We start from the raw sequence: 55,477 nt of genomic DNA, 5'->3' as shown, positions 1-55,477 counted from the left end.
CCGATTTCGGCACGCCGGCGATGAAGATGCCCATCTGGGCGATCGCCTTCTCCTGCTTCGGCACGACGCCGAAGTCGAGCTTGCCGGCGACCTTGGTCTGGGCGGGATCGTCGGCCTTCAATGCGTTGCCCGAGTACTGGATGATGGCGCCGGCATCGCCGCCGAGGATCGCCGCGCCCTCCTGATCGGAGTCGAACTCGACCACGCCGCTCGGCGCGTTCTGCTTCATCGTGCCGACGAAGAAATCGGCCGATGCCTTGCCCTCCGCCGAGTTGAAGATCGGGTTCCACTTGTCGTCGAAGAAGGAGCCGCCAAACGACAGGAAGATCGGATACCAGCTGGTGACGATCGGGTTGCCGGAGACGCCGCGGAAGACGACCGGGTACTTGATCTTTCCGGCCGCCACCCCTTCCTTGCCCTTGGCGATCACCTCGTCCCAGGTCTTCGGCGCGCCGCCGCTGAAGACGTCGTTGCGGTAGGTGAGCGTCTGCAGGTCGCCGACGAAAGGCACGCAGATCAGCGTCGGCTTGGCGCTTTCGAAGCCCTTGACGCGCGGCCCCTGCTGCGGCGGCCAGTAACCCATGTCGATCATCGAGCCGATCCAGTCCTTGTCGGAGCCGTCGATGCCGCCGGCGCCGAGATCCTCGAGCACATTGGCGGCGCCGAACTGCGGCACCCATGGATCGTCGAGCAGGTAGAGGTCATACTGGCCGGCGCCGGTCTGGGCGTCGGCGAACCACTTCTCCAGCGTCACGCCATATTCATCCTCGAGGAACTCGACGTCGAAGCCCTGTTCCTTCGCCAGCGGGATGATCTTCTGCTTGAACGGCGTCAGCCCGCCATCGGCGAAGGCGCCGATGATCACCTTCTTGCCGGCGGCCCTGGCGGGCATGGGCAGGCCGAGCGTGGTGAGGGCCGTGGTGGCCAAAGCCAGGCCGAGCCCGCCCTTGACGACGGAGCGGCGAGTAAGTCTGCTGGAATGCATCATTTCACTCTCCCATTGTTGTTGACCCTGTGGACGCTGGTAAGGCCTGCCGAATTGAAGAAAGAGGCGTTCGCCGGGTCGAAGGCGACGCCGATGCTTTCACCGACCGCGCCCCTGAAATCGCGGCCCGCCCGTACCGAGACGTTGCCGCGGTCGAGCCGCACATTGACCAGCGTCTCGTTGCCCATCGGCTCGACGACATAGATTTCGCCGGGCAGCGCGCCCGGTTCGTCTGGCTCGGCGACGCTGCAGTCCTCCGGTCTGAGCCCGATCTCGACGATCTCGGCAAGGCGGCACGCGGTAAGCCGCGTTCGCTCCAACGGCACGATCTTGGCACCGACCGTCACACCCTGCTCGCCTGGCGCTGCCGGCAGGATGTTCATCGGCGGATTGCCGACGAAAGTGGCGACGAAGCGGTTCGCCGGACGGTCGTAGATGTCGATGGGCGCCGCCATCTGCTGCAGCTCGCCGCCATGCATGACGGCGACCAGGTCGGCCATGGTCAAGGCCTCGACCTGGTCGTGGGTGACATAGATGGTGGTGGCGCTGAGGCGCTGGCAGAGCCGCTTGATCTCGCCGCGCATGGTGAGCCGCAGCCGCGCGTCGAGATTGGATAGCGGTTCGTCCATGAGGAAGGCCGCCGGATCGCGCACGATCGCGCGGGCCAGCGCCACGCGCTGGCGCTGGCCGCCGGAGAGCTGGCGTGGTCGGCGGTCGAGCAGATGGCCGATTTCGAGGATGGCGGCGACCTCGCCGATCTTGGCCTTGCGCCCGGCCTCCGGCGTGCCGCGGATCCACAGCGGATAGCCGATGTTTTCGGCGACCGTCATCTGCGGATAGAGCGCGTAGCTCTGGAAGACCATGGCGATGTCGCGGTCGCGCGGCTGGAGGCGAGTGACGTCGCGCTCGCCGATGAAGACCTTGCCGGCGGTCGGCATGTCCAATCCGGCCAGGATGCGCAGCGCCGTCGTCTTGCCGCAGCCCGACGGGCCGAGCAGCGCGAGGAACTTGTGGTCCGGCACGGCAAGGTCGAGCGATCGCAGCACGTTGAGCGCGCCGAAATTCTTGACCACGCTTCTGTACAGGACCGAACTCATCGCCTTCCCCGGCGCCTCATTCTGCCTTCACCCCTTGCGCTCGTCCACGCTGAAGCCTGCGCCTTGCGCCAGCGCCTTCAAATTGCGGTGGCCCATCGTGGCATAGGTCAGCGGATGCGCCTTGGCCGGGTCCTGCTCGGCCTCCACCACCAGCCAGCCGGCATAGCCCTCGTCGGCCAGGATCTTGAGCAGGCTCGGATAGTCGATCGCGCCGTCGCCGGGCACGGTGAAAATACCTTCCATCACCGCGCCCATGAAGCTCATATCGGCCGCGCGCGCCTTCCTTAAGATGGCCGGGCGCACATCCTTGCAATGGACATGGACCACCCGGCCGACATGCCGGCGCAGCAATTGTTCCGGGTCGCCGCCGGAGAAGGCGCAGTGGCCCGTGTCGTAGAGCAGCCCGACCGCCGCGCCGGTCACCTTCATCAGCATGTCGATCTCGGCATCGGTCTCGACGATCGTGCCCATGTGATGATGAAAGGCCATGCCGACGCCGAAGTCAGCAAAACGTTCGGCCAGCCGCGTGATCTTTTCGCCGTAGGGCTTCCACTCCTCGGCCGAAAGTTTTGGCCGCTGCGAGATCGGATCATGGATCGCGCCGTGGCGGCCACGCGAGGTGTCGGCATAGACGACATGTCTGGCGCCAAGCTCCCTGAGCAGCGTCAGATGCGGGCGGATCGCCTCGAACTCTTCCTCCACCTCCTTCTCGCAGATGCGGCCGTCATACCAGCCGGAGACCAGCGCCAGCCCGTAATGGTTGAGGATCGGCCCTAGCGTGCGGGCCTCGCGCGGGAACTTGCCGCCGAGCTCGGTGCCGGCATAGCCGGCTTCAGCGGTTTCGCTGAGGCACGTCTCGAGCGGCGTGTCGCCGCCCAATTCCGGCACGTCATCATTGGTCCAGGTGATCGGATTGATGCCAAGTCGAACCGTGCCCATTGCCCGCCTTCCACCCGCGGCCGCAAGGCTGCGGGGTGTTCCTGTCGGGAGGAAAATGGCTGCATCGGCAGGATGCGAAGCCCTGCCGTTTTCGTTTGGCCGGACGCCCTCCCAGTGCCCTGCCCAAACTTGCCTTGCGTCTTACCCCAACGTCACTGCGCCAAGTCTACGCCGCTCTGTCCCCATCGCGAGGGCCAGTTTTCCGGAAAATGAAGGAACCAGTTGTGCGCGCCGGCGGCTGTGGCAGGATGGAGAGGATGGCATGGAGTTCAGCAAAATGTCTAACGTCGGCGGGACAGCGCCCCCCTCTGCCCTGCCGGGCATCTCCCCCACGAGGGGGGAGATCGGATGGCGCGACGGCTTTCGCCTATCGCCAACGTCGAAAGGAGAAGCGAGGCGCCTGAACCGCCAATCTCCCCCCTTGTGGGGGAGATGTCCGGCAGGACAGAGGGGGGCGCGAAGGAACTCGACCTGGAAAGCTGGCGTACTCGGCACGCGATTGCCGTGGCACCCATAGCAGGAGATAGCCATGCGCCCCCACCCCAAACCCCAGGCCTTCCCGCTCGACATGCTGGCGGTGAATCGCGCCAGCTCCGAGCACCTCTCCCGCCAGCTCTATCACGGCCTCGTCGCCATCATCCGCAACCGGGCGCTGCCGCCGGGTTCGGAGCTGCCTTCGACGCGCGCTCTGGCCGCCGAGCTCGGCCTTGGCCGCAACACCATCGTCTCGGCTTACGACCAGCTCGTCACCGAAGGCTATCTTGCCAACCGCCAGGGCGCGCGGCCCGTCATCGTCGACCTGCCCGACGGCCCGCGCGAGTCACCGCGCGAGGAACCGCCCGTACCGCTGCGCGCGCCTTCGCGGCGAGGCGAGGAATTGCTCAGCCAGCCCTGCCACCACGGCAGGCCTGGGCATGTCGCCTTCCACCCCGGCATGCCGGATGCGTCGAGCTTTCCGTTCGGCGTCTGGGGCCGGCTGGTGGCGCGCCGCGCCAGCCATGGCGGCGAGACGCTGTTCGGCACCTATGACGTGACCGGCCATCCGGCGCTGAAGGAGGCGATCGCCGGCTATCTCTATTCCGCGCGCGGCGTGCGCTGCCGTCCCGAGCAGATCGTCGTCACCACCGGCGCGCAGGCCGCCTTCGACCTTCTCGCGCGCCTCTTGCTCGACCCCGGCGACACGGTGTGGATGGAGGAGCCCGGCTATTACGGCGCCAAGGCCGCCTTCACGGTGGCCGGCGCAAGAATCCTTCCCATCCCGGTCGACCAGGAGCGCGGCTGGCGCTTAGAGCATGATCCCGAAAGGTGGGAACCGGCTTTCGGACAAAGATCATGCTCCAATAAAAGGTCAGACTCGCCCGCCTTCTCGCCGCGCCTCATCTATGTGACGCCGGCCTGCCAGCATCCGCTCGGCATCACCATGCGCATGGAGGAGCGGCTGCGCCTGCTCGACATTGCCGAGACCGCGAATGCCTGGGTGATCGAGGACGATTTCGACGGCGAATACCGGTTTCAGGGCCGCCCCGTGCCGGCGATCCAGAGCATGGACCGCTCCGGCCGCGTCATCTATGTCGGCACCTTCGCCAAGCTCCTGTTCCCGGCGCTGCGCATCGGCTTCATGGTGCTGCCGGTCGAGCTCGCCGGGCGCATCGTCAACGCCATCTCCACCACCGGCCAGTTCGCCCCCCTGCTGCTGCAGGCCGCCTTGGCCGATTTCATCACCGAAGGCCATATGAGCCGGCATTTGAAACGCATGCGCCGCATCTACGCCCAGCGCCGCCAGCTTTTTCGCGACATCGTCACCGAGCGCCTGCGCGACGAGATCACACTGTCCCCCGCCGAAGCCGGCATCCAGGTGGTGGGCTACCTGAAGGAAGGCATCGACGACATCAAGGTCAGCCAGGCGGCGGCAAAAAGGGCGATCAACGTCTCGCCGCTGTCGAAATATTTTCAGAACACGACGCCGACCCAAGGGCTGGTGCTGGGCTACGCGGCGTGTGATGCCGCGCAGATGAGGGATGGGGTGGAGCGGCTTGCGGCGGCGATTAGGGAGGTGCTGTGAGGGGCCAAACAATCCTTGGATCATTTAAGTGCGTGCGAGTATTGGCAAATGGCCAATCCATTGTAGTACTCAGCGATCAAAAGTCCGACTATTTGATCTGCCTTTTGCCTCGTCCGGTCTTGGACTGAGTAGGAGCTTTGGCGAAGAGGTTTCGCTGTTGCAGAACTGGCTCGACTTTAGTCTGTTTAGGTTGTTCAGGCAAAGGATCCAATGCCTGCAGGGCTTCCATTAGCGCATGCCGCAGGCGTGGAACGTTAAAGGCCGAAGCTTTATCACGAACAACATCTGATCTTACGCTCGCAGCACCCCGGAATTTTGACGAAATAAGAGGAAGCAGCTCTATATCAACAACGGAGGACACCTTTGTCCGTAGTGAATCGGCGGATCGCGAGGCCCCCAACATGTCGTATTCCGTGAGCGAAATATCGCATGTGGGTGCGTCAAACAAACTGGTGCGCTCGAAAACCTCCCGGGCAACACGCCGACCAAGGCAGCGGCCGTTCACAAGCCCATCGAAACCAGGCCGCCAACATGAAAAAAGAGCAAACCACAACAACGAACCGGGAAGCGCGTCGCGAACGCCCTCCAAGACCCCCACATAGTCGAAAGAGCCGTTTGATAGTCGGGCGGTGAGAAAGCCGACCCAAGCTTCCGACAGTGCTTTGGGTAGGGAAGACCGTACCAAGGCTTGCGCAGTGCGATCCAGGAACGCAAGCTGTTCCTCTCGAGGGAACTCGAATTGCTTTTCTGTCGATTCGGCAAACGGAATAGCACGCTCAATTTGTTGCCATGCGAAAGACAGCTTCAACGGCCTTTCATATCTAGCGGTTTGTATTAAATCATCAATCGCCTCTGTCCACGTACCTGCATCGGTGCGTGTGACGTCCGAATCACCGATCAAACTAGAGGTAACCATCATCCAAAACATTGCTGAGGAATCAGCATCGAATCGCAAAGGCGTGTCCGCCGTCAAAAGACGTGCATGCGCCCAAGCCTCCGAAAGTTCCGGCAGATCCGCAGGATGGAGACCTGACGCTAAGGCTTTTAGGGCGGCATACGAAAATGTTGCCTGGCAAGCTTGGACAGAAACGTTCGCTATCGATCGAGGCGCCTGTGGCATTTGCACTACTGCTTCGGCCACAGCGATGCAGGCCATCGCAGTCAGCAAAGAGTGGGGTAGGACCGGCAAGCGGTTCTGGAGTAAATCGAACTTCAATAAGTCAGTAGTGGTCAATACTCGGAAAAAGGCAGTAAAGGGAGCGTAACTGGAGATATACGTGCTCGTCCACGCTAAGAAGTCTCGCAAGTCCTCTTCCGGCACCACGATTATCGGATATGGCAAGCTCAGCGGGCCGCGTGCGGTGTCTTCCCACAACAGACCAATCTTGCCTCTGGACACAACCGATCCGATCATGTCGGGCAGAGAGCGAGGCAGGTTTCCTAATTCCAGATCCTCGGCGATCCAATCGAGAAATGAGCGCCGATCAAGTACCGTAAGCGTCTGCATGTCTGGTCAACCGCTGAACAAGGATTTCAAATCAACAGAGGCAGGTGGAGGCGAAAGCGCAGCCTCTCCATTTTGTAAGGGGCCGATCAACGGTCCGCTACGATAAATTGTGAGACTTGTCTTCGCCCGCGTAACCCCTGTATAGGCTAAGCGAGCTCGACCCGTGCGAAAATTTCCAATCCCTTCCATGGCCAGAAGATGCAGCGCTCGGAATTCGAGCCCCTTAGCTCCGTGTATTGTGGCTACTAGGATTCTGCGCTCTGGGTCCAGAGCCGTATACCCATGATCAGATAGTTGAAGCTGAACCTCTGATTGAAGGTGCGTCGAGGACAGTATCTGCCAGACCTCTTTTACGTCTTGGACCAGCGGGCATAGCACTCCAAGAATCCCGGTCGGATACGCTCTGAGCTGTCCTTGCAAAGCGCTAACCGCCTTCGCGACCTGGTCAGCAAGAGGCTCCGGGCCCGAGAAAATAACTTGCGAAGGAGCATCCGGCTCCCGATATTGGGCGGTTGCCTCTAAGCCGTCTTTGGAGTCGACCAGATTGGTGATGCCATCTGCGACCCTGCATATCTTAATGCCGTTTCTGTAGTGATACGTTAAGTTCTTAAAGTTAGGGCAAATAACTTTCAAACGTTCGATGGCACCCTTGTGCCGATATATACGTTGTCGATTGTCGCCTGCTGCAAAAAGTCTATTTGAAAACCTCTCAACGATAGCAATCTCTTGGACCGAGTAATCTTGGCATTCATCGAGAAGGATAGCGTCCAAACGGTGATCGTCGACTTGATCATCGTCTAGCTCAGCCAGGCGAGTCAAAATTACTTCCTTCTGATCGTCATACTTGCCCTTAATCCTAAAGTCGACACCGCAGCTATCCAGTATGTCCGAAGCCCATCCCATAAAGGTGTCAATCTTATTCGGCGATATCTTCGTGGTGGCGCTTCCACTGGCCAAAAACTCGCGAAGTACACGGCCAACAGTAAGTAGTTGGAAGTTGTTTATCCCGTTGGCCTGCAGATATGAAGCTCGGAGCAGCAATAAATTAGTCTTTCCGCTGCCAGGAGGACCAAGAATCAAATGATTGCCGGTCAAAGGAAGAGCCACGACGTCACGCTGCTCGGCGTCAAGCTGCTCCGGTTTCGTCCACCAAGTTGCTTCCATCAGCGTCCCTCCGTCGCGCTGGATGCAGAACTTATGGACCTCTGCTGGGCACTATCTACGCTACCGAATACGTAGAGAGATACCGCTTCCTCGATTGCTTTCTGATCGACTGTCCCTGTGTACAATCTGTTGAGTTCGGGGGGATGCCACTCGGCCCCCTCCTTGCAGCTTGAAGACCCAGCATCCAGCGCGACAACGCGGCTCTTTTCATCTAGCACTTCGGTCAGGAAGCAGATCGAAAGCCCTTCCGGTAAACCTACCTCGGCAAGCGGCTCAAAATCTGTCCGTATCCCGCTTCGTGGGTCTGTTACGACATACACAATGCGTCGAGGCAATGGCGGGTCATCAAGGCCGATGCCGCGCAAAATGTCGCGGATGATCCCCCCGACGCTATGCAGTATCTGGCTTTCTCCGGACGATGTTGAGGCCTCATACTTTGTAGCTTCGGATTGGCGAACCCTGGCCGCGGCTGCTCGTTGACGAATTCGCTCTTGCAGTTCGAGAGCTCTGTCCTGTCTATCTGCCGGTTGCCTAAAGTTGTCCCAGCTCACCATTTGCAGGCGGGCCTTAGGGGACTTGACCAAGCAATTTTGCGCCAATGTAACGAGATAAGGAGGAGCTTCGGTTGAGAGAATTGCGGGCACCTCATTTTGAACTGCCTGGGCAAGCCTAGCAGGGACGCCAGTGTGGTTGCCGAAAAGCGGTCGCTTCATGATTAAATCGTGTATGACCGCTCCAATCTGATAGAAGGTCACTGCGCGCCAGCCATCAGGAGTGTCCTCTTCTTGGCGTAGCGCAAACTCGGGAGAGGCGTACTGGTTAGTCCCCACAAATAGAGGTGTCCCTCCGTTGTCGGTGAGACCTTTCTCGCCGACGGGTCTCAAAACGCCGAAGTCCAAGAGGACCAGACGGCTCATATTTTCCACGACTACGATATTCGCCGGCTTGATATCCCGATGTGCAAGCCCTCGGCTCTCCAGATACTCGGCAGCAGAAGCGAGCTGCGCAACAAGAGAGGGCATTGCGGCGGCCGATACGGCATTTAACGCTTTGGACAGGTTCGGCCCGTCCAACAATTCCATAACAAGGAAATGATTTTTGGTTTCCGGCTCAACGCCAGAGTCAATCATCTTTACGATGTTTGGATGATCGTGCCCAACGAGCCATTTCTCGCGCTCCATTCTCTCTAGCAGGGCAGCGCCACCAAACTTCGTTATAAGCTCTGTGTCGAATACCTTGACGGCTGCATAATCGGCACCCTTTTTTGCTCTGAAAACAGCGGCGGACTATCAATAAAATCCAATACCTGCCAACCAGCTACGCCACTTTTTTGAAGCGTAAGCAGCATCTGTTGTGCTTTTTCAGTGTCCATCCCACCCCTCCAGGCGGGCAAAGATACATAGACCGCGTTGGCTCAGCAAGTACTGGGCGGCATGTTATTTAAGCCGTGTGAACAAATGGGTTGAAGCTATAAATTCAGGAGGTCGGGGCGAGGTCTTGCAGACATTTCTATTACAAAATAGATGGCGCACCCGACAAGATTCGAACTTGTGACCTCTGCCTTCGGAGGGCAGCGCTCTATCCAGCTGAGCTACGGGTGCTTCCCGGAAAACCGGAAAACGAACCAGCCGGTGAGCCGGCCAGCCACGGCTTCTTAGCGGAAGCGGCGGCAGGCTTCAACGGCCAATTGGCGATTGTGCGGTCGGCCTGTGATGGCTGATTGTCTTATCGATAGAGCAATCGGAGATGGCGCTCCCCCTCTTCGTCTCGGCTTCGCCGAGCCACCATTCCGGGGCGAGCCGCCGGTCTCGCCCGTCCTGCGGACCCCCCCCCCACATTGTGGGGCGAGGAACCCAAACTCCTAGCTCCTCACCCCTCCGCCTCGACCTTCGCCGTCCTCCGCCGCACCCCTCGTGCCGCGCGCTTCTGCTTCTTCGCGGTCAGCTCGTGCATCGCGTCGAGCTGCATCTGCTGCATTTCGGCCAGGCGCTGCCATTGGCGCGAGATGAGGTAGTCGAGCTTTTCATGCAGGTGCCGCACTTCGAGCTCCGCCTTCAGGTTCACCCGGTAGTCGTTGAAGGAGCGCAGCCGGTCTTTGGCTTCCTGCCGCTTCTGGCTCATCATGATCACCGGCGCCTGGATGGCGGCGATGCAGGAGAGCATCAGGTTGAGCAGGATGAACGGGTAGGGGTCGAACGCCCCCACAGTGCCTTCGAACAAATTGATGCCGATCCAGATCAAAAGCACGGCCGCGAAGGAGATCAGGAACCACCAGCTGCCGCCGAACTCGGCCATGTTGTCGGAGACGCGGTCGGCGAAGGAGCGGTGCTCCTCGAACTCCTCTTCCGAGTTTTCCGAGATCGTGTCCTGCCTGGCGATCGATTCGACCACCTGGCGGTCGAGCTCGGAGAATTCGCCGTGCTCCTGCTGCAGCAATTCCTCCATGTAGCGCATGCGGTAGCGGGCGAGCTCGGCGCGGCTGACGCGGGCGCCGCGCGGCAGGTCGGGATGGTCGGCGCGGATGCGGTCGGCGAGGCTGGGCCTCAGATCATCGATGCGCACCAGGTCGCGCTTGCGGAATTTCCGGCCACTGATCGCCGACGGTTTCTTCTTCGGCTTGACCCTTGTCGTGCCGGGCACGTGCGGCTCGGAATCAGGCACCTCCGGCGCTTCGAGGATCTCGTCCGCCGCTTCATGCGCTTCCTCCGCCACGGTGGCCGCCTCGAAATATTCGCCGCCGCTTTCGTTTTCGTCGTCGGCTTTGTTCTGCGCCTTGGGATCGCCGGCCATGGTCAGTGCTCCTGTCTTTAGGCTTCCGATACGATACGCCAAGCCGGCGCGGCATATCCATGGTGCGTGTGAAGGGCGTGTGACCGAACAAGTTGTTGTGATGGAAGGGCGCCGTCGAGGCGCAAACCTCAGCGGAGAACGCAACCCCACGGGCTGGCGAGCAATGGCCAATCCCCGGAACCCGCGCCGCCCCTCATCCGCCCTTCGGGCACCTTCTCCCCGTATAGTGACGGGGAGAAGGAGGCTGCGCGACGCCTCGGCGACCTTCTTGCAACGCTGGTGATTGGCGAAACGGGCGATGACAGCGCCCCTCTCCCCGTCACTATACGGGGAGAGGATGCCGGCAGGCAGGTGAGGGGCGGCGCCGTCGCCGAAAGCCTTGATGCCCATCTGCTGGCGCCATGGTCGCCACCGGCTGGCCCCATCCTGGCCCTGTGGCAGGCCCGGTCGGCAAACTATATCCCAATCAGGCCTGATCTCAGGCTCCCGCCACCTGGGGCGCGCATCGCCCCGCATGAAGAGGGATCGCCACCATGTACAAGCACATCCTCATCGCCACCGACGGTTCGGAACTCGCCGGCAAGGGCGTCGCCCACGGCCTGGAACTGGCCAAGGGCCTCGGCGCCACCGTCACCTTCGTCACCGTCTCCGAGCCGTTCCCGACGCTTGCCTGGGGCGGCGCCATGGCCGGCTACGTCGCCGCCGAGGAGCTCACCAACTACGAGCAAAGCGCGCGCAAATACGCCCGCGAGGTGCTGGAGAAGTGCAAGGCCGAGGCGGATAAGCTCGGCGTCGGCGCGAAGACCCTGCATATCGAGAACAAGACGCCCGCCGAGGCGATCCTCGACACGGCCCGCGCGGAAGGCTGCGACCTCATCGTCATGGCCTCGCACGGACGCCGCGGCATCGGCCGGCTGGTGCTCGGCAGCCAGACCGCGGAAGTGGTGTCGCTGACGCAGATCCCGGTGCTGGTGGTTAGATAAGCAATATCGGCTGTGATCCTTCGCGCCCCCCTCTGTCCTGCCGGACATCTCCCCCACAAGGGGGGAGATCAGACGTCATTATGGCCTTCGCCAATCTCCGAGGTTGCAGGATAAGCGGAGCGCAGAAACAGCCAATCTCCCCCCTTGTGGGGGAGATGTCCGGCAGGACAGAGGGGGGGCGCTGTCCCGCCGACGTCTCAGACTTTCTCCGCTCTACTGCGCCGGCAGCAGCGGCGAAGTAGGCGACGCCAAATCGGCCGACGGCAGATCGGACGCCGGCAAACCCGGCAGCGACGAATCGGGCGCCGTCGTGCCGGGCGGCAGCAATCCGGGCGGCGGCGAGGCCGGCTGCTGGCCGGCATACATCAGCCTTGGCTGCGCGTCCGCCGTCATCGGCCCCAGGCTGCGCTGGATCAGCGCCTCGACATGGTCGTTGCGCTGGCGCGCGCTTTGGGCGCCCATCACCACCACGATCAGATGCCTGCCGTCGGCATTGTAGGAGGTGACGATGTTGTAGCCGGAGGCGCGGATGTAGCCGGTCTTGATGCCGTCGACGCCGCGCACCCGTCCCAGCATGTCGTTGTGGCCGCGCACCAGCCGGCCGCGGAACATAAAGTCGCTTTCGGAGAAATAGTGGAAATGCTGCGGGAAGCGGTGTTCGAGCGCCAGTCCCAGCACCGCCATGTCGCGCGCTGAAGTCACCTGGCCGCCGTCGGGCAGGCCGCAGGCGTTGCGGAAACTGGTGCTCACCATGCCGAGCTGGCGCGCCTTGGCGGTCATCATGGCGGCGAACTGGTCCTCTGAGCCGCCGCCCAGATATTCGCCGACCGCCACCGCCACGTCGTTGGCCGACTTCACCACCATGGCGCGGATGGCGGAATCGACGTCGATCGTCTCGCCGCGCCTGAAACGCAGTTTCGTCGGCGGCTGCGAGGCGGCGTGATCGGACACCGGAATCTGCGTCTGCTTGCTCACCCGGCCGCTCTGCATCGCCTCGAACAGCATGTAGAGCGTCATCATCTTGGTCAGCGACGCAGGATAGCGCTGCGCCGTCGAATTGACCTCGAACAGCGTCTTGCCCGTCGAGGCATCGACCACCATCGCCGCATATTTCTGCGGCGCGGCCGGCACGGCCAGCACGCTTTCCGGCGGCGCCACGGTGGTGCAGCCGACCAATACGAGCAGCGCCAAGGCGGCGGTCAATGTGTGGAGGAGCGAAAAGGGACGCTGATGGGACAAGATTGTTCTTAAGCTGTTGCTGAGATACGGGCGAAGCTAACGTAACCCATCCGCCGCGTCCAACTGGTTAACGGCGACAATAAGGCATTTGCCCAGGTTTTCGCGCCCGCTTTGCCATCCGCACCCCCTTGCCGCTATGATGTTTGCGGCTTGGAATCGGGGGGATCGGCATGTCGGAAATCGCCACGGGTTCGACCTCGCTGCTGCGGGCGTCGCTCAGCCGCACCGGCAAATGGGCGGGCAGCGTCGCCTTCCTCAGCGGCGCGGTGTCGGACGTGCTCAACCCGCTCGGGCCGTTTGCCGCCTATATCGCGCTCATCGCCGCCGTCGCCGCGGCGATCATCGCCGTCGCCATGGTGCTGCGCCTGGTGCTGGCCGCGAAAGCCATGCCGGCGCTGATCTTCGCCACAAGCGCGGCGGCGATCGCCGGCGGCGTCTACGGCGTCCAGCAGGAAACCAATTCGCAGAACGGCGTTATCGCTGCGCTGGTGCCGGCGGTGGCCGGGCTGCAGCAGTCTCTCGGCATCGTCTCCGAGAAGGTGGCGAAGATCGAAAAGACGGTCACCGAGACGCAGAAGACGGTCGAGGAAGTCAAGAAATCCACCGACACGGTGGCTGCGAAGACCGACCAGATCGTCTCCGCCCAGCAACAGCAGACGGCGCAGGGCGCCGAGACGCAGAAGACGGTCGAGGCGGTCAAGCAGACCACCGACACACTGGCCGCCGGCCAAAAACAGCAGCAGGCCCAGGCCGAAAAACTCCAGGCGACCACCGAGCAGATCGCCGCCTCGATCGACGCGATCGCCAAGGGCTTTGCCCAGCTTTCAGCCCAGGGCGGGGCGATCGCCGACCCCACGCGTCCCGACGAGTTCTATCACAACGCCCGCGTCTATGAGCTTGCCGGCGACATGCTCAACGCCCGCCGCGCCTATCTCGCCTTTGCCGGCTTCAATGTCGACGCCATCGACCCCTATACACGCTTTGCCACGCTGCTGAGGGTCCAGGACGGCAAGGCCGGCGCGCGCGAAGTGTTCGGCACGCTCGCCGACAAGGCCAAGGCGCCGGCGATCAAGCTCGTCCATCTGCTCCAGTTCGACGATGCCCAGCGGCTCGACAAGCTCAACGCCTTCATATCGGCCAATCCGGACTACGCGCCGGCTTACTTCCTCGAGGCGCAGGAATTTTCCGAGGACCGCCTCGGCAGCCAGACGCTGGCCGACAAGCGCAGCGAAGCCGAGGCGCTGACCAAGTTCGTTTCCTATGAGAAGGATGGCGGGCTGCTCAAATATTTCGTCGACCAGACGCAACTGGCCGACTGGCTGGACCGCAGCCGCAGCCGGCTGGCCGCGCTTGGCGATGTGCTCGACCCATCTCGCTTCGTGCCGACGCTGACGCCGACGCGCTCCAATGCCGGCTGGTCGATGACGATTTCGCTGCCCGAGCCGGCGACGGCGATTTCCTGGCGGCTCGGCGACAACGGTCCGTTCACCGATACCGGCATGCTCGCGACCAACGACCAGCGCACCGGCAAGCCGATGCCGAACCCGAGCTTCGAGCTGCCCGACAGCACCGCGGCCACCACCATCGCCATAAAGTATCTCGACATCCGGGGCCGCGAGACCGGCCCGTTCGACATAAGCTTCGACCCGGATTCAGCGCTGCGGCAGGGCGACAAGCAGACTCTCGACCAGTTCTGGACCTCTTGGATCGCCTTCGATGCCAGCGGCAATCACGGCCTGGTCTATTTCACCCAGATGCTGTCCTACCGCTGCGCCATCAAGGCGGTGCATTACAGCCTGAACGGCACCGCGCTCGACAAGGAGATCAAGATGCCGCCCTGCGACGCCAAGGACCCCTACGCCATCCCCGCCGACTACCAGCCCTATTTCACGGTTGCCGACGATGTGAAGTCGATGGCGGTGCAGGTGACTTACACCGACGGCACGAAGTCCCCGGTCAGGGAGTATAAGAGGCAATAGGGGCTCCCACCCTCCCCCTTGTGGGGAGGGTCGATCCGCTCAGCGGATCGGGGTGGGGGTCGAAAAAGATTCTTTTGGTTGGACCCCCACCCCGTCGAGCGATCTCCGCGTTGCTCCGACCGCTCGCCGACCCTCCCCACAAGGGGGAGGGTAGACGGTGATGCAAAATGCCCATCACCGCGCTTGCACCGAGAGCCCTGAGCAGGCTTTGCTGCCGCCTTGCAAAAGATTCGCGGGATTGAGCGATGAACACGGTCACGATCAACGCTAAAGGCATTTCCGTCTCGCTCGACCTCGCGGTCGGGCACATCGCCGCCATGGAGGTCGAGGCCGGCGGTCGCGTCCTGAAGCCGCTGCACCGCGCGCCCTGGGTCGGTTCGCCGCGCGAGACGCAGCCGGAAAACCTTCCCGAAGGCACCGTGCGCCTGTCCGGCGATTTCCTCTGCGCGCCTTTTTCCACCAGCGATGTCGAGGCCGCACCCCTGCACGGCTGGACGGCCAACAGCGAATGGGATGTCGTCGAAAACGGCGCGGTTCCCGGCGGCTGGCGCGCCGTCTTCCGGCTGCGCCGCAAGGTTATGGGCGCCGCCGTCGACAAGATCCTGACGCTGCGCGACAACCACCCCTTCCTCTACCAGGAGCATATCTTTTCCGGCGGCTCCGGCGCCATTTCCGTCGCCCATCATCCGATGACGGCGATGCAGGGCGGCGGCAGGCTCGCCTTCTCACCGAAGCGCCTGGCGGTCACGCCGGCCACCCCGCTGGAGCCCGATCCGGCGCGCGGCCGGTTTCGCCTCGCCTATCCCGCCCGCGCCACCGATCTGGCTCATTTCCCGATCGCTGCCGGCGGCACCGCCGATCTCACCGACTACCGCATGGAAGACCGCCGCGAGGATTTCATTACCCTGGTCGAGGCCGATCATGGCGGGCCGGGCTGGACGGCGCTCGCCCGTCGCGCCGAGCAGGATCTGGTGCTGGTGCTGAAGAACCCGGCCGAGCTGCCGGTCACGATGCTGTGGTTCAGCAATGGCGGGCGCGACTATGCGCCCTGGAGCGGCCGCCACATCGGCGTGCTCGGCATCGAGGACGGCCGCGCCGCGGTCGGCCACGCCGCCTCGCTCGGCGACAACTGGCTGAAGCACGAAGGCGTGGCGACGGCTTTCGCGCTGGCCGAGGGGCGCAGCGTCTCCTTCCGCCATGTCATCGGCGCGGTTCCGTTCGCCGATACCGAGGCGCCAAGCGGCATCGAAACCACGCGCGAGGGGATACGCATCCTTGCCTCCGGCGGCGCGGCGCTAGAGGTGCCGTTCGACGGCGAGTTCCTGCGCATCGGCCGTTCGGTTTCGGACTGAGAGGTAGGCCGGAGCGCCTGAGAGTTCGTCATTCCAGGGGCGGAGCAAGGAGCGAAGCGACGCGCGCAGACCCTGGAATCCATGCCGTGACATTCGCCGAAGAGCGCAACGGCGCAGAATTCTGAACCGCGGCAGCGCTCGGGCGTCACGGAATGGATCCTCGGGTCTGCGCGCGTCGCTGCGTCCTTGCTCCGCCCGTGGATGACGAAGGGATAGGCGTCTCGGCTAATCTCGAGGGCGGAAGACTGCCAAACAATCAGTCGAAACTTCGGCATCAAGGAACCACGTTTGAAATTTCCGCCGACAGCCGCCAAGATGGGACCGCAATCGCTAACGGAGAGGCGTTGATGTCCGACTTAGCCCATATCACCGCCGCCATCTTCAAGCGCGCCGGCAAGGCCAAGCGCTTCGTCGTCGCCATCGCCGGCCCGCCGGGAGCCGGCAAGTCGACCATATCGGGCAGGCTGCATGAGCTGCTGCCCGAGGGCTCAGCCGAAGTAGTGCCGATGGACGGCTTCCATTTTGACGACATCGTGCTCAATCGGCGGGGCCTGCGCGCGCGCAAGGGCGCGCCGGAAACCTTCGACTTCGCCGGCTTCGAGACGCTTCTGAAGCGCATCCGCTCGGGCGAGCCCGACATCGCCATTCCGGTCTTCGACCGCAGTATCGAACTGTCGCGCGCCGCGGCCGAGATCATTTCCGCCGACACCAAGTTCATCCTGGTCGAGGGCAACTATCTGCTGCTCGACGAGGAGCCGTGGTCGCGGCTGGCGCCTTTGTTCGATTTCACCATCTTCGTCGACGTGCCGCGCAACGAGCTCGAGCGCCGCCTGATGGAGCGCTGGCGCGGCCATGGCAAGTCCGACGAGGAAGCCCGCGCCTGGATCGCCTCCAACGACATGCCCAACATCGAGCGCGTGCTGGCGCGCCGCCGACAGGCAGACCTGGTGATTGGTTAACCAGCTCAATTTTCACTATTTTTTGACGGGAACCTTAAGAGTTTCACGCCGTTATGCCCTATCGCGAATTGTCCGGCGCAGAAGCAATTCCAGGAAAAGTGCGTGACGGTTTTCCGTCCGGAATTGCACAAGCAATTAACAGGGAACCGTCTGATGGCAACCAGAACCAGAAAACCCGCGCCCGCGAGAAGCAGGGCCAATCAATCCAGGACAACGCAATCGAAGGCCGGCGCCGCCGAGGCGATGGCCGAGCGCACCAGGGACGCCAAGCCGGCTTTCGGCAAGGCCGCGCCAAAGAAAGTCGTGCCCGGCGCTGCGCACAAGGCCGCCGCAAAGCCCGCGAAGCCGCATAAGTCGGCGGCGAAGTCGGGCCCGATCCGCACCGTCGCAAGCGTTGCAACCGGCGCGGTGGTCGCCACCGCCCGGCTTGCCGCGTCGGTGCTCGGCCGGGGCGGCGCTAAATCCAAGGCCAAATAGTGCGAACTAGCCCCTCGCCGGGATAGCGAGGCCTCGCTGCACGGCCGGCCGGGCGAGGCCACGCTCCAGCCATGCCGCCACGGTCGGGAAATCGTCGAAGCCGACGAGGTCGCGCGCCTCATAGAAGCCGATCAGGTTTCGCACCCAGCCGAGCGTCGCGACATCGGCGATGGTGAACTCATCATCCATGATCCATTGCCGGCCCTTGAGCCGCGTTTCCAAAACGCCGATCAGCCGCCGCGACTCGTCGCGATAGCGCTCCAGCGGCCGCTTGTCGGCGATCTCGCGCCCGGCGAATTTGTTGAAGAAGCCGACCTGGCCGAAGATCGGGCCGATCGCGGCCATCTGGAAGAACACCCATTGGATCGTCTCGTAGCGCCGGATCGGATCGGCCGGGATCAGCTTGCCGGTCTTGTCCGAGAGGTAGAGCAGGATGGCGCCGGACTCGAACAGCCCGATCGGCTTCCCGTCGGGCCCGTTCGGGTCGATGATCGCCGGTATCTTGCCGTTCGGGTTGAGCGACAGGAATTCCGGCGTCCAGCTCTCGTTCTTGCCGATGTCGACATAGTGCGGCTCGTAGGGCAGGCCGATCTCCTCCAGCGCGATCGAGATCTTCACCCCGTTGGGCGTCGTGGAGGAGTAGAGCTGCAGGAGGTCTGGTTTTTTGGCCGGCCAGCGCTTGGTGATCGGAAAGGCGGACAGGTCGGTCATCGGGAGGCTCCGGGTGCGGATTGGCGCCGGGCGGCGCTCGTGGCGGGTGGGCAAGAATTGGGATCCCGGCCCTTCGGGATCAATATGCCGGCAATAGGCCTTGCCGTGCACGGACAGTCAATCAAGGCAGTCCGCCGGGTCGCGGGCGCGTTCCGGCGGCTGGCCGGCGCCCCTGTCAGAACCGCCCGCATCAGATCGCCCCTATCAGATCGCCCCTATCAGATCGCCTTGAAAGCCAGCACCGCATTGGTGCCGCCGAAAGCGAAGCTGTTGCTCAGTGCCGCGCGCACCTTGCGCTCGCGCGCCGTGTTCGGCGTCACGTCGAGGTCGCATTCGGGATCGGGCTCGCGGAAATTGGCGGTCGGCGGGACGATGCCGTCGCGGATCGCCATGACGCAGGCGATCATCTCCAGCCCGCCCGATGCGCCGAGGCAATGCGCATGCATCGACTTGGTCGAGGAGACCGAGAGCGCACCCACATGCTCGCCGAAGACGCGCTTGATCGCCGCGGTCTCGATCTGGTCGTTGGCCTTGGTGCCGGTGCCATGCGCGTTGAGATAGTCGACATCCTCGGGATTGAGCCCGGCATCCACCAGGCAGAAGCGCATCGCCGCTTCCGGTCCCTCGACTGTCGGCGCGACGATGTCGGAGGCGTCGGCCGACAGGCCCGCGCCGGCGATCTCGGCCAGGATGGTGGCGCCGCGCGCCATGGCGTGGTCGTAGCTCTCCAGCACCGCCATGCCGGCGCCTTCGCCCAGCGACAGGCCCTGGCGGTCGGCCGAGAAGGGCCGGCAGGTGTCGGGCGAAAGCACCCGCAGCGCTTCCCAGCCCTTGAGCACGCCCCAGACCAGCGGCGCCTCGGTGCCGCCAGCGACCATGACGTCGGCGCGGCCGAGCCGGATCTGGTCGACGGCCGAGGCGATGGCATGATTGGCCGACGAGCAGGCCGAGGTGACGCCGAACACCGGCCCGCGCAGGCCGAGACTCATGCTGACCTGGCCGGCCGCCGCGCCCGGCATCACTTTCGGCACGGTGAAGATTGCGGCGCGGTTGCGCCCCTCGATCAGGATCGCGCGGTAATTTTCCTCGATAGTCTCGAACCCTGCGACGCCGACGCCGACGACGGCGCCCATCCGGTAGGTGTTGTCGGCATGGGCGGTGAGCCCGGACTGTTGCATCGCCTCCCGCGCCGCGATCACCGCCAGCAGGCTGAAGCGGTCCATCGACACCACTTGCTTGCGGTCGATGCCGTGATCGGGCAACGTTTTGATTTCGCTGCCGACCTTGACCTTCAGGTCATGCAGCGAAGGGTTGTCGATCGGGCCGATTGCCGAGCGGCCCTCGCGCATGGCGCTCCATATGGCCGGCACATCGTTGCCGAGCCCGCATATTCCACCAATGCCGGTGATGACGACGCGCTTGAGCATGCAATCAGGCTTTTTTCGCAATCAATTCGCGAACCGCCTCGACCATGTCGCCGACGTTCTTGAGGTTGCTCCAGGCGTCGACCGTGTTCATCTCGATCTCGATGCCGTATTTCTCCTCGAGATCGAAGATGATCTCGGTCAGCTCCAGCGAATGGATCCCCAGCGTGTTGAGATCGGTGCTGGCGGTGATCTCCTCGCCGCCCGGCTCGGCATGCGCCTTGATCTTTTCGATGATTTCAGTCGTCAGCTGGTCAGCCATTCGGTTCCTTCCCCTGTCGTTTTCCGACGCCAACTGATCAGCGCCCCTTAGTCCCTGGAGTCACTGACGTCGTCGCCCCTACCTCGCCAGGCATCGCGTGACCGCTCCAAGGTGGCTCCCTCTATAGAAACCGAAACGATGTCAAGCAACAAGCTATATATCGACAAAGCCGCCGGAGTGCTTAACGTTGGTGTCGTGGACATGATCGACGATACTCCGCTTGCCGCCCAACGTGTTGCCGGGCGAGGCAGGCTTTTCTGCGGCAAAAGCGGCGGCCGGACCCGCCTTCAACGTCTCTACCAGGACGGATCGGCCAAGATCCGCATGCCCGCAGTGCAAGGCGACCCGCTGGAGGCGGTGCTCATCAACACGGCCGGCGGATTGACCGGCGGCGACCGGCTTGGCTGGGAGATCGAGGTCGGCGAGGGTGCTTCGGCCTCCATCACCACCCAGGCCTGCGAGAAAATCTATCGCGCCGCCTCCGATCGCGCCGAGACGACCGTCAGCCTGGATGTCGGCGCCGGCGGCAGGATTGCCTGGCTGCCGCAGGAGACGATCGTCTTCGACCGGGCGGCCTTTGCGAGGAAGCTCGATGTGACGCTTGCGGGTAGCGCCGAGCTGCTGCTGTTGGAGGCGACGTTGTTCGGCCGACTGGCGATGGGCGAGCAGGCGGTTCTGGGCAATTTCCACGACCGCTGGCGGGTCCGCCAGGACGGCAGGCTGATCCATGCCGAGGATTTTCGCATCGGGCCGGATATCGCGGCCGGCCTTCAGCGCCGGGCGGTGGCAGGCGGTGCGCGCGCAATCGCAACGCTGCTTCTCGTGTCCCCGCGGGCGGAAGCCCTGCTCGAGCCGGCCCGCGCCATCATCGGCGACCCCATCATCAGTGGTGGGGGCGGCGCCAGTTTCTGGAGCGTCGGGCAATCTGGCAAGCTTCTTGCGAGGCTCGCCGCCGGCGACGGCTACCAGCTCCGCAAGCGGCTGGTTCCGCTCGTCGAACTGCTCAACGGACGGGCGGGCCTGCCCAAATTATGGTCACTCTGACCTCGAATGGTTGATCTTGAATACCGGGAAGACGCATGAATCTGACGCCGCGTGAAAAAGACAAGCTGCTGATCGCCATGGCGGCGATCGTGGCGCGCAAGCGGCTGGAGCGCGGCGTCAAGCTCAACCATCCGGAGGCGATCGCGCTGATCACCGACTTCGTCGTCGAGGGCGCCCGCGACGGCCGCTCGGTGGCCGAGCTGATGGAGGCTGGCGCGCATGTCGTCACCCGCGCCCAGGTCATGGACGGCATCGCCGAGATGATCCACGACGTCCAGGTCGAGGCGACGTTTCCCGACGGCACCAAGCTGGTGACCGTGCACGAGCCGATCAGGTGAGGGCCGATCAGGTGAGGCCCACAAGGCGAAGGGAGGACCGATGCTGGAGCTCAGGCCCAATTGCGAATGCTGCGACAGGGATCTGCCGCCCGAGGCGACGGATGCGCGGATATGCACCTTCGAATGCACTTTCTGCGCCAGTTGCGCGGAGGGCGTGCTTGCCGGCGTGTGCCCGAACTGCGGCGGCAATTTTGCGCCGCGACCGGTCCGGCCCGCGGCAATGCTGAGGAAATACCCGGCCTCGGCCAAGCGCGTGCTCAAGGCGGAAGGCTGCGGCCCCCGCAAGGTCGCCTGACCCGGTAATTTTCAGAAGGAAAGACGCGCCCATGATTTCCGCTTCGACGAAATGCACCACGCTCGCCGCGATCCTCTTCCTGGCAGCCGCCATGCCGGCCTACGCCCATATCGGCATCGGCACCACCTCTTCCTTCGCTGCCGGTTTCGCGCATCCGCTGTCCGGCCTCGACCATTTGGCGGTGATGATCGCCGTCGGCCTGTGGGCGGCGATGAAGGGCGGCCGGGCGGTGTGGGCATGGCCGCTCGCCTTTGTCGGCGTGATGCTGGTCGGCGGCGCGCTCGGCATGCTGCATGTGCCGGTGCCCTTCGTCGAGCCAGCCATCCTTGCCTCGGTCGTGGCGCTCGGCTTGCTGGTCGCGCTGGCGGTCGACCTGCCGGTCTCGGCGGGTGTGGCCATCATCGGCCTGTTCGCTTTGTTCCACGGCCACGCGCATGGCGCCGAAGTGCCGGAGAATGCCGGCGGCCTCGAATATGTGGCGGGTTTCGCTGTTGCGACGGCGCTCCTTCATGCCATCGGCATCGCCGCCGTGCTCGGCCTTGGCCTGCGTTTCCGTGGCCTGGCTCGTGCTGCCGGCGCCTCCTGCGCCGCGGTCGGCGTCGGCCTTGCCTTCGGCATGCTGTGAGGACGACGATGATCCCCGGCGAAGTCATCACCGCCAAAGGCGAGATCGAGCTGAACAAGGGCCTGCCGACGGTGACGCTCAAGGTCGCCAACAGCGGCGACAGGCCGATCCAGGTCGGCAGCCACTATCATTTCTTCGAGACCAACGATGGCCTGAAATTCGACCGCGAGCGCGCCCGCGGCATGCGGCTCGACATCGCCGCCGGCACGGCCATGCGCTTCGAGCCGGGCCAGGAACGCGACGTCACGCTGGTGCCGCTCGGCGGCAAGCGCGAGGTCCATGGATTCCAGCAGAAGGTGATGGGCAAGCTGTGAGGTCCGGCAAGCTGTGAGGTCTGGGGCGCTCAAATCACTTCGGCGGCTTGGCGGCGGCGTAGATGACGATCTTGCCCGGATTGTCGAACTCGACGGCAAGCACGTCCTCGGCGAGCACGCGTCGCGAATCGATGGCATTGAAGAGCAGCGCGTTGGCCTCGATCTCCTGGCGCAGTTCCGCGACATCGTCCTGATGCTGCTTCACCTTGTTCTCGATCGCAGGCGGCGGTCCGCCCTCGCTGCGCGCGGCATCGGTCAGAAAGACGATGTCGACGCTGTCGAGCTTGGTCGTCTTGCGCACCGTGCCGATGTTCTCGCGCGTGCGGTCTATCGCGGTGATGACCTTGCCCGCTTCCGTCTTCGACAGCGCTTCCTCCTGCCGGATGTCGGAATCGACGATCGCCACGCCCGGCTTGGTGCTGTCCAATGGCGGCTTGCCGTCCAGCGGCTGCGCCGGGAACGCCGGGGCGGCCGCGACCAGAAGCATGGCCGCGACAAGGGTTGGCAAATCTGTTCCGAGGCATGGGGCGCTCGCCATCGCTCGCTCCTGATTGAACTTGTGGCGGGGCGAAAAAGGCGAAACGAGTTTCGTCGGCGGGAGGTTCCCTCGGCAATGCTGCCGACGGGCCTGCAGCCGGCCCGCCAGCGTTTGTTGCGGGACCTTTCGAGGACCCTGCTTTCACGCGCTTCCGGATGGAATTGCGCCGGGTTAGCTGGCCTTCTTGGTGATCAGGGTCAGCGCGCCGTTGGGCTGCAGGCTGGCGGCAATCACCTGCGCCGAGGTTATGCCCTTGGCTTCGAGCGCGGACTTCACCTTGGGCGTCGCGTCGATCGATTTGCGCAATGTCTGCAGGCCGGCGTCGCCGCGCTGCGCCACGATCTGGTTGACCTGCGTCTGCGTGTCCTTCGGCAGTTCCGTGATGTCGACGATGCTGACGCTCTCGATCGTCGGCGGCTTGGGCGTCTGGCCTTGGGGCGCGGCGGGAGCAGGTGCGGCCGGCGCCGGGCTTGGCTGGGGCTGCTGCTGGGCGCTCGCAGCGCCCGCCATCATCAAGGTGGCGGTCACGGCGAAAAATATCGCTTTACGCATGGATATTCCTTCCATCGGTTTGGAAAACGGTGGTTTTGGGCTGACTCGGCCACCTCAACCGCCAAATGGGATCGGAAGGTGTCGCCGGGCGGGTCATTGCGTGACCATTGGATGGCGAGAATGTGCGCCCCACGCCCAATCCCCACTTTCGGCAACCTCACTTTCGGGAGCAATCGCTGATGGCCAGAATTACCCGTGCCGCCTATGCCCAGATGTATGGCCCGACGGTCGGCGACAAGGTGCGGCTGGCCGACACCGAGCTTTTCATCGAGGTCGAGAAGGATTTCACCGTCCATGGCGAGGAGGTGAAGTTCGGCGGCGGCAAGGTCATCCGCGACGGCATGGGCCAGAGCCAGGTCGCGCGGGCCGAGGGCGCCGTCGATACCGTCATCACCAACGCGCTGGTCGTCGATGCGCTGGCCGGCATCGTCAAGGCCGATATCGGCCTGAAGGACGGCCGCATCGCGGCCATCGGCAAGGCCGGCAACCCGGACACGCAAGGCGGCGTCACCATCATAATCGGCCCCGGCACCGAGATCATCGCCGGCGAGGGCAAGATCCTTACCGCCGGCGGCTTCGATGCGCATATCCACTTCATCTGCCCGCAGCAGATCGAGGAAGCGTTGATGAGCGGCATCACCACCATGCTCGGCGGTGGCACCGGTCCGGCGCATGGCACGCTGGCCACCACCTGCACGCCGGGCCCCTGGCACATGGCGCGCATGATCCAGTCCTTCGACGCCTTCCCGATGAATATCGGCCTGTCCGGCAAGGGCAATGCCTCGCGGCCGGCGGCGCTGGAGGAAATGGTGCTTGCGGGCGCCTGTTCGCTGAAGCTGCATGAGGACTGGGGCACGACGCCGGCCGCCATAGACTGCTGCCTGTCGGTCGCCGACGACTATGACGTGCAGGTGATGATCCACACCGACACGCTGAACGAATCCGGCTTCGTCGAGAACACCGTCGCGGCGATCAAGGGCCGCACCATCCATGCCTTCCACACCGAGGGCGCCGGCGGCGGCCATGCGCCCGACATCATCAAGGTCTGCGGCCTGCCCAACGTCATCCCGTCCTCGACCAACCCGACAAGGCCCTACACCGTCAACACGCTCGCCGAGCATCTCGATATGCTGATGGTCTGCCATCATCTGTCGCCGTCGATCCCGGAGGACATCGCCTTTGCCGAAAGCCGCATCCGCAAGGAGACGATCGCGGCCGAGGACATCCTCCACGACATCGGCGCCTTCTCGATCATCTCGTCCGACAGCCAGGCGATGGGCCGCGTCGGCGAGGTGGCGATCCGCTGCTGGCAGACCGCCGACAAGATGAAGCGCCAGCGCGGCGCGCTGCCGCAGGAGAGCGGCGACAACGACAACTTCCGCGTCCGCCGCTACATCGCGAAGTACACGATCAACCCGGCCATCGCGCACGGCCTGTCGAGGGAGATCGGCTCGGTGACGGCGGGAAAGCGCGCCGATCTCGTGCTGTGGAATCCGGCCTTCTTCGGCGTCAAGCCGGAGATGGTGCTGGTCGGCGGCTCGATCGCCGCCGCCCCAATGGGCGATCCCAACGCTTCGATCCCGACGCCGCAGCCGATGCACTTCCGGCCGATGTTCGGCGCCTACGGCAAGGCGCTGACCAACTCGTCGGTGACCTTCGTCTCGAAGGCCGCCTTCGATGCCGGCCTGCAGGACCGGTTGGGCGTCGACAAGGCGATGGTCGCGGTCGAGAACACGCGCGGCGGGATCGGCAAGCATTCGATGGTGCTCAACGACGCCACGCCGCATGTCGAGGTCGATCCGGAAACTTATGAGGTTCGCGCCGACGGCGAGTTGTTGACCTGCGAACCGGCGACGGTGCTGCCGATGGCGCAGCGGTATTTTCTATTCTAGGCTTGGTGCGCCACAAGGTTGGACGCACCATGAATGAACAGAAGAACTTGGCGTTGATTTTCAGGATGGGCGCGCTGCGGGAATATAATGGCGGCGTCGCCCCGGTCGTTATGCCGCTCGTTACATTGGAAGAGTACTTTGATGGGGCTGAAGGCGAGGCCGGATTGCTGTGCAACAGCTCGCAAGAGCCGGATAACGATGCGATTCTCGCGACATTCCAGTCGATACGAAAAAGACCCGAGGTTCACGACATTCGGATAGCTATCGTGCAGTGCGATGATGGAGAATGGCCGTTCTCGGACAAGGTTGTCATCACAACGCGCGCGAGCGAAGAAGACGTTATTGACTGGTTGCCGTCAGGATTCGAACCGGACGAAACCTGGGAGGCCGATGTGGATCACCTACCCACCGAGCAGATTGAAGTTCCAGCGGGCTACCGAAAGCTGTGGCTCTGGTATGACTGACCGCAACGATCGGGTCAGTTCATAGATGCCCACCGAAATCGCCTCTCCCCACGACATCTTTCCGCACATCCGCATCGTCATGGGCATGGTCATCGGCCTCGGCGTCACCAGATTGCTGTCCGGCGTCGCCCGCATCGTCCAGCATCCCGGCCAGTACAAGCTCTATCCCGTGCACCTCGCCTGGGTCGGCTCGGTGCTGTTGATGCTGGTGCATTTCTGGTGGTGGGAGTTCGGCCTCTACGCCATCCAGTCCTGGACCTTCGGAAAATACCTTTTCATCATCTTCTACGCCATCACGCTCTTCCTGCTCTGCGCGCTGCTGTTTCCGGATTCGATGCTCGATTACACCAGCTACGAGGACTATTTCTACTCGCGGCGCGCCTGGTTCTTCGGCCTGCTTGGCGCGACCTACCTGCTGGACGTCATCGACACTCTGCTCAAGGGCCCGGAGCATTTCGCCCGCTTCGGCAACGAATATCTCATCCGCACGCCGGTGTTCGTCGCGCTCTGCATCGCGGCAATATTGGTCCGCGACCGCCGCTTCCACATCGCCTTCGTCGCGGCCGCGCTGATCTATCAGATATCGTTCATCCTGCGGCTCTTCGACACCATCGTGTAACCGGCATTGGGTGGGCGGTCCGGATGGTCTAGGGTCGAGCAAAAAAGGCAGGTTCAACCATGTACAAGGCCGTCGGATCGCGAGGTTCCCGGGTCAGCCGCGTGCTCTGGATGCTCGAGGAGCTCGGGCAGCCCTACGAGTTCGTCGAGGTCAAGCTGCGCTCGCCGGAGGCCTACACGCTCAACCCTTCCGGCAAGGTGCCGATCCTGATCGACGGCGATCTGAAAATCACGGATTCGGCGGCGATCTGCGTCTACCTGGCGGACAAGCACGCCGATAAGGGCATGGGCGCCGATCCCGGCCTCGCCGGCCGCGCCGAGATGGATTCCTGGATGCATTTCGCCCAGAGCGAGCTGGAAGCGCCGCTGTGGAACAAGCTGCGCCACCGCTTCCTCTTACCCAAGGAGGTGCGGGTCGATGTCGGCCCGGCCGCCGCGCATGATTTCGCTTCGGAGGTGAAGGCGCTGGACCGACGGCTCGGCGACAAGCCGTTCGCGCTGGGCGAACGGTTCTCGGCCGTCGACGTGCTGCTCGGCGACATGGGCGGCTGGGCGCGCGCCGGCAGGTTTCCGATCGAGTCCGATCGGGTCAACGCTTACTTTGATCGAGTGCTTTCCCGTCCCGCCCGTGCGCGGGCGCAAGCTAATGGCGGAGCCATGAGATGAAGCTCAACATCAATACCGACTTCACCAAGTTTCCGCGCGCCGTCTCGGTGCTTCCTGCCGGCGAGGCATCGGCAGCCGCAGCCTACGACAAGGCAGTGCTGGCCCATGACGAACGGCATCTGCGCCGCCGTGCGATAGAGACGGCGGCAGGCGGCAGGGTGCTGGTCGACCTGCCCGAGCCGGTGGCGCTCGGCAATGGCGACCGGCTGGTGCTGGAAGATGGCCGGCAACTCGAGATCGTCGCCGCCCCGGAAGAGGTCTACGACATCCGCGCCCGCGACGCCGTGCATCTCGCCGAGCTTGCCTGGCACATCGGCAACCGCCATCTCGCGGCGGCGATCGAGGCGGACCGCATCCTGATCCTGCGCTACCATGTCATCAAGGCGATGCTGGAAGGGCTGGGCGCCACCGTGAGCGAGGTTTTGATGCCGTTCAACCCTGTGCGCGGCGCCTATTCTGGACATGGGCACGACCATGGCCATGATCACCATGGCCACGATCATCATGACCATGGCCACTCGCATGACCATCACCACCACGACGACCATCATCATCACCATGACTGACCAGCGGTCGCCCATAGCGCTGCTGCGGCTGATGGCCTGGCTGTCGCCGTCCTTTCCGGTCGGCGGTTTTTCCTACAGCCATGGCCTCGAACGCGCCGTGCATGACGGACTGATCGCCAATCGCCAGGATCTCGCCGACTGGCTGGAGACGCTGGTCGAGATGGGTTCCGGCTGGAACGATGCCGTGCTGTTCGCCGAAAGCTGGCGGCGCGCGCGTGACGGCGGCGATCTGATGGAAGTCGCCGCGCTCGCCGAGGCGCTTGCCAGCTCGCAGGAGCGGCACATGGAAACCATGCTGCAGGGCGCGGCCTTCCTCAAGGCGGCTTCCGCCTGGCCGTGTCCCGCGCTGGAGCGCTTGCCGGCCGAATGCGCCTACTGCGTTGCCGTCGGCGCCGTTGCCGGGAGCAACGGCATCGGCCTTGGCGATGCGCTGTCCGCCTTCCTGCAGGCCTTCTTCTCCAACCTCGTGCAGGCCGCGATCCGCCTCGGTATGGTAGGGCAGGTCGACGCAACGGCATTGTTAGCCGGCTTTGAGTCTTTGGCTCTTGCGACGGCCGACCGCGCCGCGAATTCTTCGCTCGACGATCTCGGCGGCGCAGCCTTGATGTCCGACATTATGGCGATGAAGCACGAAACCCAATATTCGCGTCTGTTCCGTTCATGATCATCCTTGCCTTCGTTCTCTCTTTCGTCCTGCTCCTCGTCACCACGCTGCACGTCTATTGGGGCATCGGCGGCATCTGGCCGGGCACGGATGCAAAATCCTGCGCTCACGCCGTCGTTGGTTTTCGCGGCGTCGACGAAATGCCCTCGCCGGTCGCGAGCTTTGCGGTCGGTGCGTGCCTGGCGCTCGCTACATTGTGGCCGCTGGCGCTCGAAGGCGTCTTCGCGGCGCCCTTTCCAAAGGAAGGGCTTGCCGCCACCGCATTGCTCATCGGCCTCGTCTTCCTTGGCCGCGGCATTGCCGGTTTCACACCCTGGTGGCGCCGGTTGACGCCGGAGCAGCCTTTCGCGCGGCTCGACCAGCGCTTCTATTCGCCGCTCTGCCTGGTGATCGGGCTGGGCTTCGCAATCCTTGCAATCTCGGAGTTCCCGACATGACTCAAGCCAACGGCCCTCTTCGCATCGGCATCGGCGGCCCTGTCGGCTCCGGCAAGACGACGCTGACCGAAAAGCTCTGCAAGGCGCTGCGCGACCACTTCTCGATCGCCGTCGTCACCAACGACATCTACACCAAGGAAGACGCCATGATGCTGGCGCGCCTGCAGGCGCTGCCGGAGGAGCGCATCGTCGGCGTCGAGACCGGCGGCTGCCCGCACACCGCCATCCGCGAGGACGCCTCGATCAACCTGCGGGCCATTGCCGAGCTGAACAGAAAGTTTCCCGACCTCGACATCGTCTTCATCGAATCCGGCGGCGACAATCTCGCGGCCACCTTCTCGCCGGACCTCGCCGATCTGACGCTCTACGTCATCTCGGTCTGCCAGGGCGAGGAGATCCCCAGGAAGGGCGGCCCGGCCATCACGCGTTCCGATTTCCTGATCATCAACAAGAGCGATCTGGCACCCTATGTGAACGTCAACCTCGACGTGATGGAAGCCGACGCCGCCCGCATGCGCGGCAAGCGGCCTTTCGGCTTTACCGACCTGTCGCGCAGCAAAGGCCTGCAGGAGGTGATCGACTTCATCGTCGAGCAGGGCGGGCTGCAGTCGGCGCAGCCTGCGGCCTGATCCACCGGCCGCCTGACCCACCAGTTTGCGGTTGCTGGCCGCCGCCATGCGCGGCATTCTTTGGAAAAACGGAGGATTGCCGATGAGTATCGCCCGCCTGCAGAAGGAAACGCTGACCAACCTTCCTTACTACGAGGAGCGCGTCGATCTCGCCGCCGCCTTCCGCTGGACGGCGCGGCTCAACATGCACGAGGCGGTGGCCAATCACTTCTCGCTGTCGGTCAACGAGGACGGCACGAGGTTCCTGATGAACCCGAACCAGGTGCATTTCTCGCGCATCAAGGCGAGCGACCTGCTCCTGATCAACGCCAACGATCCCGACACGCTATCAGGCCCCAACGCGCCGGACCCGACCGCCTGGGGCCTGCACGGCGCCATCCATCGCAACGTGCCGCACGCGCGCTGCGCCATGCATGTGCATTCGATCCACGCCACCGTGCTCGCTTCGCTGGCCGACTCGACGCTGCCGCCGATCGACCAGAACTCGGCCATGTTCTTCAACCGCCATGTCGTCGATGCGCATTATGGCGGGCTCGCCTTCGAGGAAGAGGGCGAGCGCTGCTCGCAGCTTCTGACCGATCCCAAGGTCAAGGTGATGGTCATGGGCAATCACGGCGTCATGGTCATCGGCGACACCGTCGCCGACGCCTTTAACCGCATGTTCTATTTCGAACGCGCCGCCGAGACCTATATCAAGGCGCTGTGGACCGGCCGACCGCTACGCACGCTCTCCGACGAGATCGCGGAAAAGACGGCGCGCGAGATGGACGACTATCCCGGCCAGGCCGAGCGCCATCTCGCCGAACTCAAGGCGATCCTCGACGAGGAAGAGCCGGCCTACCGGAGCTGAGACCTACAGTCCCAGCTTTTCCCGCAGCTCATCGGCGCTGCTGATGACGATCGCGCCGGGCGGCCCCTCCATCGGCGCCTCCGGCCAGAAGATTGTCTTCATGCCCGCAGCCAGCCCGGCCATGGCGCCGGTCACGCTGTCGTCGACCGCGACCGCATCGGCCGGATCGACGCCGGCGAGATAGGCGGCGCGCAGGAAGGGCTCCGCATGCGGCTTGCCTTGGCGCACGTCGTTGCGGCTCACCGTGTGCATGCCGGGATAGACGAGACCGACGGCGCTCAGATTGGCGTCGACGATCAGCCGGTCGGAATTGGACACCACGGCCTGCTCGACCCCCAGCGCCCGCAATTCGTTGAACACCTCGATCGCGCCGTGGCGCGGCCTCAGCGTCTCGGCCATCGGCAGGTAATGGTCGTATTTGCGCACGATCCAGTCGTCGAAGGGCAGCGCAAGGCCGAACTGGTCGCGCAGCATCTCGTAGACCGGCCATGCCGCGACGCCAAGCACCCGCTCATGCAGGTCGGTCGGCGGCGCGATGCCCACGCTGCGCAACGCGGCCACCAGCGCCGCCTCATGCAGCGGCTCGCTGTCGACCAGCGTTCCATCCATGTCCCAGAAAACCGCTTTCGGCGTCATGCAAGGCTCCTTTCGCCGATCCCATAATGCCTTTCCCCGCCGAGATAAACCGTCCCGCCGGCAAATGGTTGAAGCAAGGGCTGATTGGTCCATCCGTGACGGTTGATTCCCGCAAGCAATTGCCCTTTCAATTGACAATTGCGCACGGCCGCTTTCGCTGTAATCTAGAGCGCCCGCCAAAGCGCGGGCTGGGGAGGCAGGATGTGAACTCGCGACAGGAAACCGGCAGCACCAGGTTGGACGACGCCGCGCGCGCCGGCTGGCTCTACTATGTTGCCGGCAACACGCAGGACCAGATCGCCGCCAAGCTCGGCATTTCCAGGCAGACGGCGCAGCGGCTGGTGTCGCTGGCGATGTCGGAAGGCCTGATCAAGGTCCGCGTCGATCATCCGATCGCCAATTGCCTCGACCTTGCCGCGCGGCTGAAGTCGCGGTTCGCGCTCGACCTGGTCGAAGTTGTGCCGAGCGACCCGACCTCGTCCTCGACGACGATCGGCGTCGCCGAGGCGGCCGCGGCCGAGATCGAGCGGCGGCTGCGTTCGGCCGCGCCAATCGTCATGGCGATCGGCACCGGGCGCACGCTGAAGGCGGCGATCGAGCAGCTGCCGCCGATGGAGTGTCCGCAGCACAAGGTCGTATCCTTGACCGGCAACATTTCGCCCGACGGCTCGGCCGCCTTCTACAACGTCATCTTCACCATGGCCGACCGCGTCAAGGCGCGCTCCTTTCCGATGCCGCTGCCGGTCATCGCCTCCTCGCCGGAAGAGCGCGACATGCTGCTCAGCCAGCCGATGATCCAGCCGACGCTGGCGCTTGCCGCCGAGGCCGACGTCACCTTCGTCGGCATCGGCGATCTCGGCCCGAAGGCGCCGCTCTATGAGGACGGCTTCATTTCGGAAGTGGAGCTCAAGGCATTGCAGAAAGCCGGCGGCGTCGCCGAGATCGTCGGCTGGGTGTTCGACCGCGAGGGCCGCATGATCGAAGGCATCACCAACGACCGCGTGTCGTCCGCCGCCTTGCCGTCGCGCGAGAAATCGCTGGTCATTGCTTTGGCCATGGGCGAGCGCAAGCTGCCTGGGATCCTGGCCGCCGTGAACCGGCGGCTGGTCAATGGCCTGATCACCGATGAGCGGACGGCCGCGGCTCTTCTCGGCGGCGCATGACCCGGGCCGGCCCGCAAGGACCGCGCGCCGATAAAAAAGAGAGCCCGCTATTCGTAGCGTTCGCGCGGATCGTTGCCGTCGAGGAAACCCATGTCGCGCTGCAGATGCGGCGACAATTCCCGGATATCGACATAACCGCGCTTGCGGCTGGCGAACCATGAAAATTCACGCGCCAGCAGTGAAATCCAACTGCGTGCCGGGGTCGAAACGAATTTTTCCTGCATCGTGGTCATGATCGTCAGCCTTCGCCATGCTTGAACTGGATTGATCGTCGACCCCAAATATCGGGTTGGCGGCTTCGCGCTTCCAATTAAACCTCGATCATGACCCATAAGGAGGTTTTATGCCCGATCTGAGCTCCCCGCAGCTTGCGCCGCTGCCGCCGCTGCAGGCGATCCGGGTGTTCGAAGCCGTGGCCCGGCATCTCTCCTTCACCAGGGCAGCGCAGGAACTCGGCATGACCCAGGCCGCCGCGAGCTACCAGATCAAGCTGCTCGAGGAGCGCATCGGCGCGCCGCTGTTCCTGCGCCGTCCCAAGCAGATCGAGCTGACCGAGCCCGGCCGGCGCCTGGCGCCCGCAGTCAGCGAGGCCTTTGCCATCCTGGGGCAGGCCTACGCCGCCGCGCGTGGCGGCGCCGACGGCTTGCTGTGCGTAACCACCGTGCTGACCTTTGCCTCGAACTGGCTGGCGCAGCATCTGGGATCTTTCCAGCTTGCCCATCCCGCACTTGCCGTGCGGCTCGATACCTCGAGCCGACTGACCGATTTCGCGCGCGAGGATGTCGATCTCGCCATCCGCTCGGGCGGCGGCAAATGGCCGGGCCTGCAGGCGCACAAACTGCTCGACGCCGATTTCACGCCGATGCTGAGCCCAAAGCTTGCGGCGAGCATTGGCGGGGTCAAGCAGCCGGCGGATCTCTTGCGGCTGCCGATCCTCGATCCCGGCGATGTCTGGTGGACGCAATGGTTCGAGGCGGCCGCTGTCGCCAGGCATGACCTCGCCAGCCGGCCCGGCTCCAGCATGGGCGCGCAGGCCTACGAGGCGAATGCCGCGATGGCCGGCCACGGCGTGGCGATCCTGACCAGGGCGCTGTTCAAGGACGAGCTCGCCGATGGCCGCCTCATCCAGCCCTTCGACCTGGTCGGCGACGACGGCCATGCCTACTGGCTGGTCTATCCCACGGCCCGGCGCAACGTACCGAAGATCCGTGCCTTCCGCGACTGGATCCTCGCCGAGATCGCCTGCCAGTAGCCGGACACGGCAAACCAAACTCCAGGCCGGACTTCGCCGCGCCGCCCGACCGGTTGCGGCGTCGATTTGTGCTGCGCTGCAGCATCGATTCTGCTTGACATAATTCACACTTAGTGAGTAATTGCCCACAGCCAAGGCAAATGCTCATCTTGGTTTTAGGGAGGAATTGATGAAACTTCGCACGCTCACCCTGGGCTTGTTGTCGGCCAGCACGCTTGCGTTCGCCGCGCATGCCGAATCCATCACCATCGCCACCGTCAACAATGGCGACATGGTCCGCATGCAGAAGCTGACGGACGACTTCACCAAGGCTAACCCCGATATCCAGCTCAACTGGGTCACGCTTGAAGAGAACGTGCTGCGCGAGCGCGTCACCACCGACATCGCCACCAAGGGCGGCCAGTACGACGTCATGACCATCGGCACCTACGAGGTTCCGATCTGGGCCAAGCAGAGCTGGTTGCTGCCGCTCGACAAGCTCGGCGACGACTACGACGTCAAGGACATTATCCCGGCCATCGCCGGCGGCCTCTCGGTCGACGGCAAGCTCTATGCCGCGCCCTTCTACGGCGAAAGCTCCTTCGTCATGTACCGCAAGGACCTGATGGAGAAGGCCGGCCTCAAGATGCCCGACGCGCCGACCTGGGACTTCATCAAGCAGGCCGCCGACAAGATGACCGACCGCGCCAATGGCGTGAACGGCGTGTGCCTGCGCGGCAAGGCCGGCTGGGGCGAGAACATGGCCTTCCTCACCGCCATGTCTAACTCCTTCGGCGCCCGCTGGTTCGACGAGAACTGGAAGCCGCAGTTCGACCAGCCGGAATGGAAGAACACGTTGCAGTTCTATGTCGACCTGATGAAGGCCGACGGTCCCGAGGGCGCCTCGTCCAACGGCTTCAACGAGAACCTGGCGCTGTTCCAGCAGGGCAAGTGCGGCATGTGGATCGACGCCACGGTCGCGGCTTCCTTCGTCTCCGATCCGAAGGCCTCGCAGGTGGCCGACAAGGTCGGCTATGCGCTGGCGCCCGACAACGGCCTCGGCAAACGCGGCAACTGGCTGTGGGCATGGTCGCTCGCCGTCCCCGCCGGCACGAAGAAGGCGGACGCCGCCGAGAAGTTCGTGTCATGGGCAACCAGCAAGCACTATGCCGAGCTGGTCGCCTCGAAGGAGGGCTGGGCCAACGTTCCTCCGGGCACGCGCTCCTCACTCTACGCCAACCCGGAGTACCAGAAGGCGGCGCCCTTCGCGAAGATGACGCTGGACTCCATCAACGCCGCCGATCCGACGCATCCGACCGTCAAGCCGGTGCCCTATGTCGGCGTGCAGTTCGTAGCCATTCCTGAATTCCAGGGCCTCGGCACCACCGTCGGCCAGCTCTTCTCCGCCGCTCTTGCCGGGCAGTCGAGCGTCGACGACGCGCTGAAGCAGGCCCAGGACGCCGCCACCGCGGCGATGACCGAAGGCGGCTACATCAAGTAAGGCTCCTCCCGGTGCCGAACGCCGGTAGCGCATCATGACCGGCATTGGCCGCCCGAAACCCAGTTCGGGCGGCCACCTTCACAATCAGGAAAATTGTGGCACGACTCTAAGATCCGGCTGACATTTGGAGGGTGACCGTCATGGCTACTCAGCAAACCCGTTCGCTTGCCCGTTTCATGATGGCGCCCTCGGTGATCCTGCTGTTCATCTGGATGATCGTGCCGCTGGTCTTCACGATCTGGTTCTCGTTCCTCCAGTACAATCCGCTCAATCCGATCCGCGACGGGTTCGTCTGGTTCTCCAATTACAAGCTCTTCTACTCCAACCCGGCCTTCCTGCAGTCGATCCTCAACACGCTGACCATCGTCGTCAGCGTGCTGGTCATCACCGTGATCGGCGGCATCCTCCTGGCAATGCTGCTCGACCAGCCGATCTGGGGTCAGGGGTTCGTGCGCATCCTCGTGATCTCGCCGTTCTTCGTCATGCCGCCGGTGGCGGCGCTGGTCTGGAAGAACATGATCATGCACCCGCAATACGGCGTCTTCGCCGATATTGCCCGCTTCTTCGGCGCCAACCCCATCGACTGGTTCGGCCAGCACCCGCTGACGGCGGTCATCCTCATCGTCGCCTGGCAGTGGCTGCCCTTCGCCACGCTGATCCTGCTCACCTCGCTGCAATCGCTTGACGCCGAGCAGAAGGAGGCGGCCGAGATGGACGGCGCCGGCTTCATCAGCCGCTTCATCTACCTGACGCTGCCGCATATGTCGCGCGCCATCACCGTCGTCATCCTGATCCAGACGATCTTCCTGCTCTCGATCTATGCCGAGATCCTGGTCACCACCAATGGCGGCCCCGGCTACGCCTCCACCAACCTGCCCTTCCTCGTCTACCAGAAGGCGCTTTTGGAATTCAAAATCGGCCAGGCCTCCGCGGGTGGCGTCATCGCGGTCATTCTCGCCAACATCGTCGCCTTCTTCGTCATGCGCGCCGTCGGCAAGAACCTGGACAAGTAAGGGAGGATAGAATGGCACGCGCAGTCACCACCCAGCACAAGACGATCGCCACGGCCGCGGCCTGGATCGTCGCGCTTCTGATCTTCTTTCCGATCCTCTACACGATCATCACCTCCTTCAAGTCGGAGCAGGAGGCGATCCAGGGCTTCGCCCTGATCCCGTCCGGCACCACCGAAAGCTACGCGGAAGTCCAGGCGCAGAGCGGTTATTTCAAATTCTTCCTGAATTCGGTGATCCTGTCGGTGGGCTCGACCATCCTGGCTCTCGTCGTCGCGATACCGGCGGCATGGTCGATGGCCTTCTCGCCGACCAAGCGGACCAAGGACATCCTGATGTGGATGCTTTCCACCAAGATGATGCCGGCGGTCGCGGTGCTGTTCCCGATCTACCTGATCTTCCGCGACACCGGCCTGCTCGACAGCCGCATCGGCCTGACCGTGATGCTGATGCTGATCAACCTGCCGATCGTGATCTGGATGCTCTACACCTATTTCCGCGAGATCCCGGGCGAGATCCTCGAAGCGGCGCGCATGGACGGCGCCTCGCTGTGGAACGAGATCATCTATGTGCTGACGCCGATGGCGGTGCCGGGCATCGCCTCGACCATGCTCTTGAACATCATCCTGGCCTGGAACGAGGCGTTCTGGACGATTCGGCTGACCACCACCGATGCCGCGCCGCTTACCGCCTTCATCAGCTCTTTCTCCAGCCCGCAAGGCCTGTTCTGGGCCAAGCTTTCGGCGGCCTCGACGCTGGCGATCGCGCCGATCCTTATCATGGGCTGGTTCAGCCAGAAGCAGCTGGTGCGCGGCCTGACCTTTGGCGCCGTGAAGTAGCCGCGCGCGGCAGGCGGCGGACGACGAAATCCGGGAGGAAACCATGGGAAACATCACGCTCAAGAACGTCTCCAAATCCTTCGGGTCGACGACGATCATTCCGAACATCGACCTCAATATCGAGGACGGCGAGTTCGTCGTGTTCGTCGGCCCGTCGGGTTGCGGCAAGTCCACGCTGCTCAGGCTGATCGCCGGTCTGGAGGACACCAGCGGCGGCACCATCAGCATCGACGGCCGCGACGTCACCGGCGAGGCGCCGGCCAAGCGCAAGCTTGCCATGGTCTTCCAGTCCTACGCGCTCTACCCGCATATGACGGTCGCCAAGAACATCGCCTTCCCGCTGAAGATGGCGGGCGAGGACAAGGCGACCATCGACAAGAAGGTCAAGGACGCCGCGCGTGTCTTGAACCTCACCAACTATCTCGAGCGCCGACCCGGCCAGCTCTCTGGCGGTCAGCGCCAGCGTGTCGCCATCGGTCGCGCCATCGTGCGCCAGCCTTCGGCCTTCCTGTTCGACGAGCCGCTGTCGAACCTCGACGCAGCGCTGCGCGGCACCATGCGGCTGGAGATCAGCGAGCTGCACCATCAGCTGCAGACGACGATGATCTATGTCACCCACGACCAGGTCGAGGCCATGACCATGGCCGACAAGATCGTCGTGCTCAACGCCGGCAACATCGAGCAGGTCGGCTCGCCGATGGAGCTCTACCGCACGCCGAGGAACCTTTTCGTCGCCGGCTTCATCGGCTCGCCCAAGATGAACCTGATCGAGGGCGCGCCGGCGGACAAATATGGCGCCAAGACCATCGGCATCCGGCCCGAGCATATCAACATCTCGACCACGGCCGGCGACTGGAAGGCGACGGTCGGCGTTGCCGAGCATCTCGGCTCCGACACCTTCCTGCACGTCCAGACGGACGGCATCGGCACCATCAATGTGCGCGCCGACGGCGAGGTCGCCGTGAAGCATGGCGACACCGTCTATCTGACGCCCGACAGGTCCAAGCTCCATCGCTTCGGCGCCGATGGCAAGGCGCTGGCCCAGTGAGGACGGCAAAGTGAGGCTGAAGGGCAAATCGGCGCTGATCACCGGATCGGCGCGCGGCATCGGCAGGGCTTTCGCCGAGGCCTACGCGCGCGAAGGTGCGACCGTGGCGATTGCCGACATCAACCTGGAACTGGCGGAAACGACCGCGAAGGCGATCGGTCCGGCAGCCCATGCGGTCAAGCTCGACGTCACCGACCAGGCCTCGATCGACGCAGCGGTGAAGGCGGTCGAGGCCAGGAGTGGCGGCCTCGACATCCTGATCAACAACGCCGCGCTGTTCGATCTGGCGCCCATCGTCGAGATCAGCCGGGCAAGCTATGACAGGCTGTTCTCCGTCAATGTCGCCGGCACGCTGTTCATGCTGCAGGCGGCGGCCCGCTCGATGATCGCGCGTGGCAAGGGCGGCAGGATCATCAACATGGCGAGCCAGGCCGGGCGCCGCGGCGAGGCGCTGGTAGCGGTCTACTGCGCCACCAAGGCGGCGGTCATCTCGCTCACCCAGTCGGCCGGGCTGGACCTCATCAAGCACCGCATCAACGTCAACGCCATCGCGCCGGGCGTCGTCGACGGCGAGCATTGGGACCACGTCGATTCGCTGTTCGCCAAGTACGAGAACCGGCCGAAGGGCGAGAAGAAGAGGCTCGTCGGCGAAAGCGTGCCTTACGGCCGCATGGGCACGGCGGAGGATCTGACCGGCATGGCGGTTTTCCTCGCCAGCGACGAGGCCGAATACATTGTCGCCCAGACCTACAATGTCGACGGCGGCCAATGGATGAGTTGAGGGGGAAGGCGCGCCTCCCTTCCTCCAGGGAGGACGCGCTGAGGGGCAGGTGAGGGGCAGCAAGCCGGCAAACCGGATGCCGCCCCTCACCGCTCGCCCCAGGCGGGTGAATTGGCGTGGATCGTTGGGCTGCATATCGGCCAAAGGGTAAGCAAGATGACCGTGAAACTCTCTTCCTCGAACCTCGCAAAGCTTCCCTCGAAGGTTTCCGGTCCGAAATACGATCGCGCCGCGCTGAAGGCCGGGATCGTGCATTTCGGCGTCGGCAACTTCCACCGCTCGCACCAGGCCGTCTATCTCGACGACCTGTTCAATTCGGGACTGGGCCACGACTGGGCGCTGATCGGCGCCGGCGTGTTCGAGGGCGAAAAAGTCGGGCGCTCGAAGCTGGAGGAACAGGACTGGCTGACCACCGTGGTCGAGCAGGACCAGGGCCATATGAGCGCCCGCGTCACCGGCGCCATGATCGATTTCCTGACGCCCGGCGATGCGGCCGCGGTGATCGAGCAGCTCGCCGACCCGGCGATCAAGATCGTCTCGCTGACCATCACCGAAGGCGGCTATTTCATCGACCCGGCCTCGGGCAAGTTCAACCCGGCCCATCCGGATATCGTGGCCGATGCTCAGCCGGGCGCGGCGCCGAAGACCGTCTTCGGCATCATCCTTGCCGGGCTGGTGCGCCGGCGCGCTGACGGTATCGTGCCCTTCACCGTCATGTCCTGCGACAACATCCCTCACAACGGCCACGTCACCTCCGATGGCGTCATCGGCCTTGCCCGCCTCATCGACGAGGATCTGGCCGATTGGGTGAGGGACAAGGTCGCTTTTCCGAACGGCATGGTCGATCGCATCACGCCGGCCACCACCGACCGCGAGCGCGGCATCCTGGCGAGCGATTTCGGGCTCGAGGACAACTGGCCGGTCTTCTGCGAGCCGTTCAAGCAATGGGTTCTGGAGGACCATTTCACCGCCGGCCGGCCGCCGCTCGAAAAGGCCGGCGTGCAGTTCGTCAAGGATGTCTCGCCTTACGAGCTGATGAAGATCCGCATTCTCAACGGCGGCCACGCGACCATCGCCTATCCGGCCGGGCTGATGGACATCCATTTCGTCCATGAGGCGATGCAGGAGCCGCTGGTGCGCGGCTTCCTTGCCAAGCTGGAGCGCGACGAGATCATCCCGACGGTGCCGCCGGTGCCCGACACGGTGCTGGAGGACTATTACCAGCTCATCGAACGCCGCTTCTCCAATCCGAAGATCGGCGACACCATCCGCAGGCTCTGCCTCGACGGCTCCAACCGGCAGCCGAAATTCATCATCCCGACCATTGCCGACCGGCTGAAGGCGGGCAAAGACGTTGCGGGTCTGGCGCTGGAATCGGCGCTCTGGTGCCGCTACTGCTTCGGCACCACCGACAGCGGCGCCGTCATCGAGCCGAACGATCCGAGCTGGGACCGCACGCAGGCGACCGCCAGTGCCGCGAAGGATGCGCCCGGCGCCTGGCTTGCCATGGACGACATCTATGGCGATGTCGGCCGTTCGCCCGTCTTCGCGCAAGCCTTTGCCCATGCGCTCGACGTGCTCTGGGCCAACGGCGCGCGCGAAACCTTGACGCGCTATCTCGCCGGCAAGCTCTGAGCCTCCACGCGAAACCATGACGCCCGAACTGGTCATCTTCGACTGCGACGGCGTGCTGGTCGACAGCGAGGCGCTCTCGGTCTCGGCGCTGCTCGGCATGATTGAGCTCGCCGGCGGCACGGTCAGCGAGGATGCCGCCTACGAGCACTTCCTCGGCAAGAGCATGAAGAGCGTGCGCGAGATCCTCGGCCGCGAGTTCGGGCTGGAGATCAGCGACCGGCATCTGACCGCCATGCGCGTCGACCTGATGCGCAAGTTCCGCGAGGAATTGAAGCCGATCCCCGGCATCAGGGAGATCCTGCCAAGGCTTGGCCTGCCCTATTGCGTCGCCTCTTCCGGCACGCTGGAGCGCATCCGCTACGCCCTCGACGTCACCGGCCTGCTGGGCCTGCTGGAGCCGCATCTGTTCAGCGCCGCCATGGTCAAGCGCGGCAAGCCGGCGCCGGATCTCTTCCTCCACGCCGCCGCCATCATGCGCGCCAAACCGCGCAAATGCCTGGTCATCGAGGACAGTCCGGCCGGCATCGCAGCGGCGCGCGCCGCGGGCATGCGCGTCTTTGCCTTCACCGGCGGCTCGCACGCCGACAACCCCGCATTGAAGGCGCGGCTTGCGTCGACCGAACCGGACTTTATATTCGCTGACATGCTGCAATTGCCCGATCTGATTGCAGGCCTGGGAGCGAGAGTAAAAGCATCTTGACGACGAGTTTCGTTTGCGCGGTCGATGTCGGCACCGGGAGCGCTCGCGCGGGCATTCTCGACTCGCATGGCAATCTGCTCGGCCGCGCCGATCGGCCGATCGCCATGCACCAGCCCAGGCCCGATCACGCCGAGCACGATTCGGAAAATATCTGGTCGGCCGTCTGTGCTGCCGTGCGCGCCGCGCGCGAGAAGGCGAACGTCGCCGCCGCCGATATCGTCGGCATCTCCTTCGACGCCACCTGCTCGCTCGTGGTGCGAAACGGCCAGGGCGGCCAGCTCAGCGTCTCCGTCACCGGCGAGAGGCGCTGGGACACCATCGTCTGGCTCGATCACCGCGCCATCGCCGAGGCCGACGAATGCACCAGAAGCGGCCATGCCGTGCTCGATTACATCGGCGGCGTGATGTCGCCGGAAATGGAAACGCCGAAGCTGATGTGGCTGAAGCGCAACCTGCCCGGAACCTGGAACGAAGCCGGCTATCTGTTCGACCTTGCCGATTTCCTGACCTGGAAGGCGACCGGCTCGCTCGCCCGCTCGCAATGCACGCTGACGGCCAAATGGACCTATCTGGCGCATGAGGAGACCAGCTGGCGGCGCGATTTCTTCGAGCTCGTCGGCCTTGGCGATCTTTTCGAACACGGCAATCTTCCGGAAAAGGCGAGCCCGGTCGGCGCCGATATCGGCCCGCTGACGGCGCAAGCCGCCGCCGAGCTCGGCCTGACCGGAAATTGCCGGGTCGGCGCAGGCGTCATTGACGCCTATGCCGGCGCGCTCGGGGTGCTCGGCGGTTTTGCCGGCGACGAAAGCGATATCAGCCGCCATCTGGCGCTGATTGCCGGCACCTCGTCCTGCGTCATGGCGATGTCGCAGGATCCGCAGCCTTTCGCCGGCGTCTGGGGCCCTTATTTTGGCGCCGCTCTGCCGAGGCTATGGCTGTCCGAAGGCGGCCAGTCGGCCACCGGCGCGCTGCTCGACCACATCATCCGCTGGCATGGCGCCGGCGGCGAGCCGGATGCGGCCATGCATGCCAGGATCGCCAGGCGTGTCGCCGAGCTGCGCGCCGCGGAGGGCGATGCGCTGGCGGCGCGGCTGCATGTGCTGCCGGATTTCCATGGCAACCGCTCGCCGCTCGCCGACCCGCATGCGGTCGGCGTGGTCAGCGGGCTGACGCTCGATTCCTCCTTCGACAGCCTGTGCAAGCTCTACTGGCGCACCGCTGTCGGCATCGCGCTTGGCGTGCGCCACGTGCTGGAGGCGCTGAACGAGAACGGTTACCTGATCGACACCCTGCACGTCACCGGGGGCCACACCAAGAACCCGCTCTTGATGGAGCTCTATGCCGACGCCACCGGCTGCACCGTCATCGAGCCGCTGGCCGACGAGGCGGTGCTGCTCGGCACCGGCATGGTGGCGGCCACCGCCGCCGGGCTTTACCCGGATCTGAACGCGGCTTGCGTCGCCATGCAGCAGGGCGGCAGGACTCGCCCCTCGAACCCCGCCGCAGGCGCCCGCTTCGACCGCGACTACCGCATTTTCCTCGAGATGCACCGGCAGCGCCGGGCGCTGGATGCGATAGGGTAAATCAGACAGTGTCCGGCCCTCAGCGGTTCAGTCCTTTCACGAAAACGATGCACTGTTCTATCGCCGCCAACCTTCTACGTCTGAAATCCGAGATTCGCTCGATTGAGCAAGCGCTGCAGCAGATCGCTCGTCAGCGAATAGATCGATTGCTGCGGGTTCCGCTTTATCACCCCAATTGAGCGTAACTCGCGGATATCAATCGGCGGATCGATATACGCGACGAGCAAGTAATTGATCACCTTCACCGGGTCCTCTGGTGTGGCTTCCCAAGCGGCCAGCTCTTGTTCGCTGTAAACTGATCGACCGCCCGTTAGCTGCATCAGATCGCGTGTTGACTTAGCCGATTCTACGCTCTCCAGAACCCCGACGGCTGTCATGGCTTGGGATGGTGGTTCCTTTGACGCACTTTTATAGAAAAATAGTACCGACCCGGCCTCACCGAGGTTTGAGGGGGCGCGGCACAAATAGACTTTTCGAATAGTATTTCCCGGCCTCGTAGGTCTCTCCGCGCGAGAAGCCCCCGAGAAGAGATCGGGCTGGCGGGGATTCCAAAGGTCTGGATATAGAATGTCGTGATAGCTTTCCTTGATAGGTATGCCGAACCCTTTGACTTGATCGGTCACGAGGAAGCGCGGATATGCCTTACGAGAAACGTCAAAGACGGAAGCAGTGCCATCAGGAAGCAGCTTGGCTGACGAAAAGCCACGCTCGTAGATCAATTCCCCGTTGCCTTTAGTGCCTGCGTTGCGAAAACCGTAAAACTCAAGCAAGTTTCTGAGTGCTGCCTGGTCTTCATAGGTTGTGAGATACGCAAGTTCATAGCTGTTGGTCTGGGCGTACCAGAGGACCTGCTTAAGCAAGAGTTCTCCGAGTTTCACACCTCGCTTCTCTGGCGACACCTTGAAGGTGCAGATCTTAAGAATCTTTCCGGCCTTGGTAACTGCGTCGGTATCCAGTCCGTCCTCGTCCTTGCGGACAATCAATCCGGCCAGTTCATCGTCATCATAAACGACCCAGCAGCGGCGGCGCTGCCTGACACATTTGTACCGCCACGAATCATCAAACTCGGGATAACCATCGCGGAGGCTATCAAAGAACGTATCCTCGTGATCGATAGTATGAGCATCGACCTCTGCCACATGGCGAATTGGAACCTTCTTTGGCTCGTAGGTCTGGGTCAGAAGGTCTGCGGCGTCTCCGACAAATAGGACTCGTCGCGCTAGATCGGGGGAATGTCTTTGTGCCCTCTCGTGCAGCCCCCTGTCCTGAGAGACGAGAAAATCCACGACTCCGATCTGCAACGCGTGCAGCAAGGTTGCATCGACAACATCGTTTGGCTTCTTGAGCGGCCCAAACGCAGCTTCAAGTTCCGGATCGGTAAGTCCGCGCCTTTTATTTAAAACCCGGTACTTGGCGATCTTGCTAAGCGAAATTCTGCGCCGGTTGGCGTCTTTATCTCTTGCGATGTCATCGCGAGCCACCTCGTGAACATAAACATCAACCTTGTGGGCAGCAGCAAGGCTTGAGAACTTGGCGTAGGCCGCTTCGACAGCGCGGTAGTCTTCAAGCCCTATCAGTATGTTCGTATCAATTAGATACGATTGCTGGCTCATGTTTCAGGGCCTTTCGCAAGTCGCGGCTTGCATACAAAAATGACTGCGGCGGCTCGAAACCAAATCTGTGACGAAGTTCATCCAAAGGCACAGGGCGTGAGAACGCGCGTATGTCGTCAAAAAGAAGGACGCATCCGAAGTCAAGGCCTTCAAAATATTTGCGGAACTCTTCACGCCCAATCGAAGCAGCCTCCTCAAAATCAGCCCAAATTTGATCAACAGGCAGTTTTAGAACACTCTTGATTTCAGTCATGCCAACCATGGCGCGTATGGGGGAAGTTGCATAGATATAAGCTATCGTGCCGCCTGGAGCAGATAGGGGGAAACGGCGGCGCAATTCAACAGTTTTGCGGCCCTCTATTATTTTCTCTGAATACTGCGGCCTAATCGACAAGACAACATCGCGCTGCGGCCGAAATGGTTCGTCATCAAGAAGTGGAAAAACCAGTTGATCATCATGGCCGCATTCGGCGTCAAAAGCGTCCAGCAGGTGGAGTGCAACAGGCATATCTGATGGAAAGACTGCATCTACGCGGAGTGAAGCGCCAAGAGCCTCAACATACCGCTTAACTGTAGACAGATAAACCTCGCCGCCCTTTTCCATTTTCGAGACGGCAGCTTGTTGAACATTCAGTCGGCTCGCCATCTCCTCCTGGGTTAGGCCGGAAAGAAGTCTAAGGCGGCGCAGATCGACGCTATCGCCGCGTGATTTGGCACTCGCTGACGCCTTGATAACTCTTCCCGCCAGTTTGCCCATTTTGCTACCTGTGATTCGTGGTGAAAACCGCCCAGTATTCCATACAAGGAATATCTGAGATTGCTACCGCGATTTCCTGGAACGCTTAGGTCTGCTGACAGTGGCGGCCGATGAAATTTGGGGCAAAAACTTCCCCCGAAGCCAGCGACAAGCCCCTATCGTTTCAGTAACGATGCGCCCGTCGTCGCGTCGAACAGATGGATGCTTTCTTCGTCGAACGTGTAACGCACGGGCGCGCTGAGGTCCGGGCATTCGCGGGCCGGCACCAGCGCGCTGATTTCCTTGCCGCCCGAGCCGAAGGTCACCAGCGCGTCATTGCCGTGGAATTCGATGAGATCGGCCGTGCCCAGCAAAAGCTTGCTGCCCGCATTGTTGCTTGCCGTCTTCAGGTCCGGGGGCCGGATGCCCAAGACGGCGCGGTCGCCATGCTGCAGATGGAATCCCCCGCCCTCGATCGGAAGCACCGTCCCAGCGCCGTTCAGCGTCCACCCGTTCTCTGCCCGACTGACCGTCACCTCGATGAAATTCATGTTCGGCGTGCCGATGAAGCCGGCCACGAACATATTGCCGGGACGGCGATAGATCTCCGCCGGCGAGCCGATCTGCTCGATCACGCCGTCCTTCAGGAGCACGATGCGATCGGCCAAAGTCATCGCCTCGAGCTGGTCGTGGGTGACATAGACGGTCGTGGTCTTCAGCGACTGGTGCAGCCTGGCGATCTCGACCCGCATATGGTTGCGCAGCTTGGCGTCGAGGTTGGACAGCGGCTCGTCGAACAGGAACACTTTCGGCGTCTTGATCATGGCGCGCGCGATCGCCACGCGCTGCTGCTGGCCGCCGGAGAGCTCGGTCGGCTTGCGGCCGAGATAGGGTTCGAGTCCGAGCGTTCTGGACACCGCCTCGACCCGTTTCCCGATCTCGGCGGCCTGCACCTTCTGCCGCCTCAGCCCGAAGGCGATGTTGTCGAAGATCGTCATATGCGGATAGAGCGCGTAGTTCTGGAACACCATGGCGATGCCGCGGTCGCCTGGGTCGAGATCGTTCACCACCTTACCGCCGATCGAAACCTCGCCGCCGCTGATGTCCTCCAGCCCGGCCAGCATCCGGAGCAGGGTGGATTTGCCGCAGCCCGACGGGCCGAGGAACACGACGAATTCGTGCTCCTCGATCGAGAGGTTGAGATCGCGGATGACGGTTGTGGCGCCATAGGCCTTGTCGACATGGGAGCAAACGATCGCCGACATCCCTTATCCCTTCTCGCCGGTGAGCAGGATCTGCAGCTTGACGTCCTGCGGGTTGCCGGCAGCCGCCCGCTCGAACGCCTTGATGCTGTCCGGGAAATCATAGGTGCCAGTGATCAGCGGCTTGAGATCGACCTTGCCGGAGGCGATGAGCTGCAGGGCGCGGTCGAAGATGTTGGCGTAGCGGAACACGGTCTCGATGCGCACTTCCTTGGAGATCGCCGCCGGCACGTCGAGGCTGACCGGCTCCACAGGCAGCCCGACCAGCACCGCCGCGCCGCCCGGACGCACGATGTCGAACAGATCGGCGAAGGCTTTCGGGTTGCCGCTCGCCTCGAAGATGATGTCGGCGCCCCAACCGTCGGTCGCGGCCCGTACAGATTCGACCAGCGACCGCTCGCCGATGTTGATCGGCACGATGCCTGGATAGCGCGCCGCGATTTCCAGCTTGGGAGCGGAAAAGTCGGAGATCAGCACCTTCGAGCAGCCTCCGGCCAGGGCGGCGAGCGCGATCATGATTCCGATCGGCCCGCAACCGACAACGACGGCGATATCGCCGGGCACGATACGGGCGCGCGTCGCCGCCTGCATGCCGATGGCGAAGGGTTCGACCATGGCTCCTTCGGCAAAGGAGACATTGTCCGGCAATTTGTAGGTGAAGGCCGCCGGATGCACCGCATAAGGCGCAAGCACGCCATGCACCGGCGGCGTGGCCCAGAAGCGGACATCCGGATCGACATTGTAGATGCCGAGCTTCGTCGCGCGCGACGACAAGTTCGGCACGCCGGGCTCCATGCAGACGCGGGCGCCCACTTTCAGGCTCGTGACGTTGGCGCCGGTCTCCACGATCGTTCCCGACGCTTCGTGGCCGAGCACCATCGGAGCGCGCACGATATAGCTGCCGATGGCGCCGTGGGTGTAGTAATGCACGTCGCTGCCGCAGACGCCGACGGTATGGATTTCGATCCTGACGTCGTCCGGCCCGACGTCGAGCGGCAACGCGATCTCGCGCAGCGACAGTTCGCCTTTTTTCTCAAGCACCAGTGCCCGCATCGGGTATCCTCGCATCAACTTTTCTTTTGCCGGAAAACGGAATTTAGGAAGCCGCTGAGCACGCCGAGGAACAGCAGCGGCGGCAGCGACAGAAGCACGACCGAAGCGTTGAGGATCCCCCACGGCACGTTCATGCCTTGCTGCGAGAGCTCTGAAGCCACGATCGGCAGCGTCTTGGCGTTGGAGCTCGACAGCATCAGCGCGATCAGGAACTCGTTCCAGACCAGCACGAAGCTGAACGCGATGGCGCCTATCAGCGAACGCGCCGCAACGGGGAGCGCGATGCGCCAGAACACCGAATAGGCGCCGTAGCCGTCGACGAAGGCCGCTTCCTCGATCTCCTTCGGCACGGCCTGGAAGGCGGGGATCGCCAGCCACATGATCACCGAGATGGTGAGCAGCGAATAGGTGACGATCAAAGCCGGCAAAGTGTCGTAGAGTCCGACCTGCAGCCAGATCACCATCAGCGGAATGGCGACCGCCACCGGCGGCAGGAAGCGCAGCGACAGCACGAAGAACTGGATGTCGCCGGCGAAGCGATTGGGATAGCGCGCCACCGCATAGGCCGCCGGCAGCCCTAGCGCGACGCCGATCAGCACGGCGCTGCCGCAGGCGACGACCGAGTTGTAGAGGCCGGTCAGCACGCTGTCGCGGCCGAGTATGTAGCCGATGTTGGCAAGCGTTGGCGAAAACACCAGGCGCGGCACGCGCGTGATGATGTCGACATTGTTCTTCAGCGCATTGAGCGCGGTCCAGACCAGCGGGAACACGGCCAGGAACCCGGCCAGCGCCAGTATGGCCTTGGCGATCACGCGGCCCGGTCTTATCCGATATGACTTCATGCCTGCACCCGCTTCCAGAGCATGGTGAAGGTGATGACGGTGGCGATCATCATCAGCACCGCCATGGCGGAGGCGTAGGAGACCTTGCCGGATTCGATGAAGCCTTGCGAGAAGGCATACATGTCGAGCGTTTCGGTCGCGACGCCCGGCCCGCCGCGCGTCATCACATAGATGAGGTCGAAGGAGCGCAGCGACTCGATCATCTTGACGAACATCAGGCTGATCAGCGGCGCCTTCAGCATCGGCAAGGTGACATAGGCGTGGATCTGCCAACGCTTGGCGTGGTCGAGCCTGGCCGCCTCGATCGGCTGCGGCGGCAAGGTTTCCAAGAGCTTCAGCACGATCACCGCGAAGAACAGCCCCCATTGCCACACATCGACCGACGCGACGGCGAACAGGGCGGTCGAGGCCTTGGACAGCGGATCGAAGATCAGCCCGCCGGTGACGAGCCGGTAGGGATAGGTGGCGATGCCGTAGAGCGGGTGATAGGCGAACTTCCACACGAAAGCGGCCGAGACGCGCGGCAACAGCACCGGGATGATGAACAGCAGGCAATAGAAATTGCGCAGCCGCGGCGATGCGACCTCGAACATCAGGACGCCGAGTCCGATCGCCACCACCATCGTCGCCACGACCGTGACGATCTCCCATTTCACCGACACCCCGACGGCATTGAGGAAGCGGCGATCGAGAAACAAATCGGCGAAATTCGAGAACCAGACCCAGGAATAGCCCGGCGTGCTGAGCTCCCGGTTCTGCAGCGCGATCACGATGGCGTAGAGCGTCGGCACCGTCGACAGCACCAGCAGGATGGCCAGCGTCGGAACGAGAAACGTGACCGGCAGAAAGGAGCGTCGGCGCATTGCCTATCCTCGGGGTATCGGAGCAATTCCAGGAAAAGCGTGACGCGGTTTTCCGTCCGTAATTGCTTTAAAAACAAAGAGATCGTATCGCTGGCGTGGACCCGCGGCGCACGGGTCCCGGCATTCCGACGAATGCCGGCGACCGCGCGCCACGGGTTGGAGGATTACTTCTTCTTCGCCAGCTCGTTGGCATAGGCCTCGAGTTCGTTGAGGCCGCCCTTGATGTCGGTGCGGGTGCCGGTGACCAGCTCCTCGAGGATGATGCCCCAGCGGTCGCCAAGATCGGGCCAGCGCGGATCCTGCCAGAAGTTCACCGCCGTGACCTTGCCGGTCTCGGCAAGCGCCTGGCCGAGATCGGCGCCGTAGATGTCGGCGAATTCCTTGCTGGAGAGCACGCTGGTGCGGTTGAGCTCGCCGAACTGATGCGCGTCGAGCCGGCGCTTCTCGTTCTCCTTCGACGTCGCCCAGGCGATGAACAGGCCGGCGCACTTCTTCGCGGCGTCGTCCGCATTGGCCTTGGTGCCGATGGCGAGCCCGTGGCCGTAGCCGCCGCCGGGCAGCGGCGAGGGCGGCGGCAGGAAGCCGACCTCGCCGACCACCTGCGAGGTCTTCGGGTCTACCGCCATGCCCGACAGCGGTGTCGATTCGACGAGTATGGCGACCTGGCCGGACAGGAAGGCGCCGGTCGATTCATCCCAGCTGCCGGTCTGCGTGCCGGGAGCGGAGTCCTTGAACAGCTTGAGATAGGTTTCGGTCGCCTTCACGGCCGCGTCCGAATTGAAAGCCGGCTTGTCGCCGTCGAACCACTTGCCGCCATAGGCCTTGAAGAACGGCATCCAGCGCCAGACATTGGCGCCCGAGCCGCGCGCGCCGCGCAGCGCGATGCCGTACATGCCCTTGTCGGCATTGGTCAGCTTCGGCACGTCGGCGATCAGCTCGTCCAGCGTCTTCGGCGGCTGGATGCCGGCGGCCTCCAGCACATCCTTGCGGTAGACCATCAGGTCGCCGCCGCCGGTCAGCGGCGCGAACCAGACCTTGCCGTCATAGGTGGCGACCTTCTGGCGGCCCGGATCGAAATCGGCGAAATCGTATTCAGCCGGGTAATAGTCGGTTAGCGGCGCGATCCAGCCGGACGACGCGAACAGCGCGACATTGGCCTCGTCGACATAGTAGACGTTGTAGTTGCCGACAGTGGAGGCGTCGGCGCGCGACTTGGCGCGACGGTCGTTCTCGTTGAGGTAGTCGATCTGGAAGGACGCGCCGGAGAGCTTCTTGAACTCGTCCTTGGAGTCTTCCAGAAGCGTCAGCCCGTCGCGTGGCTGCGCCAGCACCTTGACCGGGGCCGAGCAGACCGGCGCCTGCGCAATGGCCGCGGTTGAAACGGAAGCGGTAAGCACGAACGCTGCGCCGAGGCTGGCAGCAAGCCGATGTGATCTCATTGATTTTTCTCCTCCAGGAACATTCGCAGGAAGCGGAGGTTCTCGGGCTAAGCGACCCTCACCGTCACCCGGGTGACCTGCCACCCGTCGCCAAAATGAGGAGTTGCAAGGAGCGAGACTAGAAGCCCCGTTGCATCGGACCTGTACTTTTATGCATTGTGCGGCGCAAAAAACGGGGAAGGCAGAGTCTGCTCGTCACACGAGTATCAGGAGAGCCGGTTCCGGATGCGATCAGGCCCGCATGGTCCGGCGTTGCCGCGACAGCTTGCGGTAGGATGACGGCGTCATCTTGTGCTTGCGCAGGAAGGCCCGGTTGAAATTCGAGATGTTCATGTAGCCGACCTGGAAGCAGATATCGGTGATCGGGATCTCGGTATCGGCAAGCAGCTTGCAGGCCTGCCAGAGCCTGAGCTTCGCAAGATGGTCGCTGAAGGAGTTGCCGGTGTTCTTCTGGAAGAAACGCGAGAACGTGCTCTCGCTCATGCCGGCGAGTTTCGCCACATCCGGCAGCTTCAAATCCTCGGCGAAATGCTGGAACAGATAGGTCAGCGAACGCTGGATGATGTCCAGCGACTCGGCGTCGAGAAGCGGGGAAAAGTCAGGTGACGACAACAGCTCGTATTCGTCGGTGGTGGCCAAAAGGTCGAGCAGTTCGAGGAACATGCGGAGCCTTGCCAGCCCATGCACCTCCCCCATTCGTTCCATCAGCTCGGCGCCGTCCAGCGCCGTCTGGCCATGGAAGACCATGCCGCGCAGCGAGCGCTCCAGGAACGGCTCCAGCTCGCGCAGTTCCGGCAGCAGCCCGGCCGACCCGCGCAGCCGCTCGGGATCGAACTGCAGGACGATGTCGCGGCCCTCGATCAGCTCGCCGGGCTGCACCGCCGTCACCCAGTCGTGCGGCAGCCCTCCGCCGACGATGGTGAGGTACCCCGGCGCGAACTCGCCGATATGGTCGCCGACCAGCACCACGCCGGAGGATTTCCTGAGCAGATGGATCTCGTATTCCGGATGGAAATTCCAGACATTGCGCTCCCACGGATAGTCGTCTAGCCGCCACAGGAAGCTGTCGCTTGCCTCGGTGACGATGTGCTCGAAGGCGGGCACCGTTCGCGGGATCGCGGCCGTGTTCTTTCTGCGCCTGAACGGCATCCATTTCCTCCCGGCAGGTCCGCCGGCTGCACATGCTTGGCATCCGTACCAGCCCAGGGCCGGCAAATGAAAGAGGCATCGAGGAGGTCGAGGTTCCTTCTGGCTCAATAGGTCGCCGCTCCTCCTCCCTTGCCAACATGTCGCATTTCGTTCAATAGACGGCGCAAACGGCGCCGTTTTTCGCCGTTGTCGTGCGGCTTCCGGGCCCTGTCCCGACGCGCCGCGGTCTGAAAGAGCGGAAAATGTCTGCGATCGAAGCCGGCGCTCGCGCGCCGGAAAATCTTTGGCGTCAGGAAATCAGGGCGACGCTGGCGCTCGCCTGGCCGATGGTGCTGACCAATCTCGGCCAGACCGCCATGACTGCGACCGACGTCATGATGATGGGCAGGCTCGGGCCGGATACGCTCGCCGCCGGCGCGCTCGGCTCCAACCTCTATTTCATGCCGCTGATCTTCGGCCTTGGCCTGATGCTGGCGACCTCGCCGATGATGGCGACCGAGCTCGGCCGCCGCCGCCATTCGGTGCGCGACCTGCGCCGCACCGTGCGCCAGGGCCTGTGGCTGGCGGTCCTCGTCTCGATCCCGATCTGGCTGTTCCTCTGGCATGGCGAAGAGGTGCTTTTGGCCATGGGCCAGAAGCCGGAGCTCGCGCATCAGGCAGGCATCTACCTGCACTGGCTGCAATGGGCGGTGCTGCCCTTCTATGGCTATATCGTGCTGCGCTCCTTCATCTCGGCGCTAGAGCGGCCGGGCTGGGCGCTTATCATCGTCTTCGTCGCGGTGGCCTGCAACGCCTTCTTCAACTGGGTGTTCATGTTCGGCAATCTGGGCGTTCGGGCCATGGGCATTGCCGGCTCGGGTCTCGCCACCTCGCTTTCCAGCACGCTGATGTTCGTTGGCCTGGCGGCCGTGGTGCTGCTGGAGCAGAAGTTTCGCCGCTATCGTCTGTTCGGCCGCTTCTGGCGCTCCGACTGGCCGCGTTTCCGCGGCCTGCTCAGGCTCGGCCTGCCGATCGCCGGCATCCTTGCCTTCGAGGTGACGATCTTCAACGCGGCAGCGCTGCTGATGGGCCTGATCGACGCGGATTCGCTGGCCGCGCATGCGATCGCCATCCAGATCGCCTCGATCACCTTCATGGTGCCGCTCGGCCTCAACCAGGCCGTCACCGTGCGCGTCGGCCTCGCCGACGGCGCCGGCAATCCGGAAGGCGTCTCGCGCGCCGGCTGGACCGCCTATGTCATCGGCGTATCCTTCATGGCGCTGATGGGGCTGGTGATGATCCTGTGGCCCCATCTGTTGATCAGCGCCTTCATCGATCTCGCCGATCCGGCCAATGCCAGGGTGATCGGGCTTGCCGTGTCGTTCCTGGTGTTTGCCGCGCTGTTCCAGATCTTCGACGGCGCGCAGGCGGTGGCCGCCGGCATGCTGCGCGGCCTGCACGACACCAAGGTGCCGATGATCTATGCCGCGATCGGCTATTGGGGCGTCGGCCTGCCGCTCGGCGTGCTGCTCGCCTTCCATTTCGGCTTCAACGGCGTCGGCATCTGGATCGGCCTGTCGTCCGGGCTGGCCGTGGTGGCGGCGCTGCTGCTCGTGCGCTGGCTCAGGCGCGACCGCGTCGCGCTGGCGCTTTCCTTCAGTCACTGAGAAGGACCGCAGGTCCGCCGGCGGTCCCTTTCGCGGTTCAATGCGCTGCCGCGCGCTCGAGCCGGCGTGCGTATTGCGTCAGCGGGAAGCACATGACGAAGAAGATCAGCGCCACCAAGCCGTAGACGGTGAAGGGCTCGAAGGTCGCGTTGTTGATGGCGTTGGAGGTCCTGACCAGTTCCTCGAAGCCGATGATCGAGGTCAGCGCCGTCGATTTGATCAGCTGCACCAGGAAGCCGACGGTCGGCGCGCGGGTGATCGAGAACGCCTGCGGCAGGATGATCAGCCTGAGTTCCTGCAGGTAATGCAGTCCGAGGCTGGCGCCGGCGTCCCATTGGCCGCGCGGCAGCGCGTCGACGCCGCTGCGCCAGATCTCGGCCAGATAGGCGCTGGCGAAGAAGGTGAGGCCGAGCGCCGCCGCGGTCCAAGCCTCGATGCGCAACCCCAGCATCGGCAGCCCGAAGAACATCAGGAAGAGCTGCATCAGGAGCGGCGTTCCCTGGAACAGCGCGATGTAGCCCGAGGCGATCCGCTTGATCCATTTGTTCCTGGCGATGCGGAAGAACAGCACGACCAGCCCGACCAGCGCGCCGCCGATGAAAGCGGCGAGCGACAACAGCACCGTCCAGCGGGCGGCGAGCAGCAGGTTGCGCAATATGTCCCAGAAGGTGAATTCGATCATGACACACCGGCTCCAAGAACGCGGCGCCCGCCGCCGACCAGCAGCCGGCGCAGCCCCATCGACAGGCCGAGATAGACCATGGTCACCACCAGATAGGTCTCGAAGGCGCGGAAAGTGCGCGCCTGCAGCATGTCGGCCTCGTAGGTCAGCTCGCGCACCGCGATCTGCGACACCACGGCCGATTCCAGCATCATGATGACGATCTGGCTGGTCAAAGCGGGGTAGATCACCTTGAGCGCCTGCGGCAGCACGATCTTGACGAAGACCTGTCGGGGCCTGAGGCCAAGCGCCAGCGCTGCCTCCGTCTGCCCGCGCGGCACGGCGTCGAGGCCGGCGCCGACGATCTCGATCGTGTAGGCCGCCATGTTGAGCGTCATCGCCAGCATGGCTGCCAGGATCGGGTCGAGCCTGATGCCGAGGCTGGGCAGCCCGAAGAAGATGAAGAACAGCTGCACCAGGAACGGCGTGTTGCGCATCACCTCGACATAGGTAGCGATCGCCAGCCGGAGCGGCTTCGGGCCGTTTCTTTTGCCGGCGGCGCCGAGGATGCTGAGGAAGGTTCCCGCCAGCGTGGTGACGACGATCAGAAGCACTGTCGTCGCCGCGCCGCGCGCGATCGCGCCCGCTGCACCCGCAAGCCAGCCGAAGTCGAGGCTGTAGCCCATGGCGATTGGCCCTGTTGGAAAGCGCGTGGCGCATTGAGCAATTCCAGGAAAAGTGTGAAGCGGTTTTCCGTCCGGAATTGCGTTAAAACAAAGCGCGGGAGCGGCTCAGCTCTTCCTGTCGAGCTGAACCGCCCTGGGGATCAATCCTTGAGGTTGTCGGGATTGAGCGGAGTCTTCAGCCAGGCCTTCGAGCTCTCGTCGAGCTTGCCGTCGGCAAGCATCTTGGCGACCGCGTCGTTCACCGCCTTCTTCAGCCGGTCCTCGTTCTTGTTGAGGCCGATATGCGAGGGCGAGGTGAGCAACTGGAATTTCTGCTCGGGCTTGAGCGCTTCCTGGCGTGCCAGCACCTGCGCGCCGACATCGTTGCCGACCACCATCAATTGCGTCTGGCCGGAGATGAAGGCCTGGATGACGGAATTGTAGTTGTCGAAGCGGCGGATGTCGGCCGAAGCGGGCGCCGCCTCGGTCAGCGAGGTGTCCTCCAGCGTGCCGCGGTTGACGGCGATCGACTTGTCGGCGAGGTCTTCCTTGCCTTTGACGGCAAGTTCGGCCGGACCGATGACAGCGATGTAGTAGGGCGCGTAGGCGGCGGCGAAATCGATCACCTGCTCGCGCTCCTTGGAGTAGCCCACGCTCATCAGGATATCGACGCGCTTGTCGGTGAGGTAAGGGATGCGGTTCTGGCCGGTGACGCTGACCAGGTTCAGCTTCACCTTCAAGGAATCGGCGATCGCTTGCGCCACGTCGATGTCGTAGCCCTTGATGCTCATGTCGGCGCTGGCCGAGGAGAAGGGCGGGAAGTCGGAGAAGATGCCGACATTGATGGCGCCGGCCTTGGTGATGTCGTCGACGGCGTCGGCGCTCGCCTGCGTGGCGAGGCCGGCGGCGCCGAGCATCAGCATTGCCGCGAGGGCGGATTTCACTGCGTTGCGAAAAGTCATTTTAGTTCCCCTGCTGGAAGCTTGTTGTTGAACCCGG

58 protein-coding genes and 1 tRNA gene (1 of these 59 running past the window's edge) are annotated in these 55,477 nt (G+C 63.5%); 31 read left to right on the top strand and 28 right to left on the bottom strand.

Annotated elements, in window-relative coordinates; translation table 11 throughout:
* The 3 genes in view from EN874_RS11105 to iolE are tightly spaced (at most 27 nt apart) and all read right to left on the bottom strand, a layout consistent with a single transcriptional unit that may run on beyond the window.
* A protein-coding gene (locus tag EN874_RS11105; RefSeq protein ID WP_127424810.1) for an extracellular solute-binding protein crosses the window boundary here: on the bottom strand, positions 1-988 show its 5' portion. It extends 326 nt beyond the left edge of the window; 988 of the gene's 1,314 nt are visible here — the first part of the coding sequence; the start codon lies at positions 986-988; the stop codon falls past the left edge of the window.
* The gene (locus tag EN874_RS11100; protein ID WP_127424809.1) at positions 985-2,082 is read right to left on the bottom strand and encodes an ABC transporter ATP-binding protein; all 1,098 of its coding nucleotides are present in this window, start codon (positions 2,080-2,082) and stop codon (positions 985-987) included. The genes EN874_RS11105 and EN874_RS11100 overlap by 4 nt, the downstream gene beginning before the upstream one ends.
* Before the next feature lie 27 nt (positions 2,083-2,109).
* On the bottom strand, positions 2,110-3,021 hold the full coding sequence (gene iolE / locus EN874_RS11095; RefSeq protein WP_127424808.1) for a myo-inosose-2 dehydratase: 912 nt from the start codon (positions 3,019-3,021) through the stop codon (positions 2,110-2,112).
* A 529-nt stretch (positions 3,022-3,550) separates the two neighbouring features.
* Between iolE and EN874_RS11085 the strand changes: the two genes are divergently transcribed.
* Positions 3,551-5,083: a PLP-dependent aminotransferase family protein gene (locus EN874_RS11085; RefSeq protein WP_127424807.1), complete on the top strand. Its 1,533-nt coding sequence runs from the start codon at positions 3,551-3,553 to the stop codon at positions 5,081-5,083.
* An 88-nt stretch (positions 5,084-5,171) separates the two neighbouring features.
* Here the strand turns inward: EN874_RS11085 and EN874_RS11080 are convergent, their stop codons facing one another.
* The 6 genes from EN874_RS11080 to EN874_RS11060 form a co-directional block, all read right to left on the bottom strand.
* Positions 5,172-6,590 carry a hypothetical protein gene (locus tag EN874_RS11080; protein WP_127424806.1) on the bottom strand — a complete coding sequence of 473 codons (1,419 nt, stop codon included), beginning with the start codon at positions 6,588-6,590 and terminating at the stop codon, positions 5,172-5,174.
* A gap of 6 nt (positions 6,591-6,596) precedes the next feature.
* On the bottom strand, positions 6,597-7,754 hold the full coding sequence (locus EN874_RS11075; protein WP_127424805.1) for a UvrD-helicase domain-containing protein: 1,158 nt from the start codon (positions 7,752-7,754) through the stop codon (positions 6,597-6,599).
* Positions 7,754-8,971, bottom strand: a complete 1,218-nt coding sequence (locus EN874_RS11070) for a protein kinase (RefSeq protein WP_245513545.1) — start codon at positions 8,969-8,971, stop codon at positions 7,754-7,756. The genes EN874_RS11075 and EN874_RS11070 overlap by 1 nt, the downstream gene beginning before the upstream one ends.
* Positions 8,968-9,126 carry a hypothetical protein gene (locus EN874_RS33680; protein WP_168247436.1) on the bottom strand — a complete coding sequence of 53 codons (159 nt, stop codon included), beginning with the start codon at positions 9,124-9,126 and terminating at the stop codon, positions 8,968-8,970. Before EN874_RS33680 ends, EN874_RS11070 begins: the two co-directional genes overlap by 4 nt.
* Before the next feature lie 152 nt (positions 9,127-9,278).
* A tRNA-Arg gene (locus EN874_RS11065) sits at positions 9,279-9,355 on the bottom strand.
* 268 nt (positions 9,356-9,623) lie between these two features.
* Entirely contained in the window at positions 9,624-10,544 is a 921-nt protein-coding gene (locus EN874_RS11060; protein WP_126086468.1) for a DUF1003 domain-containing protein, read from the bottom strand.
* A 533-nt stretch (positions 10,545-11,077) separates the two neighbouring features.
* Here EN874_RS11060 and EN874_RS11055 point away from each other — a divergent pair.
* On the top strand, positions 11,078-11,527 hold the full coding sequence (locus EN874_RS11055; RefSeq protein ID WP_127424803.1) for a universal stress protein: 450 nt from the start codon (positions 11,078-11,080) through the stop codon (positions 11,525-11,527).
* 213 nt (positions 11,528-11,740) lie between these two features.
* Here the strand turns inward: EN874_RS11055 and EN874_RS11045 are convergent, their stop codons facing one another.
* The gene (locus EN874_RS11045; RefSeq protein WP_127424802.1) at positions 11,741-12,766 is read right to left on the bottom strand and encodes a D-alanyl-D-alanine carboxypeptidase family protein; all 1,026 of its coding nucleotides are present in this window, start codon (positions 12,764-12,766) and stop codon (positions 11,741-11,743) included.
* Between the two features lie 170 nt (positions 12,767-12,936).
* Between EN874_RS11045 and EN874_RS11040 the strand changes: the two genes are divergently transcribed.
* The 4 genes from EN874_RS11040 to EN874_RS11025 all read left to right on the top strand — a co-directional run bounded on the left by EN874_RS11040 (position 12,937) and on the right by EN874_RS11025 (position 17,533).
* A complete protein-coding gene (locus tag EN874_RS11040) occupies positions 12,937-14,745 on the top strand; it encodes a methyl-accepting chemotaxis protein (RefSeq protein WP_127424801.1) in 1,809 nt (602 codons plus the stop codon).
* 245 nt (positions 14,746-14,990) lie between these two features.
* Positions 14,991-16,097: a hypothetical protein gene (locus tag EN874_RS11035; protein WP_127424800.1), complete on the top strand. Its 1,107-nt coding sequence runs from the start codon at positions 14,991-14,993 to the stop codon at positions 16,095-16,097.
* A 347-nt stretch (positions 16,098-16,444) separates the two neighbouring features.
* Entirely contained in the window at positions 16,445-17,056 is a 612-nt protein-coding gene (locus EN874_RS11030; protein WP_126086463.1) for a nucleoside triphosphate hydrolase, read from the top strand.
* A 153-nt stretch (positions 17,057-17,209) separates the two neighbouring features.
* A complete protein-coding gene (locus EN874_RS11025) occupies positions 17,210-17,533 on the top strand; it encodes a hypothetical protein (protein WP_127424799.1) in 324 nt (107 codons plus the stop codon).
* A gap of 6 nt (positions 17,534-17,539) precedes the next feature.
* Here the strand turns inward: EN874_RS11025 and EN874_RS11020 are convergent, their stop codons facing one another.
* The 3 genes from EN874_RS11020 to EN874_RS11010 form a co-directional block, all read right to left on the bottom strand.
* Positions 17,540-18,244, bottom strand: coding sequence for a glutathione binding-like protein (locus tag EN874_RS11020; RefSeq protein WP_127424798.1), 705 nt, complete (start codon positions 18,242-18,244; stop codon positions 17,540-17,542).
* Positions 18,245-18,462: 218 nt separating this feature from the next.
* A complete protein-coding gene (locus EN874_RS11015; protein WP_126086460.1) occupies positions 18,463-19,671 on the bottom strand; it encodes a beta-ketoacyl-[acyl-carrier-protein] synthase family protein in 1,209 nt (402 codons plus the stop codon).
* Positions 19,672-19,675: 4 nt separating this feature from the next.
* A complete protein-coding gene (locus tag EN874_RS11010; RefSeq protein ID WP_126086459.1) occupies positions 19,676-19,930 on the bottom strand; it encodes an acyl carrier protein in 255 nt (84 codons plus the stop codon).
* Between the two features lie 195 nt (positions 19,931-20,125).
* On the opposite strand from EN874_RS11010, the gene EN874_RS11005 reads away from it, so the two are divergent.
* The 5 genes from EN874_RS11005 to EN874_RS10985 are packed head-to-tail and all read left to right on the top strand — an operon-like array spanning position 20,126 to position 22,546.
* Positions 20,126-20,974 carry an urease accessory protein UreD gene (locus EN874_RS11005; protein ID WP_168247458.1) on the top strand — a complete coding sequence of 283 codons (849 nt, stop codon included), beginning with the start codon at positions 20,126-20,128 and terminating at the stop codon, positions 20,972-20,974.
* Between the two features lie 35 nt (positions 20,975-21,009).
* The gene (locus EN874_RS11000) at positions 21,010-21,312 is read left to right on the top strand and encodes an urease subunit gamma (protein WP_059188709.1); all 303 of its coding nucleotides are present in this window, start codon (positions 21,010-21,012) and stop codon (positions 21,310-21,312) included.
* A gap of 40 nt (positions 21,313-21,352) precedes the next feature.
* Positions 21,353-21,607, top strand: coding sequence for a DUF1272 domain-containing protein (locus EN874_RS10995; RefSeq protein ID WP_127424796.1), 255 nt, complete (start codon positions 21,353-21,355; stop codon positions 21,605-21,607).
* Between the two features lie 31 nt (positions 21,608-21,638).
* Positions 21,639-22,232, top strand: a complete 594-nt coding sequence (locus tag EN874_RS10990; RefSeq protein ID WP_127424795.1) for a HupE/UreJ family protein — start codon at positions 21,639-21,641, stop codon at positions 22,230-22,232.
* Positions 22,233-22,240: 8 nt separating this feature from the next.
* Complete coding sequence (locus EN874_RS10985) at positions 22,241-22,546, top strand: urease subunit beta (protein ID WP_127424794.1); 306 nt, start codon at positions 22,241-22,243, stop codon at positions 22,544-22,546.
* A 34-nt stretch (positions 22,547-22,580) separates the two neighbouring features.
* On the opposite strand, the gene EN874_RS10980 is transcribed toward EN874_RS10985, so the two are convergent.
* Complete coding sequence (locus EN874_RS10980) at positions 22,581-23,054, bottom strand: hypothetical protein (RefSeq protein WP_245513536.1); 474 nt, start codon at positions 23,052-23,054, stop codon at positions 22,581-22,583.
* A gap of 201 nt (positions 23,055-23,255) precedes the next feature.
* A complete protein-coding gene (locus EN874_RS10975; RefSeq protein ID WP_127424793.1) occupies positions 23,256-23,636 on the bottom strand; it encodes a hypothetical protein in 381 nt (126 codons plus the stop codon).
* 176 nt (positions 23,637-23,812) lie between these two features.
* Between EN874_RS10975 and ureC the strand changes: the two genes are divergently transcribed.
* The 9 genes from ureC (at position 23,813) to EN874_RS10930 (ending at position 30,422) form a co-directional block, all read left to right on the top strand.
* Positions 23,813-25,528, top strand: coding sequence for an urease subunit alpha (gene ureC, locus EN874_RS10970; protein ID WP_168247459.1), 1,716 nt, complete (start codon positions 23,813-23,815; stop codon positions 25,526-25,528).
* Between the two features lie 29 nt (positions 25,529-25,557).
* On the top strand, positions 25,558-25,992 hold the full coding sequence (locus EN874_RS10965; protein ID WP_127424791.1) for a hypothetical protein: 435 nt from the start codon (positions 25,558-25,560) through the stop codon (positions 25,990-25,992).
* Positions 25,993-26,017: 25 nt separating this feature from the next.
* Positions 26,018-26,611 (top strand): hypothetical protein, encoded by a 594-nt coding sequence (locus tag EN874_RS10960; protein WP_127424790.1) that lies wholly within the window; start codon positions 26,018-26,020, stop codon positions 26,609-26,611.
* A 59-nt stretch (positions 26,612-26,670) separates the two neighbouring features.
* Positions 26,671-27,276 (top strand): glutathione S-transferase family protein, encoded by a 606-nt coding sequence (locus tag EN874_RS10955; RefSeq protein ID WP_127424789.1) that lies wholly within the window; start codon positions 26,671-26,673, stop codon positions 27,274-27,276.
* On the top strand, positions 27,273-27,842 hold the full coding sequence (locus EN874_RS10950) for an urease accessory protein UreE (RefSeq protein ID WP_127424788.1): 570 nt from the start codon (positions 27,273-27,275) through the stop codon (positions 27,840-27,842). Before EN874_RS10955 ends, EN874_RS10950 begins: the two co-directional genes overlap by 4 nt.
* Positions 27,835-28,506 (top strand): urease accessory protein UreF, encoded by a 672-nt coding sequence (locus tag EN874_RS10945; RefSeq protein WP_127425028.1) that lies wholly within the window; start codon positions 27,835-27,837, stop codon positions 28,504-28,506. Before EN874_RS10950 ends, EN874_RS10945 begins: the two co-directional genes overlap by 8 nt.
* Entirely contained in the window at positions 28,503-28,943 is a 441-nt protein-coding gene (locus EN874_RS10940) for a DUF3995 domain-containing protein (RefSeq protein WP_127424787.1), read from the top strand. Before EN874_RS10945 ends, EN874_RS10940 begins: the two co-directional genes overlap by 4 nt.
* Positions 28,940-29,572, top strand: a complete 633-nt coding sequence (ureG, locus tag EN874_RS10935; protein ID WP_127424786.1) for an urease accessory protein UreG — start codon at positions 28,940-28,942, stop codon at positions 29,570-29,572. Before EN874_RS10940 ends, ureG begins: the two co-directional genes overlap by 4 nt.
* An 82-nt stretch (positions 29,573-29,654) precedes the next feature.
* Positions 29,655-30,422: a class II aldolase and adducin N-terminal domain-containing protein gene (locus EN874_RS10930; protein WP_127424785.1), complete on the top strand. Its 768-nt coding sequence runs from the start codon at positions 29,655-29,657 to the stop codon at positions 30,420-30,422.
* 3 nt (positions 30,423-30,425) lie between these two features.
* Here EN874_RS10930 and EN874_RS10925 read toward each other — a convergent pair whose 3' ends face one another.
* A complete protein-coding gene (locus EN874_RS10925) occupies positions 30,426-31,058 on the bottom strand; it encodes an HAD family phosphatase (RefSeq protein ID WP_127424784.1) in 633 nt (210 codons plus the stop codon).
* A 203-nt stretch (positions 31,059-31,261) separates the two neighbouring features.
* Here EN874_RS10925 and EN874_RS10920 point away from each other — a divergent pair, with 203 nt between their 5' ends.
* On the top strand, positions 31,262-32,221 hold the full coding sequence (locus EN874_RS10920) for a sugar-binding transcriptional regulator (protein ID WP_127424783.1): 960 nt from the start codon (positions 31,262-31,264) through the stop codon (positions 32,219-32,221).
* Positions 32,222-32,268: 47 nt separating this feature from the next.
* Here the strand turns inward: EN874_RS10920 and EN874_RS10915 are convergent, their stop codons facing one another.
* Positions 32,269-32,445 (bottom strand): hypothetical protein, encoded by a 177-nt coding sequence (locus EN874_RS10915; RefSeq protein WP_348631815.1) that lies wholly within the window; start codon positions 32,443-32,445, stop codon positions 32,269-32,271.
* A 119-nt stretch (positions 32,446-32,564) separates the two neighbouring features.
* Between EN874_RS10915 and EN874_RS10910 the strand changes: the two genes are divergently transcribed.
* The 9 genes from EN874_RS10910 to EN874_RS10870 all read left to right on the top strand — a co-directional run bounded on the left by EN874_RS10910 (position 32,565) and on the right by EN874_RS10870 (position 42,549).
* The gene (locus EN874_RS10910; RefSeq protein ID WP_127424781.1) at positions 32,565-33,473 is read left to right on the top strand and encodes a LysR substrate-binding domain-containing protein; all 909 of its coding nucleotides are present in this window, start codon (positions 32,565-32,567) and stop codon (positions 33,471-33,473) included.
* A gap of 169 nt (positions 33,474-33,642) precedes the next feature.
* A complete protein-coding gene (locus EN874_RS10905) occupies positions 33,643-34,953 on the top strand; it encodes a sugar ABC transporter substrate-binding protein (RefSeq protein WP_127424780.1) in 1,311 nt (436 codons plus the stop codon).
* Positions 34,954-35,093: 140 nt separating this feature from the next.
* The gene (locus EN874_RS10900; protein ID WP_126086440.1) at positions 35,094-35,966 is read left to right on the top strand and encodes a sugar ABC transporter permease; all 873 of its coding nucleotides are present in this window, start codon (positions 35,094-35,096) and stop codon (positions 35,964-35,966) included.
* Between the two features lie 11 nt (positions 35,967-35,977).
* A complete protein-coding gene (locus EN874_RS10895) occupies positions 35,978-36,802 on the top strand; it encodes a carbohydrate ABC transporter permease (protein WP_126086439.1) in 825 nt (274 codons plus the stop codon).
* Between the two features lie 43 nt (positions 36,803-36,845).
* Entirely contained in the window at positions 36,846-37,850 is a 1,005-nt protein-coding gene (locus EN874_RS10890; RefSeq protein WP_127424779.1) for an ABC transporter ATP-binding protein, read from the top strand.
* Between the two features lie 10 nt (positions 37,851-37,860).
* A complete protein-coding gene (locus EN874_RS10885; protein WP_127424778.1) occupies positions 37,861-38,631 on the top strand; it encodes an L-iditol 2-dehydrogenase in 771 nt (256 codons plus the stop codon).
* A gap of 156 nt (positions 38,632-38,787) precedes the next feature.
* Positions 38,788-40,266 carry a mannitol dehydrogenase family protein gene (locus EN874_RS10880; protein ID WP_127424777.1) on the top strand — a complete coding sequence of 493 codons (1,479 nt, stop codon included), beginning with the start codon at positions 38,788-38,790 and terminating at the stop codon, positions 40,264-40,266.
* A gap of 16 nt (positions 40,267-40,282) precedes the next feature.
* Complete coding sequence (locus EN874_RS10875) at positions 40,283-40,966, top strand: HAD family hydrolase (protein WP_126086435.1); 684 nt, start codon at positions 40,283-40,285, stop codon at positions 40,964-40,966.
* Entirely contained in the window at positions 40,963-42,549 is a 1,587-nt protein-coding gene (locus tag EN874_RS10870; protein WP_127424776.1) for an FGGY-family carbohydrate kinase, read from the top strand. The genes EN874_RS10875 and EN874_RS10870 overlap by 4 nt, the downstream gene beginning before the upstream one ends.
* A 74-nt stretch (positions 42,550-42,623) precedes the next feature.
* Here the strand turns inward: EN874_RS10870 and EN874_RS10865 are convergent, their stop codons facing one another.
* The 8 genes from EN874_RS10865 to EN874_RS10830 all read right to left on the bottom strand — a co-directional run bounded on the left by EN874_RS10865 (position 42,624) and on the right by EN874_RS10830 (position 51,506).
* A complete protein-coding gene (locus EN874_RS10865) occupies positions 42,624-44,162 on the bottom strand; it encodes a GNAT family N-acetyltransferase (RefSeq protein ID WP_127424775.1) in 1,539 nt (512 codons plus the stop codon).
* On the bottom strand, positions 44,137-44,919 hold the full coding sequence (locus EN874_RS10860; RefSeq protein WP_127424774.1) for a helix-turn-helix domain-containing protein: 783 nt from the start codon (positions 44,917-44,919) through the stop codon (positions 44,137-44,139). The genes EN874_RS10865 and EN874_RS10860 overlap by 26 nt, the downstream gene beginning before the upstream one ends.
* Positions 44,920-45,074: 155 nt before the next feature.
* Positions 45,075-46,163: a sn-glycerol-3-phosphate ABC transporter ATP-binding protein UgpC gene (gene ugpC, locus EN874_RS10855; RefSeq protein ID WP_127424773.1), complete on the bottom strand. Its 1,089-nt coding sequence runs from the start codon at positions 46,161-46,163 to the stop codon at positions 45,075-45,077.
* Positions 46,164-46,166: 3 nt separating this feature from the next.
* Positions 46,167-47,213: an NAD(P)-dependent alcohol dehydrogenase gene (locus EN874_RS10850; RefSeq protein WP_127425027.1), complete on the bottom strand. Its 1,047-nt coding sequence runs from the start codon at positions 47,211-47,213 to the stop codon at positions 46,167-46,169.
* A gap of 14 nt (positions 47,214-47,227) precedes the next feature.
* Entirely contained in the window at positions 47,228-48,055 is an 828-nt protein-coding gene (locus EN874_RS10845; RefSeq protein WP_168247439.1) for a carbohydrate ABC transporter permease, read from the bottom strand.
* Positions 48,052-48,918: a sugar ABC transporter permease gene (locus EN874_RS10840; protein ID WP_127424772.1), complete on the bottom strand. Its 867-nt coding sequence runs from the start codon at positions 48,916-48,918 to the stop codon at positions 48,052-48,054. The genes EN874_RS10845 and EN874_RS10840 overlap by 4 nt, the downstream gene beginning before the upstream one ends.
* A gap of 164 nt (positions 48,919-49,082) precedes the next feature.
* Entirely contained in the window at positions 49,083-50,357 is a 1,275-nt protein-coding gene (locus EN874_RS10835; RefSeq protein ID WP_127424771.1) for an extracellular solute-binding protein, read from the bottom strand.
* 231 nt (positions 50,358-50,588) lie between these two features.
* Positions 50,589-51,506: an AraC family transcriptional regulator gene (locus EN874_RS10830; protein ID WP_127424770.1), complete on the bottom strand. Its 918-nt coding sequence runs from the start codon at positions 51,504-51,506 to the stop codon at positions 50,589-50,591.
* 242 nt (positions 51,507-51,748) lie between these two features.
* Here EN874_RS10830 and EN874_RS10825 point away from each other — a divergent pair, with 242 nt between their 5' ends.
* Positions 51,749-53,152 carry an MATE family efflux transporter gene (locus EN874_RS10825; protein ID WP_127424769.1) on the top strand — a complete coding sequence of 468 codons (1,404 nt, stop codon included), beginning with the start codon at positions 51,749-51,751 and terminating at the stop codon, positions 53,150-53,152.
* A 37-nt stretch (positions 53,153-53,189) separates the two neighbouring features.
* Here the strand turns inward: EN874_RS10825 and EN874_RS10820 are convergent, their stop codons facing one another.
* From EN874_RS10820 to EN874_RS10810, 3 genes are all read right to left on the bottom strand, one after another.
* On the bottom strand, positions 53,190-53,834 hold the full coding sequence (locus tag EN874_RS10820; RefSeq protein WP_126086427.1) for an amino acid ABC transporter permease: 645 nt from the start codon (positions 53,832-53,834) through the stop codon (positions 53,190-53,192).
* The gene (locus EN874_RS10815) at positions 53,831-54,499 is read right to left on the bottom strand and encodes an amino acid ABC transporter permease (protein WP_127424768.1); all 669 of its coding nucleotides are present in this window, start codon (positions 54,497-54,499) and stop codon (positions 53,831-53,833) included. The genes EN874_RS10820 and EN874_RS10815 overlap by 4 nt, the downstream gene beginning before the upstream one ends.
* 140 nt (positions 54,500-54,639) lie before the next feature.
* A complete protein-coding gene (locus tag EN874_RS10810) occupies positions 54,640-55,440 on the bottom strand; it encodes a transporter substrate-binding domain-containing protein (protein ID WP_126086425.1) in 801 nt (266 codons plus the stop codon).
* Between the last annotated feature and the right edge of the window lie 37 nt (positions 55,441-55,477).

It is taken from the genome of Mesorhizobium sp. M1D.F.Ca.ET.231.01.1.1, assembly GCF_003999155.2.
In the GTDB taxonomy this organism is placed as follows: domain Bacteria; phylum Pseudomonadota; class Alphaproteobacteria; order Rhizobiales; family Rhizobiaceae; genus Mesorhizobium.
This window is presented reverse-complemented; position numbering and strand designations above follow the sequence as displayed.

Coding starts and splice junctions, on each gene's coding strand:
- EN874_RS10815 (WP_127424768.1), bottom strand. CDS start 54,499: ATGGGCTACAGCCTCGACTTCGGCTGGCTTGCGGGTGCAGCGGGCGCG.
- EN874_RS11030 (WP_126086463.1), top strand. CDS start 16,445: ATGTCCGACTTAGCCCATATCACCGCCGCCATCTTCAAGCGCGCCGGC.
- EN874_RS10810 (WP_126086425.1), bottom strand. CDS start 55,440: ATGACTTTTCGCAACGCAGTGAAATCCGCCCTCGCGGCAATGCTGATG.
- EN874_RS11025 (WP_127424799.1), top strand. CDS start 17,210: ATGGCAACCAGAACCAGAAAACCCGCGCCCGCGAGAAGCAGGGCCAAT.
- EN874_RS11020 (WP_127424798.1), bottom strand. CDS start 18,244: ATGACCGACCTGTCCGCCTTTCCGATCACCAAGCGCTGGCCGGCCAAA.
- EN874_RS10880 (WP_127424777.1), top strand. CDS start 38,788: ATGACCGTGAAACTCTCTTCCTCGAACCTCGCAAAGCTTCCCTCGAAG.
- EN874_RS11010 (WP_126086459.1), bottom strand. CDS start 19,930: ATGGCTGACCAGCTGACGACTGAAATCATCGAAAAGATCAAGGCGCAT.
- EN874_RS10900 (WP_126086440.1), top strand. CDS start 35,094: ATGGCTACTCAGCAAACCCGTTCGCTTGCCCGTTTCATGATGGCGCCC.
- EN874_RS10945 (WP_127425028.1), top strand. CDS start 27,835: ATGACTGACCAGCGGTCGCCCATAGCGCTGCTGCGGCTGATGGCCTGG.
- EN874_RS10905 (WP_127424780.1), top strand. CDS start 33,643: ATGAAACTTCGCACGCTCACCCTGGGCTTGTTGTCGGCCAGCACGCTT.
- EN874_RS33680 (WP_168247436.1), bottom strand. CDS start 9,126: ATGGACACTGAAAAAGCACAACAGATGCTGCTTACGCTTCAAAAAAGT.
- EN874_RS10995 (WP_127424796.1), top strand. CDS start 21,353: ATGCTGGAGCTCAGGCCCAATTGCGAATGCTGCGACAGGGATCTGCCG.
- EN874_RS10990 (WP_127424795.1), top strand. CDS start 21,639: ATGATTTCCGCTTCGACGAAATGCACCACGCTCGCCGCGATCCTCTTC.
- ureG (WP_127424786.1), top strand. CDS start 28,940: ATGACTCAAGCCAACGGCCCTCTTCGCATCGGCATCGGCGGCCCTGTC.
- EN874_RS10860 (WP_127424774.1), bottom strand. CDS start 44,919: ATGGGCAAACTGGCGGGAAGAGTTATCAAGGCGTCAGCGAGTGCCAAA.
- EN874_RS10840 (WP_127424772.1), bottom strand. CDS start 48,918: ATGCGCCGACGCTCCTTTCTGCCGGTCACGTTTCTCGTTCCGACGCTG.
- EN874_RS10830 (WP_127424770.1), bottom strand. CDS start 51,506: ATGCCGTTCAGGCGCAGAAAGAACACGGCCGCGATCCCGCGAACGGTG.
- EN874_RS11080 (WP_127424806.1), bottom strand. CDS start 6,590: ATGCAGACGCTTACGGTACTTGATCGGCGCTCATTTCTCGATTGGATC.
- EN874_RS10930 (WP_127424785.1), top strand. CDS start 29,655: ATGAGTATCGCCCGCCTGCAGAAGGAAACGCTGACCAACCTTCCTTAC.
- EN874_RS11015 (WP_126086460.1), bottom strand. CDS start 19,671: ATGCTCAAGCGCGTCGTCATCACCGGCATTGGTGGAATATGCGGGCTC.
- EN874_RS11100 (WP_127424809.1), bottom strand. CDS start 2,082: ATGAGTTCGGTCCTGTACAGAAGCGTGGTCAAGAATTTCGGCGCGCTC.
- EN874_RS10835 (WP_127424771.1), bottom strand. CDS start 50,357: ATGAGATCACATCGGCTTGCTGCCAGCCTCGGCGCAGCGTTCGTGCTT.
- EN874_RS10985 (WP_127424794.1), top strand. CDS start 22,241: ATGATCCCCGGCGAAGTCATCACCGCCAAAGGCGAGATCGAGCTGAAC.
- EN874_RS10890 (WP_127424779.1), top strand. CDS start 36,846: ATGGGAAACATCACGCTCAAGAACGTCTCCAAATCCTTCGGGTCGACG.
- EN874_RS10850 (WP_127425027.1), bottom strand. CDS start 47,213: ATGCGGGCACTGGTGCTTGAGAAAAAAGGCGAACTGTCGCTGCGCGAG.
- EN874_RS10925 (WP_127424784.1), bottom strand. CDS start 31,058: ATGACGCCGAAAGCGGTTTTCTGGGACATGGATGGAACGCTGGTCGAC.
- EN874_RS10865 (WP_127424775.1), bottom strand. CDS start 44,162: ATGAGCCAGCAATCGTATCTAATTGATACGAACATACTGATAGGGCTT.
- EN874_RS10820 (WP_126086427.1), bottom strand. CDS start 53,834: ATGATCGAATTCACCTTCTGGGACATATTGCGCAACCTGCTGCTCGCC.
- EN874_RS10965 (WP_127424791.1), top strand. CDS start 25,558: ATGAATGAACAGAAGAACTTGGCGTTGATTTTCAGGATGGGCGCGCTG.
- EN874_RS10955 (WP_127424789.1), top strand. CDS start 26,671: ATGTACAAGGCCGTCGGATCGCGAGGTTCCCGGGTCAGCCGCGTGCTC.
- EN874_RS11040 (WP_127424801.1), top strand. CDS start 12,937: ATGTCGGAAATCGCCACGGGTTCGACCTCGCTGCTGCGGGCGTCGCTC.
- EN874_RS11035 (WP_127424800.1), top strand. CDS start 14,991: ATGAACACGGTCACGATCAACGCTAAAGGCATTTCCGTCTCGCTCGAC.
- EN874_RS11000 (WP_059188709.1), top strand. CDS start 21,010: ATGAATCTGACGCCGCGTGAAAAAGACAAGCTGCTGATCGCCATGGCG.
- ugpC (WP_127424773.1), bottom strand. CDS start 46,163: ATGTCGGCGATCGTTTGCTCCCATGTCGACAAGGCCTATGGCGCCACA.
- EN874_RS11075 (WP_127424805.1), bottom strand. CDS start 7,754: ATGGAAGCAACTTGGTGGACGAAACCGGAGCAGCTTGACGCCGAGCAG.
- EN874_RS10875 (WP_126086435.1), top strand. CDS start 40,283: ATGACGCCCGAACTGGTCATCTTCGACTGCGACGGCGTGCTGGTCGAC.
- EN874_RS10960 (WP_127424790.1), top strand. CDS start 26,018: ATGCCCACCGAAATCGCCTCTCCCCACGACATCTTTCCGCACATCCGC.
- iolE (WP_127424808.1), bottom strand. CDS start 3,021: ATGGGCACGGTTCGACTTGGCATCAATCCGATCACCTGGACCAATGAT.
- EN874_RS11060 (WP_126086468.1), bottom strand. CDS start 10,544: ATGGCCGGCGATCCCAAGGCGCAGAACAAAGCCGACGACGAAAACGAA.
- EN874_RS11085 (WP_127424807.1), top strand. CDS start 3,551: ATGCGCCCCCACCCCAAACCCCAGGCCTTCCCGCTCGACATGCTGGCG.
- EN874_RS11055 (WP_127424803.1), top strand. CDS start 11,078: ATGTACAAGCACATCCTCATCGCCACCGACGGTTCGGAACTCGCCGGC.
- EN874_RS10915 (WP_348631815.1), bottom strand. CDS start 32,445: ATGCAGGAAAAATTCGTTTCGACCCCGGCACGCAGTTGGATTTCACTG.
- EN874_RS10895 (WP_126086439.1), top strand. CDS start 35,978: ATGGCACGCGCAGTCACCACCCAGCACAAGACGATCGCCACGGCCGCG.
- EN874_RS10910 (WP_127424781.1), top strand. CDS start 32,565: ATGCCCGATCTGAGCTCCCCGCAGCTTGCGCCGCTGCCGCCGCTGCAG.
- EN874_RS10845 (WP_168247439.1), bottom strand. CDS start 48,055: ATGAAGTCATATCGGATAAGACCGGGCCGCGTGATCGCCAAGGCCATA.
- EN874_RS10950 (WP_127424788.1), top strand. CDS start 27,273: ATGAAGCTCAACATCAATACCGACTTCACCAAGTTTCCGCGCGCCGTC.
- EN874_RS10940 (WP_127424787.1), top strand. CDS start 28,503: ATGATCATCCTTGCCTTCGTTCTCTCTTTCGTCCTGCTCCTCGTCACC.
- EN874_RS10975 (WP_127424793.1), bottom strand. CDS start 23,636: ATGCGTAAAGCGATATTTTTCGCCGTGACCGCCACCTTGATGATGGCG.
- EN874_RS10825 (WP_127424769.1), top strand. CDS start 51,749: ATGTCTGCGATCGAAGCCGGCGCTCGCGCGCCGGAAAATCTTTGGCGT.